Annotated in this window: 36 protein-coding genes, 1 pseudogene and 1 other annotated feature; of the genes and pseudogenes, 20 read left to right on the top strand and 17 right to left on the bottom strand. The window is 60.7% G+C overall.

Annotated features, from left to right (window positions below; translation table 11 throughout):
* Window positions 1-200: 200 nt before the first annotated feature.
* Window positions 201-743 carry a tyrosine recombinase XerC gene (xerC, locus tag H7C86_RS32560; RefSeq protein ID WP_232490985.1) on the top strand — a complete coding sequence of 181 codons (543 nt, stop codon included), beginning with the start codon at window positions 201-203 and terminating at the stop codon, window positions 741-743.
* A 28-nt stretch (window positions 744-771) separates the two neighbouring features.
* Here the strand turns inward: xerC and H7C86_RS32555 are convergent.
* Window positions 772-2,033, bottom strand: a protein-coding gene (locus H7C86_RS32555; protein ID WP_135422486.1) for an IS3-like element ISRru1 family transposase whose coding sequence is annotated in 2 segments (ribosomal slippage) — window positions 772-1,739 and window positions 1,739-2,033 — 1,263 coding nt in all. Because the reading frame shifts where the segments join, the coding sequence is not laid out codon by codon here.
* Window positions 1,618-1,749, bottom strand: a sequence feature (AL1L pseudoknot). (Overlaps the previous gene by 132 nt.)
* Window positions 2,034-2,187: 154 nt before the next feature.
* Here H7C86_RS32555 and H7C86_RS32550 point away from each other — a divergent pair.
* Window positions 2,188-2,484 (top strand): hypothetical protein, encoded by a 297-nt coding sequence (locus H7C86_RS32550; RefSeq protein WP_232490984.1) that lies wholly within the window; start codon window positions 2,188-2,190, stop codon window positions 2,482-2,484.
* Window positions 2,485-2,505: 21 nt separating this feature from the next.
* Here H7C86_RS32550 and H7C86_RS32545 read toward each other — a convergent pair whose 3' ends face one another.
* The 6 genes from H7C86_RS32545 to H7C86_RS32520 form a co-directional block, all read right to left on the bottom strand.
* Window positions 2,506-5,532 (bottom strand): Tn3 family transposase, encoded by a 3,027-nt coding sequence (locus H7C86_RS32545; RefSeq protein ID WP_135422487.1) that lies wholly within the window; start codon window positions 5,530-5,532, stop codon window positions 2,506-2,508.
* A gap of 443 nt (window positions 5,533-5,975) precedes the next feature.
* Complete coding sequence (locus H7C86_RS32540) at window positions 5,976-6,638, bottom strand: TetR/AcrR family transcriptional regulator (RefSeq protein ID WP_182263048.1); 663 nt, start codon at window positions 6,636-6,638, stop codon at window positions 5,976-5,978.
* Window positions 6,639-6,747: 109 nt separating this feature from the next.
* Window positions 6,748-7,812 carry a DUF2637 domain-containing protein gene (locus H7C86_RS32535; RefSeq protein WP_182263047.1) on the bottom strand — a complete coding sequence of 355 codons (1,065 nt, stop codon included), beginning with the start codon at window positions 7,810-7,812 and terminating at the stop codon, window positions 6,748-6,750.
* 92 nt (window positions 7,813-7,904) lie between these two features.
* Window positions 7,905-8,168, bottom strand: coding sequence for a DUF2637 domain-containing protein (locus H7C86_RS32530; RefSeq protein ID WP_182263046.1), 264 nt, complete (start codon window positions 8,166-8,168; stop codon window positions 7,905-7,907).
* A 156-nt stretch (window positions 8,169-8,324) separates the two neighbouring features.
* A complete protein-coding gene (locus H7C86_RS37580) occupies window positions 8,325-8,696 on the bottom strand; it encodes a hypothetical protein (protein ID WP_259349367.1) in 372 nt (123 codons plus the stop codon).
* On the bottom strand, window positions 8,693-9,334 hold the full coding sequence (locus tag H7C86_RS32520; protein ID WP_182263045.1) for a ParA family protein: 642 nt from the start codon (window positions 9,332-9,334) through the stop codon (window positions 8,693-8,695). The genes H7C86_RS37580 and H7C86_RS32520 overlap by 4 nt, the downstream gene beginning before the upstream one ends.
* 759 nt (window positions 9,335-10,093) lie before the next feature.
* Here H7C86_RS32520 and H7C86_RS37915 point away from each other — a divergent pair.
* Window positions 10,094-10,420, top strand: a complete 327-nt coding sequence (locus tag H7C86_RS37915; protein ID WP_182263054.1) for a hypothetical protein — start codon at window positions 10,094-10,096, stop codon at window positions 10,418-10,420.
* 204 nt (window positions 10,421-10,624) lie between these two features.
* Here the strand turns inward: H7C86_RS37915 and H7C86_RS32510 are convergent, their stop codons facing one another.
* Window positions 10,625-11,797: a Replication protein Rep gene (locus H7C86_RS32510; protein WP_182263044.1), complete on the bottom strand. Its 1,173-nt coding sequence runs from the start codon at window positions 11,795-11,797 to the stop codon at window positions 10,625-10,627.
* Between the two features lie 1,176 nt (window positions 11,798-12,973).
* Here H7C86_RS32510 and H7C86_RS32505 point away from each other — a divergent pair.
* Window positions 12,974-13,453 carry a hypothetical protein gene (locus H7C86_RS32505; protein WP_259349366.1) on the top strand — a complete coding sequence of 160 codons (480 nt, stop codon included), beginning with the start codon at window positions 12,974-12,976 and terminating at the stop codon, window positions 13,451-13,453.
* Entirely contained in the window at window positions 13,450-13,818 is a 369-nt protein-coding gene (locus H7C86_RS32500; protein ID WP_182263043.1) for a hypothetical protein, read from the top strand. The genes H7C86_RS32505 and H7C86_RS32500 overlap by 4 nt, the downstream gene beginning before the upstream one ends.
* A gap of 85 nt (window positions 13,819-13,903) precedes the next feature.
* On the opposite strand, the gene mobF is transcribed toward H7C86_RS32500, so the two are convergent.
* Window positions 13,904-18,184 (bottom strand): MobF family relaxase, encoded by a 4,281-nt coding sequence (mobF, locus tag H7C86_RS32495; protein ID WP_259349365.1) that lies wholly within the window; start codon window positions 18,182-18,184, stop codon window positions 13,904-13,906.
* Between the two features lie 850 nt (window positions 18,185-19,034).
* On the opposite strand from mobF, the gene H7C86_RS32490 reads away from it, so the two are divergent.
* Entirely contained in the window at window positions 19,035-19,601 is a 567-nt protein-coding gene (locus H7C86_RS32490; protein WP_259349364.1) for an HNH endonuclease, read from the top strand.
* A 373-nt stretch (window positions 19,602-19,974) separates the two neighbouring features.
* On the opposite strand, the gene H7C86_RS32485 is transcribed toward H7C86_RS32490, so the two are convergent.
* Together H7C86_RS32485 and H7C86_RS32480 are read right to left on the bottom strand one after the other, a co-directional pair.
* The gene (locus tag H7C86_RS32485; protein ID WP_182263042.1) at window positions 19,975-20,157 is read right to left on the bottom strand and encodes a hypothetical protein; all 183 of its coding nucleotides are present in this window, start codon (window positions 20,155-20,157) and stop codon (window positions 19,975-19,977) included.
* A 495-nt stretch (window positions 20,158-20,652) separates the two neighbouring features.
* The gene (locus H7C86_RS32480) at window positions 20,653-20,934 is read right to left on the bottom strand and encodes a hypothetical protein (RefSeq protein ID WP_182263041.1); all 282 of its coding nucleotides are present in this window, start codon (window positions 20,932-20,934) and stop codon (window positions 20,653-20,655) included.
* Between the two features lie 280 nt (window positions 20,935-21,214).
* Between H7C86_RS32480 and H7C86_RS32475 the strand changes: the two genes are divergently transcribed.
* The 9 genes from H7C86_RS32475 (at window position 21,215) to H7C86_RS32435 (ending at window position 30,421) form a co-directional block, all read left to right on the top strand.
* Window positions 21,215-21,883, top strand: a complete 669-nt coding sequence (locus H7C86_RS32475; protein ID WP_182263040.1) for a FadR/GntR family transcriptional regulator — start codon at window positions 21,215-21,217, stop codon at window positions 21,881-21,883.
* 34 nt (window positions 21,884-21,917) lie between these two features.
* Window positions 21,918-22,604 (top strand): isochorismatase family protein, encoded by a 687-nt coding sequence (locus H7C86_RS32470; RefSeq protein ID WP_182263039.1) that lies wholly within the window; start codon window positions 21,918-21,920, stop codon window positions 22,602-22,604.
* Entirely contained in the window at window positions 22,601-23,395 is a 795-nt protein-coding gene (locus H7C86_RS32465; RefSeq protein ID WP_182263038.1) for an aspartate/glutamate racemase family protein, read from the top strand. Before H7C86_RS32470 ends, H7C86_RS32465 begins: the two co-directional genes overlap by 4 nt.
* Complete coding sequence (locus H7C86_RS32460; RefSeq protein ID WP_182263037.1) at window positions 23,392-24,273, top strand: alpha/beta fold hydrolase; 882 nt, start codon at window positions 23,392-23,394, stop codon at window positions 24,271-24,273. Before H7C86_RS32465 ends, H7C86_RS32460 begins: the two co-directional genes overlap by 4 nt.
* 2 nt (window positions 24,274-24,275) lie before the next feature.
* Window positions 24,276-25,304, top strand: a complete 1,029-nt coding sequence (locus H7C86_RS32455) for a hypothetical protein (RefSeq protein ID WP_182263036.1) — start codon at window positions 24,276-24,278, stop codon at window positions 25,302-25,304.
* 25 nt (window positions 25,305-25,329) lie between these two features.
* Window positions 25,330-26,571, top strand: coding sequence for an FAD-dependent monooxygenase (locus H7C86_RS32450; RefSeq protein ID WP_182263035.1), 1,242 nt, complete (start codon window positions 25,330-25,332; stop codon window positions 26,569-26,571).
* A gap of 121 nt (window positions 26,572-26,692) precedes the next feature.
* On the top strand, window positions 26,693-28,117 hold the full coding sequence (locus H7C86_RS32445; protein WP_182263034.1) for a cytosine permease: 1,425 nt from the start codon (window positions 26,693-26,695) through the stop codon (window positions 28,115-28,117).
* A 22-nt stretch (window positions 28,118-28,139) separates the two neighbouring features.
* Window positions 28,140-29,612: an aldehyde dehydrogenase gene (locus H7C86_RS32440; RefSeq protein ID WP_182263033.1), complete on the top strand. Its 1,473-nt coding sequence runs from the start codon at window positions 28,140-28,142 to the stop codon at window positions 29,610-29,612.
* A gap of 38 nt (window positions 29,613-29,650) precedes the next feature.
* Entirely contained in the window at window positions 29,651-30,421 is a 771-nt protein-coding gene (locus H7C86_RS32435) for a coniferyl-alcohol dehydrogenase (protein ID WP_182263032.1), read from the top strand.
* An 832-nt stretch (window positions 30,422-31,253) separates the two neighbouring features.
* Here H7C86_RS32435 and H7C86_RS32430 read toward each other — a convergent pair.
* From H7C86_RS32430 to H7C86_RS32420, 3 genes are all read right to left on the bottom strand, one after another.
* Window positions 31,254-31,547 (bottom strand): hypothetical protein, encoded by a 294-nt coding sequence (locus H7C86_RS32430; RefSeq protein WP_182263031.1) that lies wholly within the window; start codon window positions 31,545-31,547, stop codon window positions 31,254-31,256.
* 108 nt (window positions 31,548-31,655) lie between these two features.
* On the bottom strand, window positions 31,656-31,937 hold the full coding sequence (locus H7C86_RS32425) for a type II toxin-antitoxin system RelE/ParE family toxin (RefSeq protein ID WP_182263030.1): 282 nt from the start codon (window positions 31,935-31,937) through the stop codon (window positions 31,656-31,658).
* Window positions 31,934-32,224 (bottom strand): type II toxin-antitoxin system Phd/YefM family antitoxin, encoded by a 291-nt coding sequence (locus H7C86_RS32420; protein WP_182263029.1) that lies wholly within the window; start codon window positions 32,222-32,224, stop codon window positions 31,934-31,936. Before H7C86_RS32420 ends, H7C86_RS32425 begins: the two co-directional genes overlap by 4 nt.
* A 265-nt stretch (window positions 32,225-32,489) precedes the next feature.
* On the opposite strand from H7C86_RS32420, the gene H7C86_RS32415 reads away from it, so the two are divergent.
* Window positions 32,490-32,714 (top strand): hypothetical protein, encoded by a 225-nt coding sequence (locus tag H7C86_RS32415; RefSeq protein WP_182263028.1) that lies wholly within the window; start codon window positions 32,490-32,492, stop codon window positions 32,712-32,714.
* Window positions 32,715-33,875: 1,161 nt separating this feature from the next.
* Here H7C86_RS32415 and H7C86_RS32410 read toward each other — a convergent pair.
* The 3 genes and pseudogenes from H7C86_RS32410 to H7C86_RS38040 all read right to left on the bottom strand — a co-directional run.
* Window positions 33,876-36,623, bottom strand: a complete 2,748-nt coding sequence (locus H7C86_RS32410) for a DNA methyltransferase (protein ID WP_182263027.1) — start codon at window positions 36,621-36,623, stop codon at window positions 33,876-33,878.
* On the bottom strand, window positions 36,620-38,569 hold the full coding sequence (locus H7C86_RS38045; RefSeq protein WP_397517284.1) for a C-terminal helicase domain-containing protein: 1,950 nt from the start codon (window positions 38,567-38,569) through the stop codon (window positions 36,620-36,622). The genes H7C86_RS32410 and H7C86_RS38045 overlap by 4 nt, the downstream gene beginning before the upstream one ends.
* 333 nt (window positions 38,570-38,902) lie before the next feature.
* Window positions 38,903-39,883: pseudogene (locus H7C86_RS38040) on the bottom strand (phospholipase D-like domain-containing protein); the annotation flags it as partial.
* Window positions 39,884-40,099: 216 nt separating this feature from the next.
* Between H7C86_RS38040 and H7C86_RS32400 the strand changes: the two are divergent.
* From H7C86_RS32400 to H7C86_RS32385, 4 genes are all read left to right on the top strand, one after another.
* The gene (locus H7C86_RS32400) at window positions 40,100-40,513 is read left to right on the top strand and encodes a hypothetical protein (RefSeq protein WP_033236827.1); all 414 of its coding nucleotides are present in this window, start codon (window positions 40,100-40,102) and stop codon (window positions 40,511-40,513) included.
* Between the two features lie 154 nt (window positions 40,514-40,667).
* On the top strand, window positions 40,668-41,771 hold the full coding sequence (locus tag H7C86_RS32395) for a DUF3320 domain-containing protein (RefSeq protein WP_182263026.1): 1,104 nt from the start codon (window positions 40,668-40,670) through the stop codon (window positions 41,769-41,771).
* A gap of 165 nt (window positions 41,772-41,936) precedes the next feature.
* Window positions 41,937-42,491, top strand: coding sequence for an SLATT domain-containing protein (locus tag H7C86_RS32390; protein WP_207787567.1), 555 nt, complete (start codon window positions 41,937-41,939; stop codon window positions 42,489-42,491).
* A gap of 9 nt (window positions 42,492-42,500) precedes the next feature.
* Window positions 42,501-43,367 (top strand): nucleotidyltransferase, encoded by an 867-nt coding sequence (locus tag H7C86_RS32385; RefSeq protein WP_182263025.1) that lies wholly within the window; start codon window positions 42,501-42,503, stop codon window positions 43,365-43,367.
* Window positions 43,368-43,719 lie beyond the last annotated feature (352 nt).

The following is a 43,719-nucleotide window of genomic DNA, read 5'->3' as shown; positions in this document are numbered from 1 at the left end:
ACTGATCGAGGAGGAGCGTGCGCGCCTGAAGGATGTGGCGCTTCAGGTGCGCAAAGGGGGTCGAGGAGCAAACCCGCCCAATCCGGCGCTAAGGATTTACCGCACATAGTGTCATACTATGTGCGATCGGATAACGGGTCGATGCGCCCCAGTCGGGCGACTCGAGAACCTGTGCGCGGTAGTAGTTCGAGGTTGATGACATGGGGCGGGTTCACAGGTTGTCGACGTCGGCGAGTGATGTGCGGCTGGCCGATGCAGTACAGATCTACTTGGCGACGATTATGGTGTCGAACACCCGCGCAACCTACGCGGCGGCGCTGAATCGGTTGGTGGTCGACTTCGGGGCGGATACGAATGTGGCGTTGCTGGGCTCGGAGCCGGATCGGGTCAGTGGCTGGTTCACCTTCGTGTGGGGTGGCAAGTCGGCGAAGACGTTTAACATCCGATTGACTGCGCTGGGGTCGGCGTGCGCATATTGGCGCGATCAGCAGTGGTTGGCCGGCGATCCGTTAGTGCGGTTGCGAACGCGGCCCGCACCGCCGGACACCAGTAGGGCGTTGAGCAAGGATCGGGTCACCGAGATCTTGGGATCGGATGCGGCCCAGAGGGAACAGGTGTTATGGCACATGCTCTACGAATCCGCGGCGCGTGCCGAGGAGGTGTTGATGCTGGATGTGCCCGACCTCGACACAGCGAACCGCTGCGCGGAGGTGACACGCAAGGGCGGGGCACGCGAACTCTGAACCACCCTGGATCTGATGGAGACCTGGTTCAAGCCACGTCGCGGTCGGAGGTGGCTGTCGAGCGTTGTTGACGGTACTCGTTTTCGTAGTCGATGGGCGGTTGGTATCCGATCGAGGAGTGCAGGCGGCTGGTGTTGAACCAATGCACCCAGGAAGCCGTCTCGCGCTCGACCTCGCTGCGCCCGCTCCACGACTTCTGCCGGTCGATCAGCTCGGTCTTGTACAACCCGATCGTCGATTCCATCAACGCATTGTCGAGCGCGTCGCCGACGCTGCCGATCGATCCAGCGATGCCGGATTCGATCAACGCCTCGGTGAACGCCAGAGACGTATACTGGGAACCCGCGTCCGAGTGATGGACCAAACCCGTTGCAGTGAACGCGAAGTCGGACCGGCGACGTGTGAACAATGCTTGCTCGAGTACACCCGACACCAGCGGCGTCGCCTTCGTCGTCATGACCCTCCACCCGAGAATCCGGCGGGAGAACACATCGACCACGAACGAGGTGTACACGAAACCAACCAACGTCCAGCAATAAGTAAAATCGGCAACCCACCACTGGTCCGGTTGAGTCGGCGCGCCCCACTGCCGGGCAATCAGATCCGGATGTCGAGGGGCACGATCATCGCGTTCGGTGGTCACCGTACGCCGGCGTCCGCGGACAACACCCTCTGCTCCGCAGATCGTCATCAACCGAGCGACCTGATCGCGGCCGATCTCGTGACCAGCGCGTTTCATTGCATGCCAGATTTTCTTGGCTCCGTAGAGGCGTCTGTTTGCCACGAAGAACCCGTGAACGGTGTTCGTGGCGTACGCCTCTTCCAGTGCCGCTGCGGAGACGGTGCCGCGTTTCTTGGCGGCGTAGTAGGTGGACGGGGCGATCTTGATGCCGTGCTCTTTGAGTACGGTGCAGATCGGGTCGACCCCGAAAAGGTGGCGGTATTCGTCGATGTACTCGACGATCACCGAAGTCGGCGGTCGACCTCCGCCGCTGCGAAAAACGCTGACGCTGTCTTGAGAATCTCGTTGGCTCTTCGCAATTCGGAGTTCTCACGCCGTAGCGCCTTCAACTCCTCGTCGCGGTCAACTCCTGCGACGGGCCCGTGTGCCTCGGTGGCCGGATCGTTCTTCTCGATCCAGTTTCGGATCGTCGCCGGGTTGATATCGAGCAGAGCCCCGACGTGCTTACGGGCCGTTACTTTCGGCTCGCCGTACTCCTTGAGCCGGTCGCGATACATCCGAACTGCCCGCTCCCGCGTCTCAGCATCGAACTTCCTTGGTGCACCCATATCTGCATTCTCCTGGTGAGATCACAGTCTCCACCAGCCCCAGGGTGGTTCACTCGTCGCGTGGCAGAGCGCTACCGCGCGCCTGTTGCCGCGGATGCTGGCCGACCGCACGAGCGGTCCACTGTTCCTCACCGCCCGAAAAGCCCGATCGTCCGTGGCTGCACGCGATGTCGACTCGTCGACGGGGCGGGCACGGCTGTCTTATCGGCGCGCGGCCGAGATGTTCGAAGGCCACACCGTCCACTACGACGACGGCCCGTACACGCTGCACCAACTACGGCATTCACGGCTGACGCATGCGGCCGAGGATGGCGCGTCGATGCCGGTGTTGATGACGCTGTCGGGTCAGATGTCGGTGCGAGGCCTTGTCGAGTACGCAAGAATCTCCGACGATGGGCTACGGCGCTTTCAGGCCGAGAGCGATCCGGCGGCGCGTCGGCCAGGGCGGTGATCGGCGCAGTGAGTCGCACCGTCAATCGCTCTCGTGGGCATCGGGATCGCGCAGCGGCCGGTGTGTTCCACCGAGGTCTGGTAAGTGGAAGGCGTAGTGGCCGTCGATACCGATGTGGGTGCGGATAAACGCCGATAGTCGCTGCGCGTCGGCGTCGAGCACCGGATAGCCCTGCGCGCGTAGCTGTTCCAGAGCGCGGTTGGTGTATAACGTATTCCACAGAACTGTGCAGTTGAGCACCAACCCCAGTGCGGAGAGTTGATCTTCCATGCCTTCGTAGTAGGTACGGGTCATCTCCCCCTTCTTTCCGTGGTAGATCCGGCGCGCCAGGTCGTGACGCCCTTCTCCGAGATTGGCCTGAATCTTGCCTTCCCTGCGGTACGGTTCGTCGTCGGCCAGGCGCAGGATGTGCAGGGTTTTGAAGATCCGCCCATAATGGGCGATCGCTTGACCCAAGGGGGTAGGTTTCCCGTCCCGGGAGATCATCCGGGTGACGTCGTGAGCGGAGACCTCACACTCGTTGATCGACACTGCAACTCGGCACATGTCCTCCCAGTGCGCGGCGATCTTGTCGGTGTCGATGTGACCCCGAGCGGCCTGGTTGAGTGGCCCGTAGTCCGCGGACCGGTCGAACCGCCATAACCGCTGATCGGGCAGATTCGCTAACTGCGGCCGGTATCTCTTGCCGATCAGGTGCATCAGACCGAACACGATGTCGCTGTAGGAGCCGGTGTCGGTGACGATCTCGTCGGGAGCTTTTCCGCCCTGCTGAAGCTGCACCACATCGATGAAGTTCAGGGAGTCGCGGGGCGTCCCGGACACGACCTTGGCCGCCAGCCCGGCGGACTGGTCGTTGAGCATGTTCAACCAGGTGATCCCGCGCTTACGGCCGAAGTACTTCGGGTTCGGTCTCGCGTGGATGGTGCGGACCGGAACCACGAACCGCATACCGTCCACCGAGGCGAGTAGCCCACCACCCCACAGCTGCGCCAATTCGATCTCGGACTGGGCCTCTACCAGCTCGACGTTGGCCGCAGTCAACGTCTCCACGCGAACGTAGTTCTGGTCGACATGGTGCAGACGGTCACGGGTCAGCGCGTGAACACCAGGGCTGGTCACCGGTGTGAAACCCACGTTCATCGCGTGCGCGCACAGTACGGCCGCGACCGACAATCCGAGATCGGCGACGCGGGCACCGTTGCCGGAGGCGTGGGTGAACGACTCGGTGAACCGGGGCACCCAGGACATGACTTCCAAGACCAGCTCGGGCAGGTCGACCTCGGGCAACATTGTCTGGACCCGGCGACGTAGATCGACCAGCGACGGCGGGTCCGGTTCTGCTTTCAGCGAGGCGAGGTGGAGACGCCCGTCCTCGCCGACGCTCGCCGGACCGTCACTGTCCAACCTCGCGGCGACCTCACGGTAGGCAGTGTCCATCGTGGCGGCATGCTCGGCGAGCAGCGGTGCCGGATCGCCCGGTAGGTTCAACGCGTTCATCCCGGCCTCGCGGGAGCGATCCCATGCTTGCCCGACCAGCAGCTGGGCTCGAGGGTCACGCCATCGCGTCGAGTGCGGGGCAAAGATGTTGCGATACTTGAGATGTCGATGGAACTGCTCCAGTAGGCACAAGGTGTAGGCGGCGCGGTCGACCGTCTCCGGTGGCCGAGGATCGCGATAGACCAGCCTCTTCCAGCCGCCACCGATGAGATCATGGTCGATCTGGCGGGCATCGAGCCAGCTCGCGGGTAGTTTCGACTTCGTCGACATCAGCTCACCGAGGGTCTTCATCGCTGCCAGTACCGCCGCACCGTCCGCGGTCGCTCCGAACGTCACGGTGTTCATCAGCCGGGGCAGGAACACCCGGACCGTGGCCAAGCGTCCCGCCAACTCTTCCAGGCGCTGCCCATCGAGTTCCGCGTCATCGACCGGCACCAACTCGTCGATCACCGCTACCGACGCGCGCAGCTCACTTTTGGTCGCGATGTTCTCGATCAGATCCCACAGCATGTTGACGCTGAGGTTCGGCTCGACCTCACTCATCTCCAACAGCATCTTGACCGCTGCCGAGAGCTTGCCTGCATGACGTGAGACGCGTGGGTATCGGCGCAGCTTCTCATCGCGTGACTCACGTTCGGCCTTCGACATCAGGTTCGTGACCATCAAAAGATCGAACAACTCGAGCACGTCATCAGTTGCCCTGTTCGACAGCACTTTCACCGTGGCGACCAGCACCGCCAGGCGATTGCGGCGGGGCTCGATGCGCCGCAATGTAGGGGCCTTACTCGATAGCCCGTAGGTGGCCAGTGCGATCACTCGACGCTGCGGAACCATCGACACATCCAGTGATTGCCCGCCCAGCCCGATGAGGTCGGTCAACCGTTCCAGGGCGTCGAGCATACCCTTCGAGCTGGTCCGGAACACGCCCCGGCGAAGCCGCTCCAGTTCGCTGACACGACGTTTGCCCTCGGGTACATCGAGCAACGCCAGTAGCGCCGAAGCAGAACCAGCAGTGAGTTGATCGGTCAGCTGACTCCACAACCGCTGATCAGCGGCCTGTCGCCCGTCGGTCACCACACGTACCAGAGTGCGGGGACCGGGAAGCAGCGCCTGATGTTCACGTAACCAGTCGACCGCACTGGCGAATATCGCTTTCGGCCCATCGCCGGTGACCCACGCCTGATCGGCGACCCACGCCGCCAACTCCGCCTCGACCTCAGCATAGGAACTCAAGCCGTACTCGCGCTGGATCTCCCAAGCGTGTTCGAGTTTGGTTTTCTTCCGCTCGGTGTACTGCTTCACACACGAGGAGTCCTCGATACCCAACTGCTCGGCGAGATAGTCGACCAGCTCCAGGGGCGCATCGAGCGGATCAGCCAAAAACATTCCGAGTTGGCGGACTGTCACGATCTGAAGGGCGAACCCCAACCGGTTGTAGTCACGACGCCGACCAGCGATCAGCTTCCGGTCCTCGTCATCGAGGTAGAAAAACCGTTCCAGCTCAACACGGGACAACGCCCCGAACCGGCCGTAGCCGCCCTCATCGGTCATGCCGACATGAAATCACCTGTAGGTCCACGCCGCCGACGTCACCGCTCGATGTTCATCGCTTAGCGCCGGATTGGGCGGGTTTTGCTCCTCGACCCCCTGGAAGGGTGGCCTGCGCGGCTGTGGATGTCCGCCGGAGCGAAATTCCTGGTCAGGCTCCTTTGTGGATGTCGGCGTGTTAGCGTGGAAGGTCGCGACAATGCGTTCCCACTGGTCCAGACACATGCGGAACATGTTCCCAGCCGATACCTAACACCCGCGCCGCCGGCCGGCCCAGGGCCATAACTGGCCGTCCGCGCGGGTGTTAGGTATTCGGGGTTACCGGGCCGGCCTGGTGTCGAGCAACGCGGTGGGTGGTTCCTGAAAATCGGAAAACAGTGCCCGGTGGAGTATTTCGGTGACAGATGCGGGCCTCGAATGGATCTGCTGCCCAGTGCGATTCGTCCTCATCGGATTGCTACCGGCGCGGTGGGAGATGTTGCCGGTGCGGTGCCGAGCCAGAGAGTGAGAAGGTCGTCGACACGGCGGCTGATCGTGGCGGGTTCACCGAGACTGGTGGCGACGTGGACGGCGCCCACGAATCCCGCGCACAAGGTTTCTGCGAGCCGTGAGTGTTCGGCTGTGTCATCGAGTTGACCAGTTCGCATTGCTTGCTCGACGATGACGGTGACGGCGCTCGTCCACGCGGTATAAATCTTTGCCGTCTCGTCGACAGCTCGCTCGAGACTCAAGAGCAACCCGGCTCGCGCTACGTGATCGTGGGTGATGATCTCCGCGAGTCTGCGCTGGACGCTCGCGACCTGGCGCAGGGCAGGCTCGTCTGCGGCAGTGACGTCGGCGATGGTGTCGACAAGGACGGTGCCCCATCCTTGCACCAGGTACTGCGCCAGAGACTCTTTGGACGGAAAGTGGTGATACATTGCGCCCTTCGAATCCCCTGCTGTGGCCAGGATGTCGGTGATCCTCGCTCCGGCGTACCCGTCCGTGTTGAAATGTTCGGACGCGGCCGAAGCAATGCCGTCCCGTGTCGCGATCGCTCTCCTTTGGGGCCGCCGCTGGGTCGCTCTCGGTGTGCTTACGGCTGAGTCGTTGTCGATATGATCGTGCACGGTCACAGGTCCTTGTCTGTGGTCAATTGCCCTGACAGTGTTCCTGCACTGTCAGGGCACTTTCATGTGGGTGGTGCGATGAGGCGCGGAGCCGCTTCTCCTGCTGTTCTCAGCTCACGGATGCAAGTTCTTCATCGTGGAAGGTCTCGGCTGACCGCATATCGAAGAGTGGCGGGTTAGTGAAACCTGCTGCGCGAGCTGCGGTGTCGAATCGCTCGTATCGACGCCACGCGGTCGACGTGACAACAGGAGGATTGGAGCTTTGCGCGATCGCTTCCCACGTCAGGGACGGGTCTTTGAGCTTGCGGCGCGCAGTTTCTTTGACACTGCCGGGAAGATCCGATTGCGCAATGAATTGCTCGAGCTCCGCAAAGAGATCGACCTCGGATGCAACGGGATGCAAAGCGTCGGTATCGAGTTCAGGTTCGCTCTCGAAATCGGCCGCGACGACAGTTTCGGGTTCGGCGTGCGGCGAAAGTTCCGGTGCGTAGAGAGCCGGGCTGTTGTCGATATCCATCGGGTTTTGCGCGGTTGCCGATTCCGCTGCAATGTCATTGCCGAACTGCGGCAGGTCGACTGCAAAGTCATTCTCGGGGGCCATATCCGGTTCTTCTTCGGTGCCTGTCACTGCGACGTCAGTGGCGCTCGAGTGATCCGTGATCTGCGTTCGGTAGTCGGCGTATGCGACGCCGGTGGCCTTGACGAGCACTCCCACCCCATGTGTGAAGGCAAGTACGAGCGCCGGAGGTATGACCGCGATAAGGGCTGCGATAGCCGGGTTCAAGGGGACGAATCCGACCTCTCCCCCACCATCTAACGTCACTTGCGCTGCTGCTGCCGCGTGGAAGGCATGGTAAGCGTTGCCGAGAATGCTGATTGCGACGACGCTGCCGGCCAGGGCGATGTAGAAGCCTTTGTCCCAGCCGCTCATTTTGAGCTTGCTCAGGAGAACGATCGCGATGGTGGAGCCGAGTATTGCGCTGTCCACAATGACGGGAAAGATCCATGCAAGGTGTTCGGGGATTGTTGCTTGCCGTGCAAGGTCGCGTTGCACGGCGAATGAGAGTACGAATGCGCCGGTGGTGATTCCGAGGGCGATGAGGATTGCCAGGACCAGCGCGGCAAGTAATGCGCCTAACTGAATTCGTGCGGCCCGCAGACTAAAGTCGGTCATGATCGGGGGTTCCTTCCTAAGGGTGTTTCCCGGTCCGGAGCCTCGCCGGGTGCAAGCCGGTGGGGCTCCTCTTGTCTGATGTATCGAACTGCTCAGTGGTGCTTGGCTTCTGCGGCGGCCCGTTGCTCTCTCGTCGCGAGGTGGCGGAGGAAGAGCATTGCAATGATCGAGCCAGCGATCATGCCGTCGATGAGGACCGGAAATAGCCATGCAAGGTGCTCCGGTATGCCTGCCTGCACGGCAAAGTTACGTACCGCAGCGAATGAGAATACGAGTACAGCGAGAATCGTCAGGGCCAGCGCGAATGGCACTGCTCGCGGCTGGGTCCATATGGCCCGCAGACTAAACTTGGTCACGATCGAGGGTTCCTCCCTAAGGGTGTTTCCCGGTCCGGAGCCTCGCCGGGTGCAAGCCGGTGGGGCTCCTTTGTGTTCGGTTGTTTGTTCTGTCCGTCAAATGCGGATATCCAAATATCCTTATGTACGTAAATGCGGATATACGTAAATACGGATTTATGTGCGCCGTGACAGAACTTCGCGCTTAACCTGGCTACTTAGGCTCGGGTCTGCCAAAAGTCGTTCAACAAGGACGACGAGAATCTCCTGTGCGGTGACGCGAGCGACGCCCAAGTCGCGGGCGGCTGCGCGCTGCCAGTCCCCGAGTCTGTCGTTTTGGTCAGGTGAGAGATCGACGTTCTTGCGAACGCTTCGTTGCAACGGTGGGACGGTATTTTGCTCGCGAACTTGCGGCCTACTTTGCGGTTCCGTGGGCGCGACAGGTTGCCGGAGTTCGGCTGGCTCTTGCGCAACTGGTTCCGGCACCTTTTTCACTGCATTTTGCGCTCGTTCGGCGTTTGCGCGGATGCGGTCGGCGGCGGCACTCATGCTGCGTCCTCATTTCCGATTTCGAGAAGTTCTTCTACGGCGTCGCCGTATGCAGTGTTTGCCGCGTTGACGATCGGCAGTCCGAATGCCTGGGCAAACTGTTCGCGGCGTCCGACAGTTGCTCTGAGGACGTGGTCACCTTCTTCGGTGATCATTTCCCGAAACACGTCAGTGGAACTCGCATTTGGGATGGTGCGGGTGAGAAGGACTGCGAAGACAGGATCGCGTGCATCGTCTCCGCGTAGCTCAGCCGCTTCGTCAAGCAGTTGGCGCACGGCCGAGAGCCTGCTGAACTCCATCGTCGTGGGAGCGAGTGGGCAGATGACGTGAGTCGCGATGCGCACCGCCGAGAGCACGATTCCTCGCTGCTCCTTCATGGGTGGGGTATCGATGATGACGGCGTCGTACTTGTTGTTAGCGATACCGGGGAGCTGCTTGTGCAGGTTGTTGACTGGCATTCCGATGACCGGGAAGGGCCAGTCCCCCAAGCTTTGCCAGTTCAGCAGCGATTCATTTTCGCCGTCCGCGTCGACTCCTAGAACGTTGAGTCCGGCCTCGTGCAATGCGTGACCAAGGTAGGCCGCGGTGGTGGTTTTGGTCGAGCCTCCCTTGAGGTTCGCGACTGTGAAGACAAGCACTGGCACTCCTTCCGCGTTTCAGTAGATCCGTATGTACGGATTTCCGCGTACCTGCCGAGGTCCGTTTCCATGAGAATCCGTGTAAGCGAATTTGCGGAGACGCGGATATGCGTATTTAAGAATTTCCGCATATGCGGAGGTCCGTAGATCATCTTACACGGAGTTGCGGAGAGTCGCTTATACGTATTTACGTATTTACGTATTTTGCATTGCGGGCTACAGCTACTTGGCACGCAAATCCGCATATACGGATATACGGATTTTTGTGCGCCGATGCAAAAAGCCAGTTCAAGTCACTTTTCTCTGACATCGAGAAGTTGTTCGACACCCGTGGTCTTGACAGCGGCGCACAGTGCAAGACCTCCTGTGACATAGGAAGTCGTCGCTGACCTCACCCGGCAAGTGCGACCAACCGCGAAACAGTAGCGTCAATATTTTCCGCTGTTGCATCAGCTACTAACAGTTCTAACCGTCTCGGGCCATGTAGCTGACGTAGCAGGGAACGGGAGCGAGGGCACTGTCGGGCAGCCTCTCCCCATGTCTGCCCGACAGGTGTCCATTTCCAATCAATGAAAAAACGAAACGTCACAACTGTGCCTCTGTTTGAGGCCGAGTCGATTCCTGCGCCGGCGCGGAGGTGTACCGCATCCCAGTGTGGGTTCAGTCCGCGTTGCAGAAATACCATCCGTCGATGCTGCGGACGCTCCACGATCTCGCCGACGCTTGGGACTCGGCGCCTGAGCCAGGGAGCGTGTCGACGTGGCCTCGGATGCGAACAAGCTTCTTTTGGGCGTGATCGGTCTATCTCTGGGTTCGGCCAACGACTTTTCGTCCTTCTCAGCCGAGGAACACCCGTTCGTTGGCGTGATGTCGAGGGTTCTCGAACATGTGAACCGCACTTCGAGCGACATTCCTTTCCTTCGTAGATTGCGCGAAAATCGGGCTGACCTGCAATATGAGAAGGACATCGAGTGCGTTTGGCCGGTCGTGAATAACGACATAGCCGAGCCTCTAGCTGAGGACGATTCGTCGGACTTGATGTTCAACAACACTGATAACGAAACTGGGGAAAAGCTCAACCGGTGAACATTCGGAACCAGATGTTGACGTTTCTAGTCGCTGGCAATGAGACGACGGCGGGAACGATCACCTTCGCGTGTCTTTTTTCGGGTTGTCTCTCGGATAAATAACCCCCACGGCAACGACCGACCCGAATTAGGCCTGAGTCCCGCGACTTCGACGTGCATCGCTTGCCGAAGCGGTTCGATGTGAGGTCTTTCGACGCGGATCTCATCGTCGAGTCCGGCTTTTCAGCTGTTGTGCGATGGCGGCGACGGCCGCTCGGCGAGCTGGGCTGTCCGGTCCGGCTGCGTGGGCATCGCGGCGGTTCCATTCGGCGCGAAGTGCTTGTTGTTGGTCGATCCGACGTTTGTCCATCGCGGCTTCGTGGGCTTTGAGCGCTCTGGCCGGCGGGCATTCGAGGTCCGAGGATGTGATGATCCGGGCGAGGTAGCCCCACGGGTTTTTCGGTTGGTGCAGGATCGAATGCGCCAACGAGTAATCCCTAATCGCTTCAACGACGTCGTCTGCGTCCCACCCGGCGCGTGCTGCTTTCGTCAGAACGCTTGCCCAGGACTTCGCGCCATGATTTTTCACCCAGGACGGCATGTCCGGGTGCTGGATGCATTTCGATGCCAGCAGTAGTGCTCGTGGTTCGAAGGCCGCTGCCCGTTTGCCCTTCTTCGAACGGGTGCCGTTGTCCTTGCGGTGCGCAGCACCCCCTTTTTTCATGTTCTTCGCTGTAGTAAGTAGCTCTCTAGGTAAGAAAAAGTGCTTTCCCCTCCTACGGAGGAGAGGGGTGACATTTTCTTGTTCGAGCAGGTCCTGAACGCGTGAGTTATCCACAGGTAGTGCCGGGTTGGTGGACTCGTGGAGTACCGATACCGAGCACCAGCCGCGGGAGCGGTCCCCTCGGCGCCAGGATTCGATGCGTTCGGCCAAGGTGCGTAGTCGGCCCGGGATCACTTCGGTGAGGATGGAGAGGGCTCGGGCGAGGGCTCGAGCGCGTTGGACGGTGCGGCGGCATTTGCCGGTGGAGCGGACCATTCCGGTGCGGCGGCCGTTGCGGCGGACGTAGCCGACGGGGGTGCGGCAGTCTCGGCCGTTTTTGTCGTCGGCGCCGGCAGACATGTCGGTCATCACGTCGAGGAAGGTTTTCTTCGAGACGGATGGGACGAGCCGGGCGGCGCGCAGGGTGGGGTAGTGCGCTTCGTACTGGGCTGCGGCGTGGGCGATCCAGGTGGCTCGGCTCCACCAGCATTGCGGTGTTGCGGTGTAGGTGCCGTCGGGGATCTCTTGCCGAAGTGGCATGACGAAGAGTCCGGCGGTGCCGCCTTTGCGGCGGTACGGGCGGGACAGGCTGGCGTGTGGAGGCGTAGTGGTGGTCTTCTGTGACGAAGACACGCCTACGAATTTCGGGCCAGACGTTGAAGCTGCGGCAGGGTACAGGTTACCCTGAGACCAGTCCTGCAAAGACGAGTCCCTCTCTGGGAGGGCGGTAACACCGGATCGAGTCGCGAAACTCGGTTCAGCTTTTTAGGAAAGCCCCGGCCTGCTAGCCGGGGTTTTCTGCTTCTAAAGGGTGTTACCGCATCACTGTGTGGTTGTCATCGAGGATCGAACCCTCAGTTGGCCGTCAGGCCGTGATCGGCAAAGCCTCCTGTTGAATCGGGGGGACAAGGTGGTCGAGGTCGGTCGCTGCCGCGACTAGGGCGGCGTAAAAGTCATTCTCGGTCATTCCGTGAGCCTTAGCAGCCGCTTGACCAGCAGCTTTAAGTTCCAGTGGAAGACGTAGCTTCACTTCGGCGCGCATCCCTTTGCTGGGACGGCCCATTTTTCGGGGTGTCCTGTGTGCATCGGCCATGGGGACATACTTCCGGGGGACAGGTTGTCGGGCCTAATCGACACGCCGACAGAAGCAGATTTTTTCGGTCCCCCGTATGTTTCTGCGATTCGATCACTCTGAAACCCGCTGCGAAGATTCAAAAGTCAATGTCGGGTGTCGTGAAGTGCGTCAAGTGACGCTCGACGTCGAACGGTTCCCATTCGGGATCGCAGAAGGCTGCTGCGTCCGGTCGGTAGTGCAGACGGCACCGTTGCGCAAGGTACTGATCGCCGACTTCGTCAGGTAGCGGACCGTAGTAGGCCACATTTCTTCCGGAGACGGTTGTGGGCACGTAGGGCGCGACTTGCCCCTGGTCCCATACAGGGTTGCGGCATCTGCGTCCTTGCGTTGTTCGTCCGGTGCATTGTCCGGCGATGTAGTAAACCGGAAACGAAAACAGGCACGGTTCCCCGTCTACGTTGATACACACCGGATAATTCGGGTCCAGATCAGTGATCTGAAGGTATTCGATCAGATGAAGTTTTGGCCGTATCCCGCCTAGTTTGCGCCCCCGGAACTGTCTGCCGCGGCGGTGTCGGCCCCGATCGTGGGCCGGACTTTTTCTTGCGAGTTTTCGATTTCGGCACCAACCCAAACTTCCACAGCCAGACGAGCTTTGCGGGCACAGATGGGGCTTTCGATCTGTCACCAGCCCCATCTGGAATATCTGAACTAGTTCTGATGTAATGGTGTGTATGAGTAAGACAGCAGCTACCGCCACGTTCTCGGAGTTCTTGCGTGCCCCAAATGACGTCCTCGGCGTCCTCGACGATGCCGGTGAAGTCGTGTTGACGCGGCGCAATGCCACGTCCTTGCGTTTGACGCAGGAGTCGACCGGTCGCGAGGAATTGACCACCCTCGGTGTGGTGGGGCAGTTGTTTGCCGCTTCGCTCGACGAGAGCGCGCTCGATCGGGTGGCCACGAGGTTGTCCGTGGTATTGCCCTGGATCGCACTGCTCCCCAAGACTGTGCACGCGGAGTTCGTGGCCGAGTTCCAGGACACCGCCCGGGCGTGCATCGCGGTGGGCCGGTTCGATCGACTGTCCATCCTTCTGCACGCCTGGGAGGCGACGGCGCAGGCATACGCCGATCCCCGGGTCACTGCGGACGGGTCGGATCTGGAGTACCTCGATACACCTGAAGTGGTCGCTGCGCCCGAACGTCTCGAGGCGTGAGTAAACGCGGGGCGGAGGTTCCCCGGCCGATCAAGCGGGCCGAATGGCAGATCGTGTTCGCCACCAGCGCCGCACAGAAGGGATGGTCGGATCTGCTGGCCGATGCCCGTAACGCGACTACGGATGCGTGGGAGACGCTCACACGAGAGCCGACGGTCGAGTCTGCGCGGTTGTACCAACTCAAAGGCGATTTTGCGTATGGCACGTACGAGGGCCGCAGTTTCGCCCGATACCAGTACAAAGTGACGGACGGTGGGCGGATCTGGTTCTTCGTCGAGCCTGCACCGAAGGGCACCAAGCCGAAGAATGCCGGGCGAGTGCTACTCGAACGATGCATGACCGGTCACCCGAAAGAGACCGAGTAGAGCCGGCCCGACAGGCACGGGCCGCGTCCTTGTCGATACGGTGCTGTCCAATCCACACCCGTCCAAACCCACACCTGACAGGGTCCTACAGTTCGGGCCCGTAATCCTGGTTCTGCTCGTAGGAGGCGGGGTCGATCGGGTACTCGTTCTCCTGCTCTTCGCTCGCGGCCCGTCGGCGGGGCGGCGGCGCCGGATCGGTACGGGTACGGGTCCCGGGGCGGGTGCGTTGCTCCGCCTCGAGCAAGTCGAGTCGTTCCTGGTCGATGCGCATCCGCTCCTCGAGATGTGCGAGGTGGGCGCTGAGTCGACCGATCACCTGATCATCGCTCTCGGCGCCGCGGCCGTGCCTGCTCTGCTGCGCCCTGTTGAACGCGGCGGAGCGTTCGATCGCACCCCACATGATCTCGTCCGGCGCTGCAGCCTCCGCCGCAACCTTCACCGCCCGCGCACGTTCGAGCTGCCCGGCAGTGGCGTTCGGGGCGCTCCGAACCCGCTCGAACAAGGCGCGCGCATCGCGGGCGGCGATGATCTTCTGCTCGTCCGCAGCGACCTTCCCAGCACCGTCGCGAGCACCGTTGATGTAGGAATTGCGGTGAGCGGCGAACATTTCGGAATTCGCCGACGCGATCATCCGCCGAGTCTGCGTGCGATGCGCTCTCACCGAAGCCACAGCTGCGACCAATTCCTCGTCGGTGAAGGCCGCGTAGATACTCTCCGCTTTCGGTGCCGCGGTGATCTGCCCGATCGCCGCCGTCACCGCCTCCGCGCGCACCGGACGCAGGAACCTCAGGGGATCGGTGTCGGTGTCCTTCGCCTGACCGCGAATGCGGGAGATCGCGACCTCCCGGGCTGCGGCGCGGAACAGTGTCTGCTTGCGTGGATCGGTGCCAGGCTTACCGAGCGCAACCACCCACGGGGCACGTGCTTTCATCGCGGACCGAATGTACTGCGCGACGAAACCGTGCATCTGCTGCTCGTGCGAACGGGCATACGCAGCCAGGATGGCGTCGCGCTCGGCGGCGGCGTCGGACAGATGCGGAAGGTTGTACTGAGCCGTGAGGTCGCGGCGGCGACGCGGCAACTTCTCCGGTGCGGTCGCCGCTTTGAGGGCCGCCGCCATCACGGTGCCCGGCGGATTCTTCTCCAGGTCGATGTTGCCGGCATTACCCTCGGCCCGCATCACTGCGGCAGCATCGGCGAGGAGTTGACGGGTATCCCAGCCGAACGTTTCCGCCTGCATCACATAGCCGACGATCTGATCCCAGCCGCCGAAGGTGTGTACCCACGTGAACTGCTTGTCCGTCAAAATCTTTCCCAGCAGATCCGCGGTGTACTCCTCGTAGAGCGCGTTCAACGCCGCCATGTAGGAAGTCTTGATCGCCTCGAACGAGGTGGCCCGAGCTTGTTCTTCTTCGATCAGCTGATGCGCGGTGCGCTGTGATCCGTCGCGGGCGATGATCCCTTCCAGGACCCGGCGGGCGCCGCGATGATCGTCGGGTAGGTGCTCGACATCCCAGTCCGGGAGTTCGTCGTTCGCGGCGTACGCGATGTTCGCGTTCTTGCCTCGGGTCATCGCGACGTAGAACCCTTGACGGTCCATCCCCGAATCGGTGAGGACGTGGCAGGTGCCGACGGTCATGCCCTGACTGCGGTGCACCGTTGCGGCGTAACCGAGCTGAACGTTGTCGGTGATGTAGTCGGCGGCGACGACAACACGGCCGCCGCTGGTGCGGTTCTCGATGCGCAAGGATCCGTCGACACCGACCTCGACGACGTTCCACAGATCACCGTTCTTCACCCGCCCGGTCGTTTTACCGTCACTGCCTCTGGCCATGTACTTGCTGTTGTTCTTACGGGTGACGACGATGTCCCCGACGGCCGCTTCGAGACCGTCGGCGACAACGATGCCGGCGCCGGTGACGGTGCCGTTGGCGCGGTAGTAGGCAGCGGCCTTGACGTTGAGTTCGCGCACCAGGTCGTTGGTCGGGGCGACCATCAACGCTTCCTGATCGTTTTCGATATCGGCGGTGTAGGAAGCGAAAACCTTCTCCGGCAACTCGTGCTTCATCGCCTCGACAATCCGGTTGTGGCTCTCGTACCAGTTCAGGCTCCTCGCCTCGCCTTGCCGCAATGTCAGGCTCGCGGCGGCTTCGCCTACGGTCTGGAAACGGTGCACCTTCGACAGGAACGGTGCATCGGTGCGCTCGGCCAGATCGCGCAACACGCCGCCGGATTCCACGGACGCCAACTGCTGATGATCGCCCAACAACCGAACCACCGCCCCCGCCTCGACGGCGATCCTGGTCAGGTCCGCGAGGTCACGCGCTGACGCCATTCCGGCTTCGTCGACGAGAAGAAGATCACCCTTCGAAATCCCGGTGGGAAGGTGGTGGCGGGCGCGGGTGAGCACGTCCGCGATGGTGCGCCCCTCCACCTTGATTTCTTCGCCGAGCACTTCCGCGGCCCGCGCCGACGGACCAAGAGCGACGACTTTCCCATTCGTCTGCTCCCACGCCCGAGCAATGACAACGGCGGCGGTGGTCTTTCCGGCTCCGGCAGCGCCGACCGCAACGGCGACGTCTTTACCTGCGGTGAGGAAATGTTCGATCATCGCGACCTGATCGTCACCGAGTTGGAAACTCTCGAGCTTCTTTTCCGTGCGGACTGCTTTCTCGACCTTGCGGATCTGACGGCGAATGATCCGGGCATCGACGGTCCGCTCGTTGACCGTGTCGGCTTTTGCGCGCATGAATTTTTCGGCCGCCAACACCGTTTCAGAGGTATATCGCATCGTGGTGCGCTCGATCTGGTGCAGCCGCACCAGCCCGCCCTCGATGCGTTCGGACAACTGCTCCGGCGCGGTGTAGACCTCCGTGAAAGCGGCGACGCAATGATTGGCGACCAGCTCTTCGACTGCGGCATCGACATACGAGGACACTGCGGATTCGTCAGTGAAACTGAACGCCCGCACCGACCGCTCCACCTCCGCGCGCAACGTGTAGATCGTCCAATGACCGACTTTGCGGGAAAGATCGTCGGCGACGCCCCGCACCAAGTTTTCCAGATCGTCGGGTCCGAATGCGGGGCGATTATCGCGCCCGGTCTGGGTGCCGGCGATCAGCTCTGCCGGGGCCACGTCGACGACGATAGCTCGCGCCCGCTCGTCCCATTCGGCCCGCAATTCGTCCATCGAGCGGGGCGGATTTTTTGCGTTGCGGGTATCCAACGTGGCTTGCTGCGCCTGCGCGTACTGGACCTTCTTCGGTGGGTTTCTGCCGAACCGGGCGGCGTACTCGGAGGCAAGTTCTTCCTGCCGATCGACGATCGCCTGGCGGCGGGAAAACTCTTCGATCAGCGTCAACGGAATACCTTCGACCTCGTAGACCTGTTGCTTCCCGACCGGGGTATCGGCACGCGGTGCGAAACTCACTCCGAGGTTACGAGAGACCAGATCAGCGACGCGGGTGTTGTACCGCTCGGACGCAGACACGGCCGCACGGTAGAACACGCGGCCGTCGATGGTTGTCCACTTTTCTTCCGCATAGACGCGGTTGAGCACGGCGCAGTGCGTGTGCAGATTGGGGTCGCCGGCGCGGTTGTCCCAGTGATCGAATCGGGCCACCAACAGTCCTTCGGCTTTGATCTGGCGGACTCCGTCTTCGCCGCGTCGGGTGTAGGTGAGTTCGTCCTCGATGTAGCCCAAGGTCTCGTCCACCGCCTGCCGGTGCGCTTCCTCGACAGCAGCCTTGACGCGAGGATCGCCCAACGCCCAGAGCAGAGAAATCGACTTCATCGGCGTGAACACCAGGTCGTAGCCCGCGACGGGTTGCCGCATCTTCCGGTAGCTATCGGCAACGAACGTCATCACCTCTTGATCGGAAAACAGCGCCGCACGATCACCCTTCGCCCGCTTGAGGTGGAGCACAGCGACGTCGAACTTGATCCCGTTCTTCACCTCGGTATCGGGATACTCACCGTGTTCCTGTTTGTACGCGGAGCAGCGTTCCTCGACCTCCTCGATGTAATCGTGCGAGGAGAAGTTGCTGAACGGACGCCCCAACGCGGTACGAGCCGACCACTCGGCAAGTTCGGAAAACGGCGCATTCCGCGGCGGCATCGTGGCCTCGGCATCGGGGGTTCGCGCCCGACCGAACGTCGAGCGCATTCCGCGTTCGGTCACCTCATCGCTCACACTCACACCAACCAGAGCAGCCGCCTTTCCCCACCACTGACCAGGCGGGGTGCCCTTCGCGTTGTAGTAGTCGACCGCATCCTTCTTGCGTGACTCCGTCGCGTCACCGTTCGCGACATGCTTCGTCAGATAGACGTAACCATCCCCAGCTTGGAGCTTGTGGATGGTCATCATGAAAGACCATTCTGCCAGCTTGCACGTTCAATGCAAGAGGTGTGTAAAGATTTTGGTCATGACCGCAGGTCATGAGGGTTCTTTGATGCCTGTCGGCGTGGTGGTGTTCTCGCCGGATGGCGAGTGTCAGGTCGTGAACGTTTTTTCGTGCGGTGCGGCGGTAGGTATTGGGGTGAGGTTCTCGAATTTTTAGGTTCGCCGCCGCCCCCGGCCGGTGTCGGTGGGCGGCGTTACGCTGGCGGCCCACCGACCCCACGGCCGGCTCGCGCACCTCATTTCTCTGCCCCGGCCACCCGCCGGTTCGACGCCTCCGGAGATGTGTGGGAGGCGAGCACCTGCACTCGTTCGGGCATCACTGCGGGTTGTCGGTAACCGGATCGATGCGTCGACAGAAGGGGCGAGGGACAATGATCGACACGAGCGAAGGCGACCTTGCCCGGGCGTCGCTGCGGCGATCAAGCCGCTCCACGAGAAGCGGCGGGGGCCCGCGAACTCTGTGCCGTTCGCAAAAGCAGAAGCCGGCAAAGCCATCGCCAGATCCGGTTTTTCCGGCTCACACCCACGCCCCGCGGCTGTCTTCGGCGCTCCGCGAGAAGCGAATAGTCTCTTTACACGATCGTTCGCCGCACCGAAAGTATTCGACAACTTGCGCGGCGACATGTCGGCGATCTGCGACGAAAATATCGCACTCACCGTTGCTCGCCGCACCTCTGTTTGCGACAAAAATTTCGACCAACCCTCGATCGTCAGTTCCGGAATCGGCGACAAAAATTCGACCGCGCCGCACCGACTCGACCACCGGCATGCTCGACCACCGGCATGCCGTGGCAACGACACGGAGCACTGACCGGTGACCGCCGAATCGCACCCGGGATTGTGGCCGGCCGGCCCGCCTAGCACCCACGACGAGGACGAAAATACTGCCGTGCCGGCGCGGCGACGCCGCTACGTCGACCCGACCCTGGCACCGACCGCGCACACGATCGCCCTGTTCTGGTCGAAGGTCATCAAGTCCCCGACATGTTGGTATTGGAGCGCGGCGATCAGCGCTCCGGACGGATACGGGCGCTTCAACTACCAACGCAACAACCGGCAACGCACCGTCCTCGCGCACCGCTTCTCGATGGAGTTGGTCCACGGAATCCTCGACGACGATGTGGTGTGCGAGCACAAATGCAACGAACCGTTGTGCGTGCGCGTCGGCTCCGATCATCTGGTGCAGTCGACGTATTCGGAGAACGTTCGCTTCGCTGTCGCCCTCGGCCGGCTGTCCGGACACACCCTCCTCGACGGCACCGGGCGGCCGCGCTACGACCGCTCCCTCGCGATCCGCAACGCCCTGAAATACGGGTACGACGAGGACGCACTTTTTTGCGCAAAGACCGAACCCGGCAAGGGCCAGGACACACTTTTCTGACCCTCGAACCGACTCTCGGTCGGCGGCGTGGGAACGTGAAATCCGGCCCGCGTGTCGACTCGAAAAGCTGCATCCGGCCCACCAATGCCGGGTTGCCGGCCCACGGATAGCTCTCGCGAAATGCTTGTGGTGGATTCATTGCACGCGCGAAAAATCGTAGTTCCGGGTATGGGTTCCTTCATGATTTCCGAGAAGCGTGTGTTCGTCACCCGCCCTTCGACATCGCCCCCGAGCGGTGGCGTCGGTGATCCGGACGGACCGCTTCTGCGACTGCAGTAGAGACGTCGGGGACACCTGTTTTCATCCTGGCGCACCGTCGAGGGGATGAAAACACGTGACCCATTCCAGAGAGAATTTTTTTGAGTTTCCTCCGCTACGCGGTCACTCCGTTGCGGCGTTTCGCGATGGCAACAAGGTCGTCGATCGTGAGTGTGTCCTGAAGGTATTCGACGAACACTTCCCGACTGTGAGCGTCCATCGTGCGCCCTTCGAGCGCCATGATCGGAACCAACGTGTCGTACTCGGCTCGGGCCTCTGCTTCGGTAAGACGGCTCATGACTGCGGATCCTCCTGGTACTCACCTTGCTCACAGCGACCTGCTGTGGAACTTCTGGCTCGTCCGATCTTCCTGCGGTTCGTGCACTCCGTGCGAACAGTTTTCGCAATTACACGGTCGTGACGCCTTCGCTCAGACCAACTATTTCGGAGTGCATCGAGCACCTGGAGTCGTTCCGTTTCACTCAACAGGATCGACGACGGTGAGAGATCACGCATCCCGCGGGTGTGCTCGTCGTCGGATATGACGACGGCGCGGATGGCCTCGATGTCGTTGTCGTCGGCGATGCATTCCCACCGATTCGAGGTACCGGTGCAACGATTTTCCGGTGACACGGTTGCAGATGTTCTGCACTTTTTTCTCGCACGAATGGTGTTCACCGACAGGTGTTCACGCTCGATTTTGTCTACAAACTCGCACTCACTTATCGGGCAGGCGTGGTCCTGTCGGCGGTCTGCATCTGGCTGCGTGCCCTCACCAAATAGGAGACACGCTCTAGTCGTTCGGCTTCGCGTCGATCTGGGCGAGGGTGACGGTGAATCCGCAACGGCGGGCGGTGTCCAGGGTGAACTCGAGGTACCTGCTGAACAGGCCGCCCAGGTGGGCATCGATCTCTTCGGGCGTGTAGTCGAGGGAGCCGACGGTGCGATAGCCCGCTGCTGCCGCGCGCTCCTGACTGCGCTGGCATTGGAGCCAAACGAAACCAGCGATGCGGGAATGTTGCCAAATGGGCGTGGCCCGCGACCGTCTGTTCAGGGCTGTGTTCGTGACCTGCACCCCGGTTGCTGGGTTCCTTCCCGTGACACTGATACCGAGGTCCTCATCGATTTACTGGTGCCACACCGCTCATAACGTCCCTGGTCATTGCAACTAGTCGGGCGAGGACGGCGAAACGCCCAACCGTATTGGACCGGTGGTAGTACCTTTAACTCGTTGGCAACAAATTAACAGCGCGAACGTAACAAACGGTTGGCACCTTGAACGGGTGCAGGACGAAAGGCTGGATGCGGTGCGAGCTGAGGGTGGGCCGGCGTTTGAAGCGGTCAAGTTTGGGCGGGTGTCTCGACAGGTGGTCGAACAGTTCCAACGCGAGGTGCGCACCGGGCGTTTGCGTCCGGGGGACAAGCTCCCGACCGAGCGTGATATGGCCGTGCAGTTCGGTGTCGGTCGCAACTCGATCCGCGAAGCGCTACGCGAGCTGGATTTGCTGGGTCTCGTCGAAAGCCGGCATGGCGAAGGGACATTCGTAGGCGACCCCTCCGCCGCGGATTTAATGGCGCCCTTTCGCGCGGTGATCGAACTGTCGAGCACTGCCGGCGGGTCCGTCATGGAGTTCCGGCGGGTGTTCGAGCCGGGCATCGCCGCGTTGGCGGCGTCGAACGTAACCGAGGACCGGGCGTCAGCCCTCCACGCTGCCTTGACCGACTTCGAGGACCTCGTAGGATCGGGGAGTGCCGGTGTAGAGCGTGCCGACGCTGACTTCCACTTAATGATCGGATACACGACCGGCAACACCACGGTCATCGGCGTCCACTCCGCGCTCTACGCACTGCTCAAAGACTTTCGGAGCAAGCTGGCGCGATCGAGTTATGCCCCGTCGGACCATGCGGTCCTCGGGCATCGACTGATCTACGACGCCATCATCGCCGGCGACTCAGAGGCCGCGTCCCGGGCAATGGCTGACCATCTCAACGACGTGTCCGGCGCCCTGGGGCACGACTACTAATTCGAGAAAACCGTTCAGGCAGGAAGGAACAAGTATGATTTCAAAGGTAGGACCACCGGACCAATGGGTGGGTACCCGCGATGGTGACCACGTCGATCGGGTGTACACCGCCGCCGGATTCGGTCACGCGTTTACGCATGGAGCCAACCCAGCTGTGGTCGTCGTTGATTTCACCTACGGGTTCACAGATCCGACGGCTCCGACAGGATCAGACATGTCGGACGAGATCGACGCGACCGCAGAGGTTGTGGCAGTTGCCCGTTTGTGCGGCGCGCCGATCTTTTTCACCGCCATCGCCTACGACAATCCGGGCCACCCGGTGACTTGGCTGTCCAAAGCTCCGGGTATGGCCGCTCTGACTGCGGGCAGTCGCGCGGTGCAGATCGACGATCGGCTCGAACAGCGTCCAGAGGACACGGTGATCGTCAAGCAGCACCCCTCGGCATTCTTCGGAACCGGCCTCGCCTCGCACCTCGTCAGCAGCGGCGTTGACACCGTGATCCTGTGTGGAGCCACGACCAGTGGTTGCGTGCGAGCGACGGCAGTCGACGCGGTGTCGTACGGCTTCCCTGTCCTGGTCGTCCGCGAAGGCGTCGCCGACCGCGCCGACGGGCCGCACCGGGCAGCGCTCTTTGACCTCCAAGCCAAGTACGCCGACGTCCTATCCGCCCGCGAAGTTTCCGACTATCTGACACATCTGGCAGTGAGGCCGACGACATGATCAACAATCACCTGCGGACTCCCGCGTTCTCGGACGACGGGCCGCGACGAATCGGTTTGATAGTGCCGAGTTCGAACACCACCATGGAGACTGAAATCCCCTCTCTGCTGGCAGATCTGCGGCAGGAGCACACCTTCCACGCGAGCCGTGCACGGTTGCACACCGTGGACGCCGAGTCTTTGGCCGCAATGGTCGCAGACAGTGACAGGTGTGCTCGCGAACTGTCCGACGCGCGCGTCGACGTTCTCGCCTACGCCTGCCTGGTCGCCGTCATGGCATCGGGGCCAGGAGCTCACGAACGCATCGAAGAACGGTTGACAAAGATTGCCCGCGACAATGGTTGCGACGCACCGGTGGTGAGCAGTGCAGGAGCGCTGGTTCGCACCGTGCAGGAGCTGAAACTTCGGCGGGTTGCCGTCGTGGCGCCGTATGTTCCCGCGTTGACCGAAGTCGTCGTCGCCTACCTGCGTGGCTACGGAATCGAGGTGACCGATTGGGTCACATTGGGGGTCGCGGACAATTGCGACGTGGGCCGGCTGGACCCCGCTTCGCTGCTCGGGCACGTCGATCAACTCGATCTGTCTAACGCTGATGGCATCGTGCTCTCCGCATGCGTGCAGATGCCGTCGCTCCCGGCGATTGCGCCGGTGGAGAGCCGAACCGGATTGCCGGTCATCACAGCCGCGACCTCGACGGCACGCGAGATACTGACCGCCCTGGATCTCCCGATGGTGGGAACAGCCGGGGGAGCAGCACTGTCCGACGATGCATCTCGGTGTGTGTCGAAATGACCGGACACGTAACCCCGATTCGAAACGCAATAGTCGCCGCTTCGACAACTCGTTTCGTCGACGCGAACGGGTTGCGGCACCGGATACTGACGTTCAACGACGACACCGTGCACGATGTCGTGTTCATCCCTGGCATCACCAGTCCGGCCGAGACCGTCGCCTTCATCGCCGGAGCCATGCCGGAGTACAGGTTTCATGTCCCTGATCTACGAGGTCGTGGATTGACCGAGGCGGCCGTCGCGGGCCAGTACCGCCTGATCGACTACGCGGACGATCTGCACGGTGTGATCGAAGCCCTAGGGCTACAGTCCGCTGCTGTCATCGGTCATTCCTTGGGCGCGCGCATCGCCGCAGCTTGGGTTGTCAGACATGACATCAACCAGGTACCTGTGCTGTTGGTCGATCCGCCGACCTCAGGGCCCGGGCGCCCGCCGTACCCGATGGCGAAACAGTCATTCATCGCCCAGATCGACGCCGCAGTGGCGGGAACGACCCCCGAAGCGATTCGGGCACACTTCCCACTGTGGCCGCTGCGCGAGTTGGAACTCCGCGCCGAAATACTCGCTGAATGTGACCGTGTAGCGGTATCGGAAACCCACGACGGGTTCGAGCGCGAAGACTTCTTCACAATTTGGGACCAGCTGGGCAGCAACGTCGCCCTGCTTTACGGCGCGCTCAGCCCCGTAGTTCCAGCCGGCGCTGCGGCAGAACTCGCAGCTCGCAATCCTGGGATACCGCAGATCGCCATTCCCGCAGCAGGCCACATGATCCCGTGGGACAACCTCTCGGGATTCGTTAAAGCGGCACGAGACGCGCTGGGTTCTGCGCCGCACCCGGTCACCCCATCCCTGACGACATCAACCCAGAACAGGACCTGATCATGTTCGACTATCAAGCGGTCGATCTCCTCGGCGCATTCACTCGAGAACTCGAGCTGTGCGCTCTCTCTGAAGGACAACACGCCGTTGTCCTGACCGAACCGAGTACCCGGCCCGACTATGCAGCAGCAGCATTCGGCGCCGCCAAAGCGGTTGGTGCCTCGGTGGTCTCGATCACCGTGCCCGCGGGCAGTCCGACCCCGGTGCCGTCTACCCATACCGGCGCAGGCCCCGGACTTCTCTCGGTGCTCACGGACGAGAAGATCCAATCTCTGTTGTGTGCGACCGACTTTGTCATCGACCTGACCCGCGAGGGGTTCATCCACGCACCGCTGCAGCAAACAATTCTCGACTCCGGAACTCGCATTCTGTTCGTGTGTGACGCGCCAGATGTCCTGATCCGCAACATGCCCACCGCCCAGGACAAGATCGATGTTCTGGCTGCTGCCGACCGTGTCGGACGGGCCACAGAGATGACAGTGACCTCGGCGACCGGCACTGACCTGACGGTCAATCTCGACAATTGCCACCCGGACTATCAGACGGGCTTTGTCGACGATGCGGGCCGATGGGACCATTGGCCGTCGAAGATGTGTCTCTTCTGGCCCGAGTTCGCGGACGGTGTCATTTGCCTGGCGCCCGGCGATATTCTGTTGCCCTTCAAAGAGTTCGTGCGATCTGAGGTTGTTCTCGAAGTCGCGGGTGGCCATATCGAAAAGGTCTCCGGTGGCGCCGACGCTGCACTCCTCGAGACGTACATGATCGACTCCGACGACAAGTGGGCCCGGTACACCTCTCACATGGGCTGGGGGATGATGCGAACAGCCGACTGGTTCGCCACCGCGATGTACAGCAAGCACGAAATCATGGGTATGGACGCCCGCGCCTTTGCCGGAAACTTTCTCTGGTCGACGGGGCCGCATCCGCATCTGGATCGAAACTCGTACGCACACCTGGATATTGCCATGCGCGGGTGCACGATCGCGCTCGATGGCACGCCGGTGGTGGTCGACGGCATCCTCGTCGACTGAACCCAAGACAAAAGGAACCTTATTCATGACTGTAGTCATCGTCGGTGCCGGGATCGGCGGACTCACCGCGGCCCTGGCCCTGCGCGCCCAAAATATCGACACGATCGTGCTCGAGCAGGCCACCGAACTCGGCGAGGTCGGGACCGGTCTGCAGATCGGACCCAACGCGTCCCGCGTACTCTACCGGCTGGGACTCGAAAAGGATTTGGCACCAATTTCTTTGACTGTCGAGGAGTCGGTTCGCAGACGTTGGAAGACCGGTGAGATCCTGACCAAGACCACGCTGGGTAGCGCAGCCACCACCAAGTTCGGTAGCCCCTACTTGCACCTGCACCGCGCCGATCTCCACAGCGTGTTGCACCACGCGGCGACTGATCCGCAGCGCCCCGGACCACCGGCTCTCGTGCGCACCACCGCGCGCGTGGCATCAATCGACCAGACCGATCCCGAACGACCTGTCGCGGTCACCACTGACGGAACACGTTGGCAGGCGGATGTGATCATCGGAGCCGACGGAATACGGTCGGCGGTGCGCGCGGCGATCGGAGGTCCCGGAGATATCGAGACCAGCGGTGACATGGCGTACCGCACCCTCGTCCCTGCCGAGACTTTGCGCGTCGACCCGGCCACACGATGGATCTTCGACTGGCCTGCGGCGCAGTTTTGGCTCGGCGAGAACCGTCACGTTGTCGCCTACCCGGTCCGAAACATGGAGTACGTCAACGTAGTGGCGATCGCACCGGTGGCGCCGCAGGTCGATCTCGAGTGGCGGTGCGAGGTTGACGCAACCCAAATGCGGCAGGAGTACGCAGGCTGGGACGAGCGATTGACTCGTCTCCTTGCTGCCTCACCCGACCGCGTCACCGCGTGGGCGCTGAACTATCAGAAGCCGTTCGCAGACTGGAACCACGACAGCATCGCCCTGCTCGGCGACGCCTGTCACTCGATGCTCCCGTACTTCTCCCAGGGAGCATCGCAGGCCATCGAAGACGGCGCCGTGATCGCCGAAGAACTGGCCGCCGCCGACGACGGCGAGACAACGATCCCACACGCTCTCGCGCGGTACAGCTCTCGCCGCGCCGACCACGCCGGCATCGTCCAAAATGGTGCGACGAACAATCGAGATCTCTTCCACCTGCCCGATGGCCCGGCGCAGCTGCACCGCGACGCCCAGTTCCGCAGCCATCACGAGGAATCGAACGTGTCGTTCGACTGGATCTACCACGGCACACCGCTGGCCGACGACCACCGACTCCTACCCCGGTAACCCTCCGGTCGCCACGAAGCACCGCATAGCGACCCGTCTCCACCGAGTCGCAACGACGCGTCTCTCCTCGGCCCGACGAAGCGCCCCGCACTACCACCACATACCGAAAGACTCACATGTCATGAGTACCAACTCGTCAACTCGATCCAGTACGCGGAACGCAAAAATCGAACACACCGGTCTGGAAATGGTCCGACCAGAAGAACGCCGCGGCAAGCCCCGCACGTTGTTCGGCATCTGGTCATCGACCAACCTGACCCTGGGATCCTTTGTCACCGGAGCCCTGGGCATCCAACTCGGACTCAGTCTGTGGCAAGCGGCCATCGGAATGGTCATCGGGATCGTCCTCGGTGCCGTCTTGATCCCCACCATGTCCTACGTCGGATTCCGACTGGGGATACCGCAGATGCTCATGGCTCGAGCAGTATTCGGACGCGTCGGCGCCGCCCTGCCGGCGGCCATCGCGTGGTGCAGCTTCCTGGGCTGGTTCACCGTCCTCGACGTCCTCGGGGCGCAGGCACTCGAGTCAGCTTTGGGGCTGCCGATGATCCCCGGTCTGATCATCCTCAGTGCCATCACCATCGGGATCGGGATGGTCGGCTACGACCTCGTTCACGCGATCGAGAAGTGGCTCGCATTGGTGGTCGGCATCGTCTTCGTCATATTGGCCGTCATCGCCTTGGGTGACATCGACTGGTCCTACGCCGGTGACCCGGCGGTCACAGGCGGCGCTCGGTGGGGACTCTTCGGACTCGTCGTCGCGATCAGCTTCTCCTACGCCGGACCGGGTTACACGCCGTACGCCTCGGACTACACCCGGTACCTACCACTGAGCACCCGCTTCCGAGAGATCTTCACACCGAGTTTCGTAGGGATGGTCCTCTCGGCCAGCTTCGTGTTCCTGCTCGGTGCCGCGATCACCACCATCGACACCACGGCCCAGACCGCCGGTCTGATCGGTGAGGTCGCCGGCGCGATGAAGATCCCGGTGATGCTGGCGCTTGCCGCCGGAACGGTCGGCGCAAACGTCCTGAACGTCTACAGCGGTAGCCTCACCGCTCTCGTCGTCGGACTCCGACTTCCACAGTGGGCCTCAGCAGTCACCATCGGTCTTCTCGGCACCATCTTCGCGACGTGGTTCCAGATGGACTTCGTCGCCAACTACGAGAAGTGGCTCCTGGCGATCCTGTACGTACTGCCTGCCATGGATGCACTGTTCCTCGTCGACTTCTTCGTGGTCCGCCGCCGCAAGTACAACGCGGTCGACTTCACGGCGGAATCCAGCAACCCCGCCTTCCACTGGCGTGCGTGGATCGCTTACCTGATCGGTGTTGCCTCGTGCATCCCCTTCATGTCGTCATTCCTGCACACCGGCAGCGTCGCCACGGCGCTCAACGGCGCCGATATCAGTTACTTGGTGAGCATGATCGTCGCAGCACTGGTATATCTCGCACTTTCCAGAGTCGGGAAAACCAGCACGCATTCTGCTACGCGCGAACACGAACCCACCCCCTCGCCGGCCGCCGTCACACCTGAACTCGCATGATTAACCCGAACTGAGGATCGACATGTTTCCCACGACTCTCGACCTGCACATCGCAGGCGTCCACACCCCGGCGTCAGGTGACTACGCACCCGACGTGAATCCCACCACTGGTGAGATCTCGAGGCTGATCGGACAGGGCACACCCGCCGACGCTCACCGCGCCGTCGAGGCCGCGTCCAAAGCCCAAACCGGGTTGGCGTCCATGCTTCCCATCGCCCGGGCCACGTGCCTCCTGGCCGCGGCTGCCGCGATGGAAGCCGACGCCGCTACGCTGGCAGCGGAGCTGTCTGACGAAATGGGTAAGCCCCTGGTTCAGGCGGAGCAAGAGATTCACTTCACCGTCGCCACGTTCCGCGCGTTCGCCGCACTGGCCTGGCAGCCCACCGGTGACGTGTTGCCATCGCTCCACCTTGGGGTGAGTTCGAGCGCCACCCGCGTGCCACGGGGAGTGGTCGCGGCCATCGCTCCCTGGAACTACCCCTACCTGTTGACCGCCAACAAGGTCGGAGCGGCAATCATCAGCGGCGATGCGGTGGTCATCAAACCCTCACCCGAAACCCCACTGACGGGTATTCGACTGGCCGAATACTTCTCGGCCACTGATCTTCCCGCCGGGTCGGTGAACTGCATCACCGGCGGTGCCGCGACCGCGCAAGCGCTGATCACCGATCCGGCGGTTCGTGTTGTTGCGCTCACCGGGGGAACTGACACCGGCAGGGCCGTAGCAGCACTGGCCGGCCAGCACCTGAAGAAGGCGGTGGTCGAACTCGGTGGTAAAGCACCCTTTCTGGTTTTCCAGGACGCCGACATCACACGGGCCGTCGATGCCGCGGTATGGGGCAAAGTGTGCAACGCAGGTCAGATCTGCATGGCTACCGACCGCCTCATCCTGCATGCGGACATCGCCGAACAGGTCACCACCGCAGTGACCCGGCGGTTGTCCGAGATGGTGATCGGCTCACCGCTGGATCCGGCCACGAACATCGGCCCACTCGTCAATGCGGGTGCCGTCGAGCGCATCAATGCACTGGTCGAAGACGCCCGGAGCCGCGGTGCCACGGTTCTCACCGGTGGCGCGCCCCTGGACCATCCGGACTACCCCAACGGACACTTCTACCCCCCGACGGTGATCCTGAACCCACCCGCCGATGCCCGCATCAGCGTCGAGGAGGTATTCGGCCCGGTCCTGGTCATCGAAACATGCCACGACGAAAGCGAAATGATCGAACGCGCCAACAGCACCGAGTTCGGACTGGGATCTGCAGTCTGGACGTCCGACCTCAACCGCGCGTTGCGGGTGTCGACGGCACTGACGTGCGGCAAAGTGCACATCAACGACACCACGGTGTACGACGAACCCCATGGGCCCCACGGCGGTACCGGGAACAGCGGGCTCGGTCGCGAAGGCGGCACCTACTCGCTCGACGACTACACCGACTGGAAGTGGACCACCATCAACACCACCTCCGACCCTTTCCCTCTGTCAGCACACTGAGCAGTCCTCACATTGAGCACCAACCAGGAGACCATCACATGTCCAAAACCATTGTTGTCACAGGATCTTCCGCCGGCATCGGACGAGCAGTCACAGAGCTCCTTCTCGCACGCGGTGATGCCGTCATCGGACTCGACCGCAGCGAATCCACCGACCTCGACCTCGCCCGGTTCATCCCCGTCGACCTCGGAGACGACCAGAGCATCGATGAGGCAATCGCTGCAATCGAAAACCCCATCGACGGTTTGTGCAACGTCGCAGGGGTCTCCGGCATCGGCGGAGCCGACCTGACGATGCGGGTCAACTACCTGGGCCTGCGCGCCCTGACGCTCGGCCTCGCCGACCGGATGAAACGCGGCAGTTCCGTTGTCAACGTCGCATCGATCGCCGGCGCGCAATGGCTCCCACGAAAGGAACAACATCTGGCGCTCGCCCGCACCAACAGCTTCGACAACGGGTTGAAATGGTTGGCCGACAACCCCGTTGCTGATGAAGACGGATACCCGTACTCGAAGGAAGCTTTGCGTGTCTGGACGCGATTCCAAGCCACTGAGTGGCTGTCGTCGGGTATCAGGATGAACTGTGTCAACCCTGGTCCGGTCAACACCGGACTGCGCAGTGAGTTCCTTGAGTCTTTAGGGACGGAGCGGGTGCAGGACGATATCAACCGCGTTGGCCGGGACGGCACCGCACCAGACATAGCCCCGCTGATCGCCTGGCTCACCACCGACGAGTCGACGTGGATCAACGGGTCTGACATTCCCGCCGACGGTGGACTTGCCGCATCTTTCCTGGGCGATCTGCTGTGAACCGGGCTACCTTCACCCCGCCCGACGCATCGCATACAACGGGGGGTGACGTAGCACATGAAATTGCCACTGGGGCTAGCGATTCGACAGACTCCGTGGGACTCACACATCCCTGGCGATAGTCGCTGCTTATCGAAAAGACCAGCACCAGAAGCCGCAGTCGTCGTTGGAGGCTCGGCTGTCTCCAACGCCTCGGTCACCGGACTTCCCCCGCATTCCCATTCGCTTTCGCCGGCAGAGCCTGACTGGACGAAGAAGCCACTGATACCGCCTGATTCGTATCGTTGTTCCCACGAGCAAGCGCAACCACGACAACGACAAGCGCCACAATCACCACAAGACAGACGCCCAGCGCAACGAACAGCGGGGTGTTGTTACGCGATGGCTGATGGAGGGGCTGCGGCCCGCCTGGCGGTGCGGGGTATCCCACGTTGGTTTCTCCTTGCCTAAGTCTGGTCGTCAAACAGTAGGGCATAAACGACAACCCTTGACCTTCGCCTCGGGTGGGAGTGATCAGAAGACTCCGCCGCTCGGAGCCATAGGTTCTCGGAGGTGGACCGCGACAGTGTCTCGGAAAGTCATCTCTTTCGCCGCAGGTGTCCCACGATGCCGAAAAGAGCCTTCTCGAGACATGCGGATGCCCGACCGCCCCGAGTGTCCCTCCGACACGACGAATTCCTCTTCACTCTCGAGCGACATGGGAAACGTCTGAACCGAACCCTCGACCCCGATGACTTCACCGACGCGCAAGCTATCGCCGCGATCGAACGCATCACGCGAGGCAACGTCCGGTTCCTCGCGCCAGTCGAGAGCCGATATACCGCTTCGGATTTCAGCTGTCGGTACCGACGCGGCCGGCTCCTAGGTCATCGAGCGTCTTCGCCAAGGCGCGGACGGTCGCGGCGTCGCTCATGTCGGCGCCTCGGGCGCATCCGAGGGTGGCACCGGTCCGCTTCTCGGCGTCGCGGAGTGCGCGGTAGGCGTCAAGCAACTCCACTTGCTCGTCGTAGGTCAGCGCCTCGGCCGGCGGCTGGTTTCGCTGCGTCGACGCGGGTGCTCGGCGGCCGAGGCGAAACGTTCGAGTCCACTGCGAGATTCGGCCGATGCGTGTGTGTAGGGAGGGCATGGGTTACGTCCATTTCAGTGGTCCTGGGCGGTTCGAGTGTGTCCGGTGAAGTCCTCGAAATTTTAGAAAATTCTCTCTTTCGGTCCAGCTCGGAGTCCTGGCATGGGTTTAGGTGCGGTAGGCGTCGGCACGGTGAGAGATGGCGGTGACCTGCACTCGGCGAGTGTCCTCGTCGATGAGGTACAGGACCCGGTATGTTCCGCGGCGCGCGGAGTAGGCCGGCGCGAGCGGTGGAGAGAGCTTCTTGCCGACACGGTGCGGGTTCTCGAGCAGCGCTCCGGTGATGAACTCGTAGACCGCGGCCGCAATCTTCTCGGGCAAGTTCTGTTTCAGTGCGCGGGCCGCCGACCTGGCGATGGTGAGGGTGTACGGCTGGTCGGGCGCGCTCACTCGTCGTCGGTCTTCGCGGCAGCGAGGAACTCGGCGAGCGAATCGGTGTCGAGGACGTCGTCGGCCTGGACCTCGGCCATGCCGGTGATGTGGTCGGCGAGCAACGACTCGTCGGCGAGGACTGCGATGGTCTCACGCAGGGCGTCGTAGTCGTCGGCGCCGAGGAGCACGGCGGCACGGTGCCCGTTGCGAGTGATCTCGAATCGCTCATGGGTGCGCTCGGCCTCGTCGACGAGACGAGAGAGCTGCGCCCGTGCATCTGCCACCGGAAGAGTCGTCATGTACACGATTCTAGCTAGAATTCGGGATGGGTCCCAGTCCGGCGCCCTGTCTCAGCAGCCGGGCTGGTCAATCGATCACGGCGCCGGGTTCCCTCGGAACGGGCGAGCCCTCTCCCGTTCCGGTAACTCATTCCACGCTCCGGACCCAGTAACATCCCCGAAAGTGGTGCGCTGCTTTCCGCCGCGGTTCCAGCACACCTGCCAACACCAGCCCAGCAGGAACTCACGTCCCACCGTGCCGGCACGGTCCACACCCGCAGGAGCCCCCACCGTGACCTCCCCCACCACCGATTCCCTCGTCGCGAAGATCGCGCAACTCCCCATCAGCGACGGCGCCATCATGTGCCAACTCCTGCGCACCACATTGCTCGCCCACGCCGATCAAGGCCGCGACATCGCCGAACCCGCCCTGCTCGGGCTCCTCGCCATCACCGGCGCCCTAGAAGAACGCCTCACCCGACTCGAAAAGACAATCCAACCCGCCCCCGCACCATGACTCCACCCCGACACGGCGACAACCGAAGACACCACGTACACCTACTGTCCGCGTTGACCACCGAAACCGTCATCGCGCTGGGCTGCATCACCTGTCGCCATCATCATCGCCTCTAGGCAGCCTGACTATCACCGCTTGTCGAAAACTTGCCATCGCAATGGTTATTCGACATAGATTTTCGACACGAGTTCTCGACACTTCGACCTCGGAACGAGCTGGCAATACGCACGGTCCGCGGTCATGTCGAATTCCGATCTGTTTTCGTCAATACCGGTCTCGTCCCAGCTCACGTACTGTCCGGTAGTCGTTCGAGCTCTACTGGCGTCTGAGTGCTCCAACCCGTCCGCGAAAACCCTGGGGGGTGGTTCATGCCACCCAACTGTTCGTTCCTCTACCCTCTCCCTATGCGCCTGCCAGTACCCAGCTTCGCTTGTCCCGCGGGCGAACTGAACCTCGTACGAGTACCCTTTTCGCTCCCGCAGCTCGAGCGAATGAATCCATCCACCCAGTCTCGAACCGATCAGTTCCTGGAGGACAGCGAGAAACTCGTGTCATCGAACCTCGCCGGGTTGTCTGGTCCCGCAGCCCTTCTCCTGAACGTTGGCCTACCACCGAATAGGCCGTTGCTTCAACAACCGGATCTAGATCGCTATGCATTCCTACTCTCGGAGCGACTGAAGCAGGTTGCTGGGCAACAGTTTGCAAGTGTGTGGTGCACGAAAAGTCAGTCAGATATTTCGACTATCTCAGTTGGTTCGGCAATCCCGGTTCAACCGTCCAATTTCGGCCAAACAACGACGCTGATGACTCGCCGGTCGTACGGAAAGGATAAGTTTAAAAGCGAGATCCAGGACGCTGTTGCCGACCTAACGCCCATCGAAGACGGTCCTGTTGCATTGCACATCTCCTATGTGACCGGATTGCCACGGACTTGGGCGAACCTGTGGAGACCAACCATCGAAGGTCTAGGCGTCTTTTTGGGTATGTGCAAATCATCGAAACCGTGGGATGTAGACGCTGGTCGCATAGTTCAACTCGCTTTAGCCCATCGGACGGAAGGTCCATCGCTGGGTCACAGCGTACAAATCACAGTAACCGCTGGGCCTGTTTCCTTGGAAACTATCTAAGAGTTCCAAGTGTCAAATCTAATCTGTCCGACAATTAAAGTAGAGTCTCCTGTCCAGTGAGATTCGCATAACTACGGAATAGCACCTCTTGTCGGTCTTCTACTGTGCCTAACACTGAACGACCAAACAATTTTTCGATGAGCCTGTCGAGAAAATTGTGCGCTTCGACGAGATCCTCAGGCATCGCTACCGGATCGTATAGCTTCGCAAGCGAAATACCTGGGTGCGCTTCGCGTGCAGCTACAAGTGCGGCTGCAGCTTCTATGATAGACCGCCGTTGACGGTCGGTGACAGCTGGCATAGGGAAAGTGTTGTAGGTGAATGTATTAGAGAACCTAAGGTCAGACTTGATACGTCCACCGATCGCCCGCATCCATGCAATGAACATCGAGGAAGACAAGATTCCTAGGAGGAACCCGTCAGGGTCCGGCACCAGCGAGTTCGCATCGCCACAGATGACATCGCTAGAGAAACGAGTGGCAACAAAATATCGCCGATGTTCTCCCACATGGCGAGGGATTGCAAGATAGTCCGTCGAAGGTTGGCGAACCTCACCAAACCGATGAGGTGTAGCGGCTAATTTCTGGGTCGCAACCCGTTTACTCTCCATTCGGTAATCACGAACATTTCCGATGGCCTCACTAAGGAATGGGCTAGAGTCAACTTCCGAGGGATCACAGTTCGGCATCCAAATGCACCACCGCACTGTGTCGTGCATGAGTTCGCGGGCCCCGATAAAATGGCGAATGTACTCAAGTGCAACCTTGTCATTCTGAACCGAATCATATCTATCTTGATCGAGGAAAAAATGGCCTCCATCGTTCGCCATACTCCCAAATACGGTCGGCGCGAGCACCGGAGAGAGAGGTTGCCGGCGACTACGAACTAAAACTGGCGGTCCTGGTGTCAGGTACGGGCTTATTCCAGGTACTGATACGACGGTAGGTCGCCCTTTGCCTCCTTCAGCGTACGTCCAAAGTTGAGGTCGTGGTGTCGAATTCTTGTCGAATCCAATGATGGAGACATGCACAGCCGCACCCCCAGTGGCCTCGGTCGTCCACAGGAAAGAACGATGAGCATATCTGCACCGCCACCCAGCATTCAATATCGGCTGCCACAAATCTGCAGTCGGTTCACCCTGACAGATACTGTTAGTGGAAACGAATGCCCAACGACCACAGTAACTCCCATAATAATCCAGGGATTTCTTATACCACCCGGTGACATAGTCAAAGTTCGGACTCATGCCCTTACCCCACACGCGATTTAGATCGAGCTTTTGATTAACACTCATCGTCCGTCCACCATTGAACGGCGGGTTTCCGAAGATGATCACATCATCCGATGCAGGGAGCAGCGATTCCCAGTCTTCGTGGAGGGCGTTTCCATGGCGAATAGTTGGCGCGATTGCGATCGGCAGACGGTCAGGAGCGACGCCGAATTCGACTGCCATCTGCTGGTTGGCGAGGTGATCGACGAGCAACAACGCTGTCTCGGCAATCCGAGCAGGCCATTCCTCGATCTCGATGCCGTAGAAGTGATCAAGCGTCACTTGGATATCGCCCGTGACATCCAAGCTTAATTGCGCCCGTTCAACCTTCTTCGACTCTGCATCAACCATGTCGAGGTCGCGGCGGCGGCGGAGAATCTCAAGTTCGATTGCGCGAAGCTCGCGATACGCGACGACGAGGAAGTTTCCACAGCCGCAGGCCGGATCCATGTAACGGGCACGCCCAAGATCGTTGTGCAACTTAGTCAGATGGGCTTTGTCATCCCATGCACGGTTTAGTCGGTCTCGGTATTCGTCAAGAAACAGTGGGCGGATGGTCTTTAGGATGTTCTCCTCGGTGGTGTAATGCTCACCCCCGTGTCTGCGCGCTTCCTTGCTCTTGACTGTCTGGAACATCGATCCAAACACTGCGGGCGAGATGATCGACCAATCAAATTCACATGCCTCGATCAGTGTGTCGCGGAACTTCGGGCTGAATTTCTTGATGGCAAGCACGTCAGCGTAGAGACCGCCGTTGATATATCGGAACTGTGCGTACGGGCTGTCTGCCAGGTGCCTCCGCTTATGTTCAGGCGTATCAAGAATCTCGAATAGGCCATGAAGATCCGTGTGCAAGGTTCTGGGAGTGGTGTGTTCACGCAGGTATTGCTCGAAAAGTCCGGCAGGTTTCCACATGTCGGCATCGTCACCAAAGAGCAGAAAAAGTAGCCGAGCCAGCAGCAGTGTCGCATCATGATCGTCGACGTTGGCTGCTTCAAGTTCTGTGTAGAGAATCCCCATTAAACGAGCCGCAGCGACAGATGCGGTTTCCGCTTCCTTATCAAAGGCGTCGCGCATCTTGTCGAGCAGGACGACGAGCGGAAGGTCCTCGTCGAAGTCGAGTTCGATCGCATGTAGCCGCTCGGTCAGTTGGGTGGTGCGGTCGCCTACGCGATATTCGTGAACGAGCAGTTTCGCGTTGGCGCTGCCAAGCTGTGCTCGACGTGGCCAGCGCCATTCTTGCTTGTGCTCACTACTGAAAATCACCAGTCGCTCGTGGTTGTCCTTGCCGACAATCACATCGATGAGACGTTGAGTCTTGCGTGGGGGAATTTCCGCGCAGTGCCAGATACGTAGGCCTTTGTAGCCGGCAACTTGGGTGAGGGTGAAGGTTTCGTCGTCGACGTCGAAAGCAAGGTCGGGCTGGTCGGGGTTTCCCCATCCGAGTTCGTCGATGAACAGGGTCCGGAAGTCTCGGGAGTCGACGAGGTCGAGTAGGCGGTTTTCGGTCATGCTGTGACTCCCATGCTGCTGACGACCCGGATCGGGTCCTTACCTGTTCGGGTGGCGATGACCAGTCGCTGATCGCGGTGCAGTGTCCTGATCATGGTGGTGAGGTCGTCGTCGCTGGCTCCGTTGCGGACGGAGCGTTTGAGCCGGTTTTCCGCATCGCGCTGCAGCGGATGTTGAAACAGATCGTCGAGTGCCTTTTCGGTTTCGTTGTCGTGCGCATGCAGCGTCTCCCCAAGTTTGCGCCACAACGTCTTACGCACACCGCGGAGTCGGCCGGCTGCCACAGTAGGTGTTGCCAGCGGACCACGAACCAGCTTTTCGATGAGAACGTCGTGGTCTTCTCGGTGTTCGAGACCGAGTTCCTCGGGTGTCGCTTCGAAAGCACGCAGAACCTCATGCCCGGTGAGCAGACGAGTTTCACCGTCCGGGGTAGCGATCCCGAATCCATCCATGCCGGAATCAGTACGCACGTAGCAGATCACGCCTTCGTCCTTGTCGCTCAACCGTTTTGCGCGGGTGGCGTCGATCATGTCCGGCAGGGCTGCGATCCGCGCGGCAAGGTCGGGATCTTTTTCCTGTGCTTGATGCCAAAGTTGATACGCCAAGCTGGATGCATCGACGTCGTCGGCCGAGTCCTGGTCGTCGAGGGTGCCGTTGTACAAGTCCGCAATGGCTTGTACTTCGCCGTCGCTGCCGAAGAATTGTTCGTCGGATCCGAATGCTTCTGCGTTTGCGCTGAGCCGATCGCTGATGCGTTGACGCAGGGAGATGACGTTGTCGACAGATTCGTGGAAGAACGAGTACAGCAGTACCTCGTCGGATTGCTGGCCGACGCGGTCGACACGGCCGGCACGCTGGATCAGTCGGATGATCGCCCAGGGCAGGTCGTAGTTGACGACGATGTGCGCGTCCTGCAGGTTCTGGCCTTCGCTGAGGACGTCGGTGGCGATCAAGACGCGTAGTTCGTTGTCGAGGCCGAAGCTGTCGTGCCCAGGTAAGGCGTTTGAGCGTGGGGAGAATCGGTGTGCGAGGGCAGTGGGGTCGTCGCTGTCTCCAGTCGCCAATCCGACGCCGCTGATCCCGGCGTCGCGTAGTGCAGCGGCGATGTAGTTGGCGGTGTCCTTGTATTCGGTGAACACGAGCACTTTGTCGCCGGGGTGATCGGCGGTCAGCAGTTTTTTCAGGGCATCGAGTTTGGAGTCGGTCGCTACTTCCCACCCGCCGTACGACTTCAGCAGGCCGTGCAATGCGGTGGTGTCGCGGTCGAGGTCGTTACGCAGCTCGGTGGTGAATAGTTCCGGCCGAATCCATGTCACGGCAGCAGGATTGGAGGCGACGAGCGCTTCGTAGCGTCGGCCGGGGTCGTCGGTGAGGCTCTCGGCGGTGTCGAGGTCGGAGGCGGTGGGGTCGTCGTCATCGGTGAGGCTGGTATCGACGATCGTTCCGGTCGGGATACGGAGTCCGTTGTCGATCGCGTAGCCGAATAACTCGTTGCGGGCGATGTGCCGTTGCAGGGACAGTGTGAACGAGTGTCCGCAGGAGGACAGTCTCTTGTAGAACGTGGTGCGGACGAAGCCGGCGACATTGCCGCGGCCGCGGTTGAGGTTGTCGACGAACTCTTTCTCCTCGTCCGTCAGCTTCGCCGTCTTCGTCAAGTATTTTCCGAGCTCGTAGCGAGGTAGGACGAGGTTTGTGAGGGTGTCGAGGGTGGTATCGCTCGACATGATCGCAGCGGGGTCGTCCGGTCCGAAGGAGTGATCGACGGGCTTGGGGATGCGCTCCGGGAACGTGAACCGTGTCCCGTTGGAGAATTCGAGGTACTGGCGACCATCCTCATCGGTTTCGGAGTAGTTGTTTTTGATGAAGGTTCGAGTGCGGCGCACCAGATGTTCACTCATCAGGCGTTTCCAGTCGTCCGGGTCCTCGGATTTACGGAAGGCCGCCATCGTGGTGATCTTGCCGTCGACTTTGTCAATGAGCCTGGGGTCGGCGGCCATGGCGTTGGTCGGGGAGATACCGAGATCATCATCGTCGTCGATGTAGAGCGAGAGCTGGTTGGCGACGTCCCGGAATCGGATGTTGTACGGGGTCGCGGTCAGTAGAAGCGTTTTGCTGTCGTTGGCGTGAATGTATTCCTGGATCGCCTTGTAGTCGCGGCGTTCGTCATTACGCAGCGTGTGAGACTCGTCGACGATCACGAATGCGTACCGGCGCAAATCCGGAAGAATCGCATGGGCCATGCTGTACGGCACGACGCGCCCGTACAGGTTGTATGCCTCGAAGTGCTCTTCCCACATCTTGACCAGGTTCTTCGGGCACACCACCAACGGCATGTAACCGTGCTCATCCCGCAGCATGAGAGCTACGGCGATCGCGGTCAGGGTTTTACCCAAACCGACGACGTCGCCGAGCATCGTGCCCTGTTTGGTCATGATCCGCCGCGCCAACGTCCGGACGGCGGTGGACTGGTATTCGAGAAGCTGAGAGCTGACCTCGGACGGGACTGAGTACTCGGCCAACCCTTCGCGCACGTCGCGGGAGAGGTCGTAGCAGACCTTGAGGAACACCTCGTATGGCCGGCGGGGCTCTTTGCGGGCCCATGATTCGTCCAACATCGTCAACAGATCCGCGGTGACTTCGCGACTGAACTTGTCGGTCCATCGGTCCTCGAACCACTCCGCCAACGCCTGCGCACCGTTCGTCTCGAGTACATCGACGTTGAGTTCGAGGTTGTGAGTCAACCCAGGGGCCGTGAGGTTCGAGGAACCGACGAATCCGGTGATCGGATTGTTCAGGTCTTCCCGGTGGAAAATGTAGGCCTTGCCGTGCAGTGGCCGGCGGGTGAAGACTTTGATCTCGACAGCTTTGGATTCGAGGAGATCTCGAAGTGACTGCAGCGCCGCACGATCCGCAGTGGTGGGCAGTCCTCGCATGAGCTGGGTGCGCAGTTGTTCGAGGAGTTGCGCTTTGCGTTCACGACCGACAGTGAAGTCTGCATCGAGCACTTCGGTGCCTTCGACCGCAGCTTGTAGTTCCTCGAGTGCTTCTTCCTGCGGCCCGGTCATGACCATGCCGATCAGGATTCGCACGACCGGCGCGGGTTTTCCCTGTTCCGCTTTTTCCTTGACCAGAGAGTCGAATACGGACCAACCTCGCAGGTTGAAGTACCCGACGGCGACGTCCATCCGCTCTGATGCCTGCAGTGTCTTCTGCAGGTGAGAGCCCAGTTTCAGATGGATGTTGTCGAAGATCCGCGTCACGGGAAATATCGCTCCGTTCGAGTGTCAGCCCTGGAGGATCCAGGAAATGCACCGAACTCGTCGTCCGGATGGGATGAGTCTTTCAAACATGCTCGCGGACGCTCGATCGCACCCAGTTATTCGGTGCGTCGGCCGAAACCTGTCGGACTTGTCTGCTTAAGTGAAGGTTCTCATTAACGCCGCCGTAATTAGCGACTTGAAGAAAAGACCTATGAAATGAACTCGTTGAAGATCTTCGCCGCTGTCTCGGCTACCGCCGCGCTTCTCCTCACGTCGGGTTGTTCGTCCGATTCCTCCGATGGAGCTGCAACACCGGAAAGTGTGTGTGCGCAGATCGAAGACGCTGGTATCGGCGAGAACTGCGCACCGGGAGATCCCGGCGGGCTCGCTGTGGCAGCAACTGAGAAATACGACTTCGATCTCCCCTCGGTGCCGGGGGAGGGCGGGACCGTCATGATCTTCGACAATGCCGATCAGTACCGCAAAACAGTGAAAAGCTATGACGACGCTGCCTTTCTGGCCGGGCCACACCGCTACGGGTCGGAAAATGCGTTGATCTTCGTGCAGATAAACGAAGGACTCTCCTCGAGCGATGGACAGAAAGTCAAGGACATCGTCGATTCCCTGTAGCTCCACTTAGTGCAGTAAATATCTGAGAATTCAAACCATTCCGGGCGCACACCTCTGCCCGATTCATCCGCTCTGCGTACGTCGCCGACGTGATCGGCTGGTGGGTGTAACCGCATGGATGAACGCCGGGCAACCTGATGACGATAGGAAACGCATGGACAATCGCGCGGCGATCCAAAAAGGTCTCGACCACCTCGCCTCTCGACTCAATCCCTTCTTCGCTGCCGCACTGGCAGACGAGCTCGGAGGCCTTCCATGGACGGCGGTACTGACCGAACTTGATCGAGCCAAGGGATATACCCCACGTCAACACTCCACCGGCGATCTTCAGGCGCAACTGCGCATGCTCACCGAAAGGCTGGGCAAGCTCGGGTTTCCCTTCGACGACCCCACCCGGACGGTGTCCGTACTCGGCGGCGAACTACGCATCGTTCGCAACAGGTGGGCACACAATGACGATTTCTCGTCGCTCGACGTATGGCGTGCCCTCGACTTCGTCGTCCGTCTGCTCAGTCACCTCGGCGACCACGAGGGAACTGCTGAAGCTGAGGCCCAACGTAACGACGCCCTCACGCACGTCGTTGCTGATGCCGGCCTCACAACAACAAGTTTCAGCGAGCAGGTCGACGATGAAGAGGGTGGCGAGTACGTCGAACCTGATAAGTCCGTTCTTACACGAGGTGAGGACACCGAGACTCCCACCATCGGTGAACAGCGTTTTGAGTTCGAATCGTGGGTCGTCGTTCCCGTTGGTGACATCGCCGTTCTAGATGCGCTACCCAAAAAGGTTGCGAAAGAGGCGGTTCGAGCTGTCGCCGCCGAGATCGTCGAGTACGAAGGACCCATTCAGATCGATCGACTGGCCAGCCTCACCGCACAATCGTTCGGAGTGCAACGCCTCCATGCCGCTCGCTCGAAAAAACTCGTCTACCAGATCACACAACTCGGATACCAGAGCGAGGACAAGTTCGTCTGGCCCAACCACATCGACAGAACGACATGGGCAGAGTTTCGCCCGAATGCAAGTACAAGCGCCCGCCGTTTCGACGAGGTCAGCCCGGTGGAAATCGTAAACGCCGCCCGGTTCCTACTTCGTGAAGGACCGATGGATATTGACCAATTAGAAACCTCCGTCCTTCAGACATTCGGGCGCAAACGACGAACCAAGATGATCAAAGATCATCTACAAAAATCGCTGAAGAACGCGCAGTCCCTTGGCGTCCTCAAGACAGAAAACCACCAATATATTGGTGGATAGGGTTCCGCGTAGCACATCATCGTCAATACGGCTCTCGATGAATCAAGGATATCCTGCACGTTCACAACCGCAAAAACTAGTTTTCTCGACCGAGTCCACTCCCTCCATGAAAACTTGACATGAATACTTATCAACTCTGTCGGTAACCTTCGATACTCTTGCTCAGTGCCCGATGAAGATGAGAGTGCGTTCGACGACAACGCTCGACGAGAAGTTATTCGAGACGAGCTGAAGCGTCTCGAAGAGAGCTCGATGTATTCGTCTCAGGGGCAATTCGAGCAAGCCAAACAGTGGCGCAGCGTCAATCTCGGGCTCGGGACTCTCACGAGCCTTCTGGCAGCCGTGTCTGGTGCCACAGTTTTATCGGATATGGGGCATGCAGTAGTCGGCGGCATCTTGGCCTTGGCTGCAGCAGCGGGAAGTGCGATCTTGACGACGCTTAACGCATCTCACCGAATGAACCAAGCTTCCGCGGCAGCGAACGCATACCTTGAGATCCAGACGGCGGCCCGTCAGGCCCGACTTATCGACGTCCCTGGGCAGGACGTAGACGAGGCACGGACGATCTTGGCGGAACTGACTGCTCGACGTGATGAGCAGAACAAGACGGCCGAAGTCATAAACGGTCGGGCTAGAAAGAAGGCCCAAGACAATATTGGTAGCGGCGGCCAGGTTTACGCGGTAGATGAAAGCTCGAACCAATCCGATACAGAACACTGAGGAAAAACGATGGCGAGAACAGTTGATCAAGGGTTCGACGTATTCATGTCGAGCCTTACACCGCTATCCAGTCAGCAATCTGCAGCATCATCCCACCGTGCGAGCATCGAAAAATCATTGCGCAACGCCCTTGATGTGTCGGTAGTGTGGGAGACGGGCTCGTTCCATCACGGCACCGGTATACGCGGGCATGCAGATATCGATCTCCTCGTCAGCTTGAAGGACAAACCAAACTCTTCCGACACCGCATTAAGGTGGGTTCGGGACGCTCTGACTGCATCTTTCCCTTTCACTACGGTACGCACGAGTAGGCCCGCCGTTGTTGTTGAGTTCGCAGGTGGAGCGGAGACCATCGAAGTCATTCCCGGTTTCCTCACTGGTCGCGGCAACTCCGATACCCTCGTATACGACATCCCAGCCGCTGATAGCGGGTGGATCGACACCGCGCCCAGAGCACACCTGGACTATGTCAACGAGTGCAACAACCGCGATGGTATGAAGGGTGCCGCCAAGAAGCTCACCCGCCTGGCGAAGGCCTGGAAGTACTACAACAACGTCCCTATCTCATCGTTCTATCTGGAAATGCGTGCAGCACAGTACATCACCACACAGTCCACTTACGTCGCTGTGTGGGATATCTGCGGTCTTCTTGAGGATCTCAATTCCAAACAGCTCGCTGCAATGAACGATCCCAAAGGGTTCTCGGGGAGGTTCTACCCGTGTTCGAGTGAAGCGCGGAAGATTGAGGCTCTCTCCAAACTGAGTACTGGAGCCAGCCGTGCCAGAAAGGCCCTCGATGCCCATAATGCAAACAATTCGGCGACCTGCTTCATCTACCTCGATTTTCTCTTTGGTGGAAATTTCCCTTCCAGGTAATGCAATTGAGCGTGGATTTCTGCCAAAATCGAGTCCATGTCCGATTCTGGTCCTGTATCTCCCGATACCATTACGGTTGACTCTTGGTTGACAGTGATCCCGGATTCCGGATTTCAAGTCCAGCGACTCCGAACCTAACCTCAATTTTGCATGAGAGGCCTGAGAGGCCGCTGCCGGTCTGATCGGTTCGCCGATCATGTTTTTACGGCCCGAATCTGTATCCGGATGTGACAGACCGACCCGTTGCAGTGGGATGCTGCCGGATTCCACTTCCCGGAGTCGTATTCTTTCCGCTCATGTCGACGGCCATCGTAAGCTCCCCACTGGCGGCCATTTATGGCGCATTTTGTGG

The organism is Rhodococcus sp. UFZ-B548, assembly GCF_903819475.1.
Classification (GTDB): Bacteria; Actinomycetota; Actinomycetes; order Mycobacteriales; family Mycobacteriaceae; genus Rhodococcus_F; species Rhodococcus_F erythropolis.
The sequence above is the reverse complement of the archived record's forward strand: the minus strand, read 5'-3'. Positions and strand labels throughout refer to the sequence as shown.

Bases quoted from the DNA above. Each gene is read 5' to 3' on its own strand.
- xerC (WP_232490985.1), top strand. From the start codon at position 201: ATGGGGCGGGTTCACAGGTTGTCGACGTCGGCGAGTGATGTGCGGCTG.
- H7C86_RS32455 (WP_182263036.1), top strand. From the start codon at position 24,276: ATGTTCGACTATCAAGCGGTCGATCTCCTCGGCGCATTCACTCGAGAA.
- H7C86_RS32440 (WP_182263033.1), top strand. From the start codon at position 28,140: ATGTTTCCCACGACTCTCGACCTGCACATCGCAGGCGTCCACACCCCG.
- H7C86_RS38045 (WP_397517284.1), bottom strand. From the start codon at position 38,569: ATGGCGGCCTTCCGTAAATCCGAGGACCCGGACGACTGGAAACGCCTG.
- H7C86_RS32445 (WP_182263034.1), top strand. From the start codon at position 26,693: ATGAGTACCAACTCGTCAACTCGATCCAGTACGCGGAACGCAAAAATC.
- H7C86_RS32410 (WP_182263027.1), bottom strand. From the start codon at position 36,623: ATGACCGAAAACCGCCTACTCGACCTCGTCGACTCCCGAGACTTCCGG.
- H7C86_RS32385 (WP_182263025.1), top strand. From the start codon at position 42,501: ATGGCGAGAACAGTTGATCAAGGGTTCGACGTATTCATGTCGAGCCTT.
- H7C86_RS32485 (WP_182263042.1), bottom strand. From the start codon at position 20,157: ATGAGCCGTCTTACCGAAGCAGAGGCCCGAGCCGAGTACGACACGTTG.
- H7C86_RS32395 (WP_182263026.1), top strand. From the start codon at position 40,668: ATGGACAATCGCGCGGCGATCCAAAAAGGTCTCGACCACCTCGCCTCT.
- H7C86_RS32505 (WP_259349366.1), top strand. From the start codon at position 12,974: ATGAGTAAGACAGCAGCTACCGCCACGTTCTCGGAGTTCTTGCGTGCC.
- H7C86_RS32465 (WP_182263038.1), top strand. From the start codon at position 22,601: ATGATCAACAATCACCTGCGGACTCCCGCGTTCTCGGACGACGGGCCG.
- H7C86_RS32400 (WP_033236827.1), top strand. From the start codon at position 40,100: ATGAACTCGTTGAAGATCTTCGCCGCTGTCTCGGCTACCGCCGCGCTT.
- H7C86_RS32460 (WP_182263037.1), top strand. From the start codon at position 23,392: ATGACCGGACACGTAACCCCGATTCGAAACGCAATAGTCGCCGCTTCG.
- H7C86_RS32535 (WP_182263047.1), bottom strand. From the start codon at position 7,812: ATGACCGACTTTAGTCTGCGGGCCGCACGAATTCAGTTAGGCGCATTA.
- H7C86_RS37580 (WP_259349367.1), bottom strand. From the start codon at position 8,696: ATGAGTGCCGCCGCCGACCGCATCCGCGCAAACGCCGAACGAGCGCAA.
- H7C86_RS32450 (WP_182263035.1), top strand. From the start codon at position 25,330: ATGACTGTAGTCATCGTCGGTGCCGGGATCGGCGGACTCACCGCGGCC.
- H7C86_RS32470 (WP_182263039.1), top strand. From the start codon at position 21,918: ATGATTTCAAAGGTAGGACCACCGGACCAATGGGTGGGTACCCGCGAT.
- mobF (WP_259349365.1), bottom strand. From the start codon at position 18,184: ATGATGACCATCCACAAGCTCCAAGCTGGGGATGGTTACGTCTATCTG.
- H7C86_RS32430 (WP_182263031.1), bottom strand. From the start codon at position 31,547: ATGCCCTCCCTACACACACGCATCGGCCGAATCTCGCAGTGGACTCGA.
- H7C86_RS32545 (WP_135422487.1), bottom strand. From the start codon at position 5,532: ATGACCGATGAGGGCGGCTACGGCCGGTTCGGGGCGTTGTCCCGTGTT.
- H7C86_RS32435 (WP_182263032.1), top strand. From the start codon at position 29,651: ATGTCCAAAACCATTGTTGTCACAGGATCTTCCGCCGGCATCGGACGA.